The sequence below is a fragment of the Spiroplasma sp. SV19 genome, from assembly GCF_030060925.1.
GTDB lineage: Bacteria > Bacillota_I > Bacilli_A > Mycoplasmatales > Mycoplasmataceae > Spiroplasma.
The window spans coordinates 1,268,771-1,326,441 of the sequence record NZ_CP045455.1 but is presented as its reverse complement, the minus strand read 5'-3'; the positions used below and the strand labels follow the sequence as shown (position 1 = coordinate 1,326,441).

At 29.0% G+C, this 57,671-nt stretch carries 64 protein-coding genes, 11 tRNA genes and 1 other RNA gene (2 of these 76 running past the window's edge); 12 read left to right on the top strand and 64 right to left on the bottom strand.

Going from position 1 to position 57,671, the window contains the following annotated elements:
• From E7Y35_RS06480 to E7Y35_RS06465, 4 genes are all read right to left on the bottom strand, one after another.
• Window positions 1-1,040, bottom strand: the 5' portion of a protein-coding gene (locus E7Y35_RS06480) for an ABC transporter ATP-binding protein (protein WP_283272165.1). It extends 868 nt beyond the left edge of the window; the window shows 1,040 of its 1,908 coding nt (coding positions 1-1,040); the start codon lies at window positions 1,038-1,040; its stop codon lies off the left edge, out of view.
• 98 nt (window positions 1,041-1,138) lie between these two features.
• The gene (locus E7Y35_RS06475) at window positions 1,139-2,065 is read right to left on the bottom strand and encodes a hypothetical protein (RefSeq protein WP_283272164.1); all 927 of its coding nucleotides are present in this window, start codon (window positions 2,063-2,065) and stop codon (window positions 1,139-1,141) included.
• A 153-nt stretch (window positions 2,066-2,218) separates the two neighbouring features.
• Window positions 2,219-2,587, bottom strand: an RNA gene (rnpB, locus tag E7Y35_RS06470) — RNase P RNA component class B.
• A 69-nt stretch (window positions 2,588-2,656) separates the two neighbouring features.
• Window positions 2,657-2,983, bottom strand: coding sequence for a DivIVA domain-containing protein (locus tag E7Y35_RS06465; protein WP_283272163.1), 327 nt, complete (start codon window positions 2,981-2,983; stop codon window positions 2,657-2,659).
• A 70-nt stretch (window positions 2,984-3,053) separates the two neighbouring features.
• On the opposite strand from E7Y35_RS06465, the gene E7Y35_RS06460 reads away from it, so the two are divergent.
• Window positions 3,054-3,563 carry a Holliday junction resolvase RecU gene (locus tag E7Y35_RS06460; RefSeq protein ID WP_283272162.1) on the top strand — a complete coding sequence of 170 codons (510 nt, stop codon included), beginning with the start codon at window positions 3,054-3,056 and terminating at the stop codon, window positions 3,561-3,563.
• On the opposite strand, the gene E7Y35_RS06455 is transcribed toward E7Y35_RS06460, so the two are convergent.
• Together E7Y35_RS06455 and E7Y35_RS06450 are read right to left on the bottom strand one after the other, a co-directional pair.
• Complete coding sequence (locus E7Y35_RS06455) at window positions 3,538-4,098, bottom strand: DnaD family protein (RefSeq protein ID WP_283272161.1); 561 nt, start codon at window positions 4,096-4,098, stop codon at window positions 3,538-3,540. The genes E7Y35_RS06460 and E7Y35_RS06455 overlap by 26 nt on opposite strands.
• Before the next feature lie 25 nt (window positions 4,099-4,123).
• A complete protein-coding gene (locus E7Y35_RS06450) occupies window positions 4,124-4,396 on the bottom strand; it encodes an HU family DNA-binding protein (protein ID WP_283272160.1) in 273 nt (90 codons plus the stop codon).
• A 229-nt stretch (window positions 4,397-4,625) separates the two neighbouring features.
• On the opposite strand from E7Y35_RS06450, the gene E7Y35_RS06445 reads away from it, so the two are divergent.
• Complete coding sequence (locus E7Y35_RS06445) at window positions 4,626-5,429, top strand: Pr6Pr family membrane protein (RefSeq protein ID WP_283272159.1); 804 nt, start codon at window positions 4,626-4,628, stop codon at window positions 5,427-5,429.
• Between the two features lie 503 nt (window positions 5,430-5,932).
• On the opposite strand, the gene E7Y35_RS06440 is transcribed toward E7Y35_RS06445, so the two are convergent.
• The 12 genes from E7Y35_RS06440 to hpt form a co-directional block, all read right to left on the bottom strand.
• Window positions 5,933-6,514, bottom strand: a complete 582-nt coding sequence (locus tag E7Y35_RS06440; RefSeq protein ID WP_283272158.1) for an aldose epimerase family protein — start codon at window positions 6,512-6,514, stop codon at window positions 5,933-5,935.
• Window positions 6,508-6,771 carry an aldose epimerase family protein gene (locus E7Y35_RS06435; protein WP_283272157.1) on the bottom strand — a complete coding sequence of 88 codons (264 nt, stop codon included), beginning with the start codon at window positions 6,769-6,771 and terminating at the stop codon, window positions 6,508-6,510. The genes E7Y35_RS06440 and E7Y35_RS06435 overlap by 7 nt, the downstream gene beginning before the upstream one ends.
• Window positions 6,772-6,800: 29 nt before the next feature.
• A complete protein-coding gene (gene deoC, locus E7Y35_RS06430) occupies window positions 6,801-7,463 on the bottom strand; it encodes a deoxyribose-phosphate aldolase (RefSeq protein WP_283272156.1) in 663 nt (220 codons plus the stop codon).
• On the bottom strand, window positions 7,450-8,445 hold the full coding sequence (locus E7Y35_RS06425; RefSeq protein WP_283272155.1) for a Gfo/Idh/MocA family protein: 996 nt from the start codon (window positions 8,443-8,445) through the stop codon (window positions 7,450-7,452). The genes deoC and E7Y35_RS06425 overlap by 14 nt, the downstream gene beginning before the upstream one ends.
• Before the next feature lie 52 nt (window positions 8,446-8,497).
• The gene (locus E7Y35_RS06420) at window positions 8,498-9,157 is read right to left on the bottom strand and encodes a hypothetical protein (protein ID WP_283272154.1); all 660 of its coding nucleotides are present in this window, start codon (window positions 9,155-9,157) and stop codon (window positions 8,498-8,500) included.
• A 44-nt stretch (window positions 9,158-9,201) separates the two neighbouring features.
• Window positions 9,202-9,777, bottom strand: a complete 576-nt coding sequence (locus E7Y35_RS06415) for a hypothetical protein (protein ID WP_283272153.1) — start codon at window positions 9,775-9,777, stop codon at window positions 9,202-9,204.
• A gap of 11 nt (window positions 9,778-9,788) precedes the next feature.
• Window positions 9,789-10,508 carry an RsmE family RNA methyltransferase gene (locus E7Y35_RS06410; RefSeq protein ID WP_283272152.1) on the bottom strand — a complete coding sequence of 240 codons (720 nt, stop codon included), beginning with the start codon at window positions 10,506-10,508 and terminating at the stop codon, window positions 9,789-9,791.
• Window positions 10,508-11,083 carry a dephospho-CoA kinase gene (gene coaE / locus E7Y35_RS06405; RefSeq protein ID WP_283272151.1) on the bottom strand — a complete coding sequence of 192 codons (576 nt, stop codon included), beginning with the start codon at window positions 11,081-11,083 and terminating at the stop codon, window positions 10,508-10,510. Before coaE ends, E7Y35_RS06410 begins: the two co-directional genes overlap by 1 nt.
• A gap of 37 nt (window positions 11,084-11,120) precedes the next feature.
• A complete protein-coding gene (locus E7Y35_RS06400; RefSeq protein ID WP_283272150.1) occupies window positions 11,121-11,807 on the bottom strand; it encodes a GDSL-type esterase/lipase family protein in 687 nt (228 codons plus the stop codon).
• A gap of 48 nt (window positions 11,808-11,855) precedes the next feature.
• Window positions 11,856-12,209, bottom strand: coding sequence for a hypothetical protein (locus E7Y35_RS06395; RefSeq protein ID WP_283272149.1), 354 nt, complete (start codon window positions 12,207-12,209; stop codon window positions 11,856-11,858).
• A 170-nt stretch (window positions 12,210-12,379) separates the two neighbouring features.
• Window positions 12,380-13,030 carry an ECF transporter S component gene (locus E7Y35_RS06390; RefSeq protein WP_283272148.1) on the bottom strand — a complete coding sequence of 217 codons (651 nt, stop codon included), beginning with the start codon at window positions 13,028-13,030 and terminating at the stop codon, window positions 12,380-12,382.
• Window positions 13,031-13,072: 42 nt separating this feature from the next.
• Window positions 13,073-13,660, bottom strand: a complete 588-nt coding sequence (gene hpt, locus E7Y35_RS06385; RefSeq protein WP_283272147.1) for a hypoxanthine phosphoribosyltransferase — start codon at window positions 13,658-13,660, stop codon at window positions 13,073-13,075.
• Between the two features lie 188 nt (window positions 13,661-13,848).
• Here hpt and E7Y35_RS06380 point away from each other — a divergent pair, with 188 nt between their 5' ends.
• The 4 genes from E7Y35_RS06380 to glpK all read left to right on the top strand — a co-directional run bounded on the left by E7Y35_RS06380 (window position 13,849) and on the right by glpK (window position 17,781).
• Window positions 13,849-14,151, top strand: coding sequence for a hypothetical protein (locus tag E7Y35_RS06380; RefSeq protein WP_283272146.1), 303 nt, complete (start codon window positions 13,849-13,851; stop codon window positions 14,149-14,151).
• A 137-nt stretch (window positions 14,152-14,288) separates the two neighbouring features.
• Window positions 14,289-15,038 carry an MIP/aquaporin family protein gene (locus tag E7Y35_RS06375; RefSeq protein WP_283272145.1) on the top strand — a complete coding sequence of 250 codons (750 nt, stop codon included), beginning with the start codon at window positions 14,289-14,291 and terminating at the stop codon, window positions 15,036-15,038.
• Between the two features lie 31 nt (window positions 15,039-15,069).
• Window positions 15,070-16,251, top strand: a complete 1,182-nt coding sequence (gene glpO / locus E7Y35_RS06370) for a type 2 glycerol-3-phosphate oxidase (protein WP_283272144.1) — start codon at window positions 15,070-15,072, stop codon at window positions 16,249-16,251.
• A gap of 18 nt (window positions 16,252-16,269) precedes the next feature.
• The gene (glpK, locus tag E7Y35_RS06365) at window positions 16,270-17,781 is read left to right on the top strand and encodes a glycerol kinase GlpK (protein WP_283272143.1); all 1,512 of its coding nucleotides are present in this window, start codon (window positions 16,270-16,272) and stop codon (window positions 17,779-17,781) included.
• A 16-nt stretch (window positions 17,782-17,797) separates the two neighbouring features.
• Here the strand turns inward: glpK and eno are convergent, their stop codons facing one another.
• Window positions 17,798-19,174: a phosphopyruvate hydratase gene (gene eno, locus E7Y35_RS06360; protein WP_283272142.1), complete on the bottom strand. Its 1,377-nt coding sequence runs from the start codon at window positions 19,172-19,174 to the stop codon at window positions 17,798-17,800.
• Between the two features lie 183 nt (window positions 19,175-19,357).
• On the opposite strand from eno, the gene trpS reads away from it, so the two are divergent.
• Window positions 19,358-20,380, top strand: a complete 1,023-nt coding sequence (gene trpS / locus E7Y35_RS06355; protein WP_283272141.1) for a tryptophan--tRNA ligase — start codon at window positions 19,358-19,360, stop codon at window positions 20,378-20,380.
• Window positions 20,381-20,442: 62 nt separating this feature from the next.
• Here trpS and E7Y35_RS06350 read toward each other — a convergent pair whose 3' ends face one another.
• From E7Y35_RS06350 to E7Y35_RS06325, 6 genes are all read right to left on the bottom strand, one after another.
• Complete coding sequence (locus E7Y35_RS06350) at window positions 20,443-21,315, bottom strand: hypothetical protein (protein WP_283272140.1); 873 nt, start codon at window positions 21,313-21,315, stop codon at window positions 20,443-20,445.
• 87 nt (window positions 21,316-21,402) lie between these two features.
• Window positions 21,403-22,224: an aldo/keto reductase gene (locus E7Y35_RS06345; RefSeq protein ID WP_283272139.1), complete on the bottom strand. Its 822-nt coding sequence runs from the start codon at window positions 22,222-22,224 to the stop codon at window positions 21,403-21,405.
• A gap of 81 nt (window positions 22,225-22,305) precedes the next feature.
• Window positions 22,306-23,367 carry an alanine racemase gene (locus E7Y35_RS06340; RefSeq protein WP_283272138.1) on the bottom strand — a complete coding sequence of 354 codons (1,062 nt, stop codon included), beginning with the start codon at window positions 23,365-23,367 and terminating at the stop codon, window positions 22,306-22,308.
• Window positions 23,368-23,390: 23 nt separating this feature from the next.
• On the bottom strand, window positions 23,391-24,560 hold the full coding sequence (locus E7Y35_RS06335; RefSeq protein WP_283272137.1) for a DNA recombination protein RmuC: 1,170 nt from the start codon (window positions 24,558-24,560) through the stop codon (window positions 23,391-23,393).
• A gap of 100 nt (window positions 24,561-24,660) precedes the next feature.
• Window positions 24,661-25,791: a hypothetical protein gene (locus tag E7Y35_RS06330; protein WP_283272136.1), complete on the bottom strand. Its 1,131-nt coding sequence runs from the start codon at window positions 25,789-25,791 to the stop codon at window positions 24,661-24,663.
• Window positions 25,792-25,868: 77 nt separating this feature from the next.
• Window positions 25,869-26,606 carry a hypothetical protein gene (locus E7Y35_RS06325; RefSeq protein WP_283272135.1) on the bottom strand — a complete coding sequence of 246 codons (738 nt, stop codon included), beginning with the start codon at window positions 26,604-26,606 and terminating at the stop codon, window positions 25,869-25,871.
• Window positions 26,607-26,876: 270 nt separating this feature from the next.
• Between E7Y35_RS06325 and E7Y35_RS06320 the strand changes: the two genes are divergently transcribed.
• Window positions 26,877-28,010, top strand: coding sequence for a phosphatase PAP2 family protein (locus tag E7Y35_RS06320; protein WP_283272134.1), 1,134 nt, complete (start codon window positions 26,877-26,879; stop codon window positions 28,008-28,010).
• A 59-nt stretch (window positions 28,011-28,069) separates the two neighbouring features.
• On the opposite strand, the gene E7Y35_RS06315 is transcribed toward E7Y35_RS06320, so the two are convergent.
• The 7 genes from E7Y35_RS06315 to E7Y35_RS06285 all read right to left on the bottom strand — a co-directional run bounded on the left by E7Y35_RS06315 (window position 28,070) and on the right by E7Y35_RS06285 (window position 37,431).
• Window positions 28,070-29,257, bottom strand: a complete 1,188-nt coding sequence (locus E7Y35_RS06315) for an acetate kinase (RefSeq protein ID WP_283272133.1) — start codon at window positions 29,255-29,257, stop codon at window positions 28,070-28,072.
• A gap of 33 nt (window positions 29,258-29,290) precedes the next feature.
• Complete coding sequence (gene pta, locus E7Y35_RS06310) at window positions 29,291-30,259, bottom strand: phosphate acetyltransferase (RefSeq protein WP_283272132.1); 969 nt, start codon at window positions 30,257-30,259, stop codon at window positions 29,291-29,293.
• 129 nt (window positions 30,260-30,388) lie between these two features.
• Window positions 30,389-31,042, bottom strand: a complete 654-nt coding sequence (locus E7Y35_RS06305) for a copper homeostasis protein CutC (RefSeq protein WP_283272131.1) — start codon at window positions 31,040-31,042, stop codon at window positions 30,389-30,391.
• Window positions 31,043-34,084 carry a DNA polymerase III subunit alpha gene (locus E7Y35_RS06300; protein WP_283272130.1) on the bottom strand — a complete coding sequence of 1,014 codons (3,042 nt, stop codon included), beginning with the start codon at window positions 34,082-34,084 and terminating at the stop codon, window positions 31,043-31,045.
• A 70-nt stretch (window positions 34,085-34,154) separates the two neighbouring features.
• A complete protein-coding gene (locus E7Y35_RS06295; protein WP_283272129.1) occupies window positions 34,155-34,502 on the bottom strand; it encodes a hypothetical protein in 348 nt (115 codons plus the stop codon).
• A complete protein-coding gene (gene thiI, locus E7Y35_RS06290) occupies window positions 34,489-35,685 on the bottom strand; it encodes a tRNA uracil 4-sulfurtransferase ThiI (protein ID WP_283272128.1) in 1,197 nt (398 codons plus the stop codon). Before thiI ends, E7Y35_RS06295 begins: the two co-directional genes overlap by 14 nt.
• Window positions 35,686-35,700: 15 nt before the next feature.
• Window positions 35,701-37,431 carry a septation ring formation regulator EzrA gene (locus E7Y35_RS06285; protein WP_283272127.1) on the bottom strand — a complete coding sequence of 577 codons (1,731 nt, stop codon included), beginning with the start codon at window positions 37,429-37,431 and terminating at the stop codon, window positions 35,701-35,703.
• A 290-nt stretch (window positions 37,432-37,721) separates the two neighbouring features.
• On the opposite strand from E7Y35_RS06285, the gene rpsD reads away from it, so the two are divergent.
• A complete protein-coding gene (gene rpsD, locus E7Y35_RS06280) occupies window positions 37,722-38,336 on the top strand; it encodes a 30S ribosomal protein S4 (protein ID WP_283272126.1) in 615 nt (204 codons plus the stop codon).
• Window positions 38,337-38,380: 44 nt separating this feature from the next.
• On the opposite strand, the gene E7Y35_RS06275 is transcribed toward rpsD, so the two are convergent.
• From E7Y35_RS06275 to E7Y35_RS06170, 22 genes are all read right to left on the bottom strand, one after another.
• Complete coding sequence (locus E7Y35_RS06275) at window positions 38,381-39,673, bottom strand: hypothetical protein (protein WP_283272125.1); 1,293 nt, start codon at window positions 39,671-39,673, stop codon at window positions 38,381-38,383.
• Between the two features lie 93 nt (window positions 39,674-39,766).
• Window positions 39,767-40,060 (bottom strand): lipoprotein, encoded by a 294-nt coding sequence (locus tag E7Y35_RS06270; protein ID WP_283272124.1) that lies wholly within the window; start codon window positions 40,058-40,060, stop codon window positions 39,767-39,769.
• Between the two features lie 349 nt (window positions 40,061-40,409).
• Entirely contained in the window at window positions 40,410-40,577 is a 168-nt protein-coding gene (locus tag E7Y35_RS06265; protein ID WP_283272123.1) for a hypothetical protein, read from the bottom strand.
• 159 nt (window positions 40,578-40,736) lie between these two features.
• Entirely contained in the window at window positions 40,737-41,216 is a 480-nt protein-coding gene (locus E7Y35_RS06260) for a class I SAM-dependent methyltransferase (protein WP_283272122.1), read from the bottom strand.
• A gap of 257 nt (window positions 41,217-41,473) precedes the next feature.
• The gene (gene nagB / locus E7Y35_RS06255) at window positions 41,474-42,220 is read right to left on the bottom strand and encodes a glucosamine-6-phosphate deaminase (RefSeq protein ID WP_283272121.1); all 747 of its coding nucleotides are present in this window, start codon (window positions 42,218-42,220) and stop codon (window positions 41,474-41,476) included.
• Between the two features lie 57 nt (window positions 42,221-42,277).
• On the bottom strand, window positions 42,278-43,438 hold the full coding sequence (gene nagA, locus E7Y35_RS06250; protein WP_283272120.1) for an N-acetylglucosamine-6-phosphate deacetylase: 1,161 nt from the start codon (window positions 43,436-43,438) through the stop codon (window positions 42,278-42,280).
• 25 nt (window positions 43,439-43,463) lie between these two features.
• The gene (locus E7Y35_RS06245) at window positions 43,464-44,144 is read right to left on the bottom strand and encodes a hypothetical protein (protein ID WP_283272119.1); all 681 of its coding nucleotides are present in this window, start codon (window positions 44,142-44,144) and stop codon (window positions 43,464-43,466) included.
• Window positions 44,145-44,251: 107 nt separating this feature from the next.
• Window positions 44,252-44,327 (bottom strand) — tRNA-Phe (locus tag E7Y35_RS06240).
• Between the two features lie 5 nt (window positions 44,328-44,332).
• Window positions 44,333-44,408 (bottom strand) — tRNA-Asp (locus tag E7Y35_RS06235).
• Window positions 44,409-44,410: 2 nt separating this feature from the next.
• Window positions 44,411-44,485: transfer RNA gene (locus E7Y35_RS06230), tRNA-Met, on the bottom strand.
• A 56-nt stretch (window positions 44,486-44,541) separates the two neighbouring features.
• Window positions 44,542-44,634, bottom strand: a tRNA-Ser gene (locus E7Y35_RS06225).
• Between the two features lie 31 nt (window positions 44,635-44,665).
• Window positions 44,666-44,742: transfer RNA gene (locus E7Y35_RS06220), tRNA-Ile, on the bottom strand.
• A 1-nt stretch (window position 44,743) separates the two neighbouring features.
• Window positions 44,744-44,820: transfer RNA gene (locus E7Y35_RS06215), tRNA-Met, on the bottom strand.
• 35 nt (window positions 44,821-44,855) lie between these two features.
• Window positions 44,856-44,931 (bottom strand) — tRNA-Ala (locus tag E7Y35_RS06210).
• Between the two features lie 16 nt (window positions 44,932-44,947).
• A tRNA-Pro gene (locus E7Y35_RS06205) sits at window positions 44,948-45,024 on the bottom strand.
• A 23-nt stretch (window positions 45,025-45,047) separates the two neighbouring features.
• Window positions 45,048-45,124, bottom strand: a tRNA-Arg gene (locus tag E7Y35_RS06200).
• Between the two features lie 38 nt (window positions 45,125-45,162).
• Window positions 45,163-45,238 (bottom strand) — tRNA-Cys (locus E7Y35_RS06195).
• Window positions 45,239-45,331: 93 nt separating this feature from the next.
• Window positions 45,332-46,951 carry a DAK2 domain-containing protein gene (locus E7Y35_RS06190; RefSeq protein WP_349306615.1) on the bottom strand — a complete coding sequence of 540 codons (1,620 nt, stop codon included), beginning with the start codon at window positions 46,949-46,951 and terminating at the stop codon, window positions 45,332-45,334.
• A 110-nt stretch (window positions 46,952-47,061) separates the two neighbouring features.
• Complete coding sequence (locus E7Y35_RS06185) at window positions 47,062-47,400, bottom strand: Asp23/Gls24 family envelope stress response protein (RefSeq protein WP_283272117.1); 339 nt, start codon at window positions 47,398-47,400, stop codon at window positions 47,062-47,064.
• A gap of 116 nt (window positions 47,401-47,516) precedes the next feature.
• Window positions 47,517-47,777: a hypothetical protein gene (locus tag E7Y35_RS06180; protein ID WP_283272116.1), complete on the bottom strand. Its 261-nt coding sequence runs from the start codon at window positions 47,775-47,777 to the stop codon at window positions 47,517-47,519.
• Entirely contained in the window at window positions 47,737-47,862 is a 126-nt protein-coding gene (locus E7Y35_RS06175) for a hypothetical protein (RefSeq protein ID WP_283272115.1), read from the bottom strand. The genes E7Y35_RS06180 and E7Y35_RS06175 overlap by 41 nt, the downstream gene beginning before the upstream one ends.
• A gap of 32 nt (window positions 47,863-47,894) precedes the next feature.
• Window positions 47,895-48,074 carry a hypothetical protein gene (locus E7Y35_RS06170; RefSeq protein WP_283272114.1) on the bottom strand — a complete coding sequence of 60 codons (180 nt, stop codon included), beginning with the start codon at window positions 48,072-48,074 and terminating at the stop codon, window positions 47,895-47,897.
• A 237-nt stretch (window positions 48,075-48,311) separates the two neighbouring features.
• Here E7Y35_RS06170 and rpmB point away from each other — a divergent pair, with 237 nt between their 5' ends.
• Complete coding sequence (gene rpmB / locus E7Y35_RS06165; protein ID WP_283272113.1) at window positions 48,312-48,509, top strand: 50S ribosomal protein L28; 198 nt, start codon at window positions 48,312-48,314, stop codon at window positions 48,507-48,509.
• Between the two features lie 108 nt (window positions 48,510-48,617).
• Window positions 48,618-48,702: transfer RNA gene (locus E7Y35_RS06160), tRNA-Leu, on the top strand.
• Window positions 48,703-48,744: 42 nt separating this feature from the next.
• Here E7Y35_RS06160 and E7Y35_RS06155 read toward each other — a convergent pair.
• The 6 genes from E7Y35_RS06155 to rlmN all read right to left on the bottom strand — a co-directional run bounded on the left by E7Y35_RS06155 (window position 48,745) and on the right by rlmN (window position 53,832).
• The gene (locus E7Y35_RS06155; RefSeq protein ID WP_283272112.1) at window positions 48,745-49,353 is read right to left on the bottom strand and encodes a thiamine diphosphokinase; all 609 of its coding nucleotides are present in this window, start codon (window positions 49,351-49,353) and stop codon (window positions 48,745-48,747) included.
• Window positions 49,340-50,020 (bottom strand): ribulose-phosphate 3-epimerase, encoded by a 681-nt coding sequence (gene rpe / locus E7Y35_RS06150; RefSeq protein WP_283272111.1) that lies wholly within the window; start codon window positions 50,018-50,020, stop codon window positions 49,340-49,342. The genes E7Y35_RS06155 and rpe overlap by 14 nt, the downstream gene beginning before the upstream one ends.
• Before the next feature lie 12 nt (window positions 50,021-50,032).
• A complete protein-coding gene (gene rsgA / locus E7Y35_RS06145) occupies window positions 50,033-50,902 on the bottom strand; it encodes a ribosome small subunit-dependent GTPase A (RefSeq protein WP_283272110.1) in 870 nt (289 codons plus the stop codon).
• A 6-nt stretch (window positions 50,903-50,908) separates the two neighbouring features.
• Complete coding sequence (locus E7Y35_RS06140) at window positions 50,909-51,922, bottom strand: serine/threonine protein kinase (protein ID WP_283272109.1); 1,014 nt, start codon at window positions 51,920-51,922, stop codon at window positions 50,909-50,911.
• A gap of 105 nt (window positions 51,923-52,027) precedes the next feature.
• The gene (locus tag E7Y35_RS06135; RefSeq protein WP_283272108.1) at window positions 52,028-52,789 is read right to left on the bottom strand and encodes a PP2C family protein-serine/threonine phosphatase; all 762 of its coding nucleotides are present in this window, start codon (window positions 52,787-52,789) and stop codon (window positions 52,028-52,030) included.
• Between the two features lie 2 nt (window positions 52,790-52,791).
• Entirely contained in the window at window positions 52,792-53,832 is a 1,041-nt protein-coding gene (gene rlmN, locus E7Y35_RS06130) for a dual-specificity RNA methyltransferase RlmN (RefSeq protein ID WP_349306614.1), read from the bottom strand.
• 662 nt (window positions 53,833-54,494) lie between these two features.
• Here rlmN and E7Y35_RS06125 point away from each other — a divergent pair.
• Window positions 54,495-55,034, top strand: coding sequence for an integrase core domain-containing protein (locus E7Y35_RS06125; RefSeq protein WP_283272106.1), 540 nt, complete (start codon window positions 54,495-54,497; stop codon window positions 55,032-55,034).
• A 73-nt stretch (window positions 55,035-55,107) separates the two neighbouring features.
• Here the strand turns inward: E7Y35_RS06125 and E7Y35_RS06120 are convergent, their stop codons facing one another.
• The 4 genes in view from E7Y35_RS06120 to E7Y35_RS06105 are tightly spaced (at most 36 nt apart) and all read right to left on the bottom strand, a layout consistent with a single transcriptional unit that may run on beyond the window.
• Window positions 55,108-55,569, bottom strand: coding sequence for a DUF7226 domain-containing protein (locus E7Y35_RS06120; protein ID WP_283272105.1), 462 nt, complete (start codon window positions 55,567-55,569; stop codon window positions 55,108-55,110).
• Window positions 55,562-56,458 carry a DNA adenine methylase gene (locus tag E7Y35_RS06115; protein ID WP_283272104.1) on the bottom strand — a complete coding sequence of 299 codons (897 nt, stop codon included), beginning with the start codon at window positions 56,456-56,458 and terminating at the stop codon, window positions 55,562-55,564. Before E7Y35_RS06115 ends, E7Y35_RS06120 begins: the two co-directional genes overlap by 8 nt.
• A 36-nt stretch (window positions 56,459-56,494) precedes the next feature.
• Window positions 56,495-57,418, bottom strand: a complete 924-nt coding sequence (locus tag E7Y35_RS06110; protein WP_283272103.1) for an HNH endonuclease family protein — start codon at window positions 57,416-57,418, stop codon at window positions 56,495-56,497.
• Window positions 57,419-57,437: 19 nt separating this feature from the next.
• Window positions 57,438-57,671 carry the 3' portion of a hypothetical protein gene (locus tag E7Y35_RS06105; protein WP_283272102.1) on the bottom strand. 75 nt of this gene lie beyond the right edge of the window, so only the last 234 of its 309 coding nucleotides appear in the window; its start codon lies beyond the right edge, outside the window — the gene reads right to left on this strand; it ends in the stop codon at window positions 57,438-57,440.

The following is a 57,671-nucleotide window of genomic DNA, read 5'->3' as shown; positions in this document are numbered from 1 at the left end:
ATTGGAAAGGCTAAAGTATTAACCCCAGTAATAAAAGCTGGTAAAACCTTCATAATGTGGTTGGTACTTTCTGTTCCCTTATTACCATATAAAATAATACTTGATAACACAACAATCACAGTTAAACTTAAGGCACAAAGAATAATAATTGTTGTCATTCGAGCTTGAATTCGGTTTAAGCGACGATTAATGCGGTAGTATTCTTTATGAATTTGTTCAAAACGAACACGTTCATATTCTTCTGTTCCTGTTGCTTTAATTAAAGCAATAGAAGCAATTCGGTCAGTTACATCACCATTAACATCCGTAATTTTAGCACGAACATTTTCTGTTTCTGATGCTTGTGAACGGAATGTTACAGCAACTGCTGTCATAAATAAAGCAGTTGCCCCTAAACAAATTAAGGCTAATTTTCAATCAATATTTAGTAACACCACTGCACTTCCAATAAAAATAATCGGAATACTAATTAAGTTAGCTGGCGTTAATTGCGATTCATCCCCAATAATTTGCGTATCATTAATTAATTTTGTCATTGTTTCTCCAATTTTTTTATCAGAATAATAACCAATGTTTAAATTAACTAAGTTATTTAGAACAGCATTCCGAACATCAATTTCAATATTCCGTCCTAACATTCCTCCAACACATTCACGAATGTTTGTTGTGACAACTCCAATTACCAACACAACACCAATAATAATCAATCAAATTCATCAGTCTAATCCCGTTGTTACAGCATTGGGATCATTTCCAAATTCAAATAAAATTTGGGTCATTAACTTATTAATTAAAAGGGTAATTGTTACAATTGATGTTGAACTTAAAACTAAAGTAAATAAGATTGTAAATGATCGTAACAAATAACGGCGATAATAAATAGCAACCAACTTAAAAAAACCGATGCGCGGTGCTTTAATCTCCTTCATCATTTCTAACGGCGTTTGTTGCTTACGAGCGTGATTTTTGTGGTTTAATTCATTATACTCTAAGTCTTTTTCAATTTTATTAATATCAATTAACTCTTTAATTTTACCCATAAACTCACCTCTTATTCTAACTAAGGTTTATCAATAAACTCTCTTATCTGTATATTATAACAAAAAATAAAACTTTTTTAATGTTTTAAAAAAGTTTTTTAGACATATATTCCATATCGATCAACTAACTGTCTTGTTCGTCGTTCTAATAACAAAAATAATGTGGCATTAACAATATATTTTGCGGTAAATATTCCAAAGAAAATCCCAATAAAAATTAAAGTGTGTTGCCATGATTCAAAAATAGAAGCCATTCCACTATTATCATGGTCATGATCATGTCCAGCATGGGCATGACTAAGACTATTTGATCAATTAACAACCTCATTTGGAGTATTAACTGTCGATGCTAACATATTAGTTCCATGTTTAATCATATGAACGTGTTCAGCTTCTAAATTGCTATGACCGGTGTTGACTAAAATTTTTGCAACAATTAGAAATGACAACGCTTCAACTAAAGCACACAATGGAACAATAATTACAAACGCTAAAATTTTTTTAGTCCAATTAATACTAATAATTTTATGATGATGATCATGGGCCTTTTTAACATGGTGATACTCATGAATTGTATGGTCGGCAACATCTTCTGGGACCTTTACTTTATAATAAGCATTAAACAAAATATAGTAAACAAACCAGGTAATAAAAACAACCAAAATGTTTGAAATCATAAAGAATGCCATTTCAATTCATGTGTGGTGACCATCAATTAAATTATGAATTCAGGGTAAAGCTATTCCCTCCAATAAAGCAAATCCTAAACCAACAATTGAAATTGAATAAATGATAACTAATGTATCAAAAAAACGTAAACCAAAGGTTGCTCCTCATGGCGTTGGAATATTAAAAATTTCTAATAAACTTAAACCAACAGCGACTGCTAAAAAGATTGCGGCGGCTGTAATCTTAAAGGTAATCGACCTTTGATTATATAATTCTTTGTGAAATAATGATTTTTTAATTCGAACTCAAATCTTATCATTTTTCACAACTAATTCCTTGTTACTACTTTTTTCCATTCTCTTTTTCCTTTCTTATTTATAAAAATTATAATTTATTCTTTTAAAAAGTCAAGCATCACAATAAAATTTTTAACAAAATAAATGATAATTTATTCTAATAAAAAATAAAAATAGACATAGAAACATCTATTTTTATTTACAAAGTTATAACATCATAACCCACGTTCTGTTTTTTATTTAATAAAATAAAACACTAGTTATTTATCTATCAATTTTTTAAAATTGATCTTCTAATTCTCTTCTGCTTTGAAAAAAAGAAGTTCCCTTACCAAAATTTAGGTTTCTCGCTTGTGGGGTTTACCCGTTCCATTTTTTAAATTTCTTTAAAAACTCGTTTCTGTGGCACTTTTATAGAAAAAATTCCATATTATGAATAACTTAGGATTTTTTTCAGCCGTCATAAGGATCCCTTATGCCTAACCTTATGGATTAAATTAGCACAAACACTACAATCATCGCAGATTGTGCGAGCGTGGAGTTTCCTCTATTAACTGTCGTTAATAGCAACTAGTTCTGTCATAACTCATAATAATTATACTATATCTTAAGCCTAAAATGCTAACTTTACTAATAACCATTTCTTAAAATTTAGTCATTATTAATCTTACCTTCTAAATTATGGATTCGTTTTATTAGATCAGCTTTTGAAAAACCTTCTTCTTCTAACCGGGCTTTTTGCGCCTTTGTTTCATCCAGTTGCGCTTTTAAAACGTCATTCTTATCTTGTAAATCATTTATTTGTTGACGTAAATACTTAATTTCTTTATTAAAATCATTGGTAATGCCTTCAAAAACGCGATAATCAGTGGCAATCATATCTAAAAACATATCAACTTCGTTTGGATCATAACCTTGATAATCAACTTGAAATTCCTTATTAATGATATCGACTGCTCGCAATTTAATTGTTTTCATTTTCACACCTCTTTTTGCAAGGAACAAAGGTCCTTTTTTGTTAATTATATTATTAAAGGAGGAAACAATCATGCACCTGCCCAATAATCGTGGAATGTTTTTAGAATCTCTACTTAATTATACTATTCAAAAATATTATGATGATAATATTGGTCTCTTTTTTAAACGAGCAGTCAATATTATTCCATTGGAAAAAAATCAGCATATAATTACCAAAGGTTATTTTAAAGAAAAAACTGGCTGTGATTATTATGGCCTTTATCAAGGCCATTATATCAAATTTGAAGCAAAAGAAACCAACCAGCAAAAATTCAACTTAAACAATATTAAAGCACATCAGTTAAAACAATTAGCTTTAGTTAAAAAGCATCATGGCATTAGTTTTATTATTATTTATTTTCATTATTATGATCGTTATTTTATCTTATCATATCAAAAATTAACAATATGAATAAAACTAATGCCAACAAAACAAATTCCAATTTCTTTTTTTGAAGAAAATGGTTATGAACTTTTTCTGACCCTTCCTAATTTTCTTGACTTTAAACCAATTCTTAATCAATTAATCAATTGTATTTAGTTAATGATTTTGGTTTATTTTTAAGATAATTATCAATAAACTTAATAAGTTCTTTAAATGTCATTTTTGTTTCTTGATGATTAGTAACAATTAGGGTTAATTGAAAATCAGAAATTTTATTTTCTAAGTAAGTATTTAAAGTAGCTTTTTCATGTTCAGCTAAAGGTTCTTGCAAAATTTGATTGACTTGATCATACAAAAACTTTTTCTCAACATTTAGCTCTAAATTTTCAATCACAATAATAATTTTGTTAAAAATTGGTGATAAATCCATTTCCAAAACATCTTTTTTCATCTTAATATCAATAAAACCTTCTTGTTTTAATTGATCTAACATACTTTTTGCTTTTGCTTCAGTAAAATTGGAATGGTTAGCAATTTCTAACGGCGTGATGAACCTTTTATCAGAAGAAGAACAGTTCATAATCAACATGATTAACACTAACTGTTCTTCTGACAAATTTATTAATTTATAATGGCTCAATAAAAAGCGCCACTTATTAATACTACCCTTGTTAAATAAAGTATTTAACATAACAATTAGATCTTAACTAACTTAATTAGTTTAATGCATCTTTTAATTGTTTAGCTGCTTTGAATTTAGCTGCTTTAGAAGCTGGAATCTTAATTGTTTCACCAGTAGCTGGATTTCTTCCTTCTCTTGCTGCTCTTGCCGATACAGCAAATTTACCAAATCCTGCAATTGCGACTTCGTTTCCTTTAACTAAAGTTTCTTTAATTTTATCAAAAACAAAATCAACAACTTCTCCCGCTTGTGACTTTGATAAATTAAATTGTCCTGCAATTAACTCTGCTAGTTCTTTTTTTGACATCATTACACCTCTTCTAATTAAACCTTATAATTTAGGTTTATATTATCTTACCAAATTTTATTTAAAATGTATCTCTTTTTCAAAAAAAACATTAATTTTGCAAAACCCCTCTCATTTTAACTAATTTATCCATCTTTGAAACTGAACAATGCTAAAATATTATAGTAGTAATTGCAAAATTATAACAATTACTACAAATTAACCAAGAATCAAGGAGAAATAGTTATAAATGACTTTAAAAATAAAATTAATTTGAAAACAAATTTATAAACTATTTTTTGCAATAGTTGGAATTACCATTTTAATATGGGCATTTATCACTGGAATTCTCAATCAAGATGATATTATTAATCGTTATCATGGTGATTACACAGTATATACATTAGATTTTTTTACAACCTTTACTTGTTTATCAAACTTAGGAATCTTATTCTGATTCCTAATTAGTGGAATTCGCCATCATCAAGAAAACAAAAATAAAATTCAATCATATCCAGTTGCATTAGCTGCAGCTTGCTATATTACTATTACTTTTATCATATATAATTGTTTATTATTACCAACTCAACCCCTACCAGGAAGCGTCTTAGGGTGATTTACCACCGTCATTGATCATATGACAAATCCAATTGCATTTGTTGTTTATGTTTTATTCTTTATGGAGAACAAACAAGAAATTAAGTTAAAACAATTTTTTCGTACAAATTTTTGAAAATATATCGTTGTTTTACTAGGATATTGTGCTTATGCAATGATTAGAGGTGAATTACGTCGCCTTTCTGGCGATCATTTTACTTGACCAGGAAGTACACCTGGGGTAATTGAAAACCGTTGATATCCATATTTCTTTTTAAATGTCCACGGGACCTTTTTTAGTCTGCCAGGATATGTGTGATTCATTATTGCTTTTATCGCAATTTTAGGAATTTTAATTGGCAGTATGTATTTATATAATTATTGTAATAATAAAATCATTAAAACAAAATTTTACCAAACTATGCAAAAAATCAGTTTAACAAAAAAACCATCATAAGATGGTTTTTATTTTTCTTAAAATGAAAATAATTTCCTAAATTTAATTAATATAATTAACTGATAATTCCAAAATCTTTTAAAAATGAAAATAATTTTTTACCTTTTTGCGAGATAATAACAGTGGTGATCAGAACATTATTATTTAAAATTAATGATAAATAACTGCTTACAAAACATAATGCATTCTTGTTACCTTTTGTTACTTTAAACATTAAACTTTAAATCCTAAAATATTTATTAAGTAATAATGTGACACCTATTCATTCTGATGATGTTACAAGAATGAAGAAAAAATGCTTGATACTTTATAATAAATATTATGCTGCTAAAAATTATAAAGTACCGTATTAAAAGTAGAAACTTTTACAATAAAAAGCTATTGCTGATATTTTCCTACCTAATATCCGCTTTAGATCACAAGCAATCCCCCTGCTTGATTATTGTAACCTTTACATAATATTCATTTAATTGATTAAAACCTCTTAAAGAACTTAAGAGGTTTTATTTTTTTAATTCAATTTGTAGTACGTATTCTTTTGTCTCGCGCGGGGCTAGATGATTGATTCATGGCTTTTGATCAAATGGTGCTGTTTCATAATTAACATCATCTTGATGCCCATCTCATGGCTCAACACAAATATATTTTGCATCATTTTGACATTTTCAAATTAGAACATTTGGATATCCCTTTGTTATTAAACGAATAACACGACTTGGATCCACAATTAATACTTGTTCTGTCGATTGATTTAATAAAGCATAACATTGTCCTGTTGTAAAATCATATTCGTCTAGTTTAATTTCATTTTTAACTTCCGTTGGCATTGTTGTTCCTAAAAAAGCACCACCGGGAATATGCGTAACTGTTTGTAACTGATCAAAGATAATTTTTCCTAAATGATCATCACAAATAAACGCTGGATGTCAACCAAAATTATACGGCAACATTTTTGAATCAAGATTAGTAATTTTAACCTTATTAACCAATTCGCTTTCTACTAATTGGTATGTCACTTCTAACTTAAAGACAAAAGGATATTGTTCATAAAAAGTTTTTGTTGCAACATACTCAACAATTAACACATCAGTTGTATAGGTAACAATCTTTCAATCAGTAATAACTCGAAAAAACCATGCCCTGTCATGTGATATGTTTTTCCTTCAAGTTGATATTGATCATTAATTAATTTTCCTGTAATTGGAAAACAAATTGGTCAGGATTTTTTTCACGTACTATCTTGTTGATAAACATATTCCTTCCCATCTTTTTTCAACGAGATTAATTCAAAAGGATTTTTACTAATTTGTGCTACTAAATTTTTATTTTTTAAAATATACATTATTTGTCCTGCTTTTCTATTTGTTTTGCCTAATAACCTGTTAAGTGTGTTTTATCTTGCATAATAGCAACACCACCACTTGTTCCAATTCGTGTTGCACCCGCCGCAATCATTGCTAAAACATCGGCCTTGGTGCGAACTCCCCCTGCTGCTTTAACTTGTAAACGATCACCAACAGTTTCTTTCATTAATTTTACATTTGTTATTGTTGCACCTGCTTTACTAAAACCAGTTGACGTTTTAACAAAATCAAGTCCTGCTTGTTCAGCTAACTGACATGCCTTAATAATTTCTGCTTCTGATAATAAACATGTTTCTAAAATAACTTTAACAACAGCGGTGCCCGCCGCCTTTTTACATGCTCTCATATCAGCTGCTACTAAATCATAATTATTTGATTTAAACTGACTAATATTCATTACCATATCAATTTCATTTGCCCCATCTTGTAAAGCATTAGTAATTTCTGTTACTTTTGTCACTGTTGTATTTGCTCCTAATGGAAAACCAACAACAACACAGACATTAACATCACTATCTTGTAGTAATTCACAAGCTAAGGGCACAAATGTTGGATTAATACAAACTGAAACAAAATCATATTGTTTTGCTTCAAGACATAACTGTTCAATGTCAGCAGTTGTGGCATCTGGTTTTAATAAAGTATGATCAATATATTTATTTAATTTCATTTAATAGTTCTCCCTGTTGTTCTTCATTAACTTGTACTGCTTCTAAAATACGGATTGCTGCAATGGAATAATCCAACAAGCGTTGCATTTCAGAATAATTTCCTGTATTTATTATATTCACAAAATGTTGTAATTCATAATACATTTTATTATGATGTTCAGTTGCTAAGGGAATCGGCGTTGATTTATTTGTTAACCGGTTATATATACTAATTGTTTCTAATTTTGTTAAGTTAGTAAAATTAATTGTTGTATCATAACTTAAAATTTCACTAGCACTAATACCAGTTGCCGCTTTTGAACAAACAATATTTGTTAAAATATTACTATGATGACGTAAAAGCACAACATTGTTAATATCAACGCCATTTTTCAACTTATGACTCATTGCTTTAACATCTTTAACTGGTCCAAATAAAGCAACTGCTAATTCAACAGGATAAATTAACATATCATACAACGAACCTTTTCCTAAAGTTTCATCAAAAACAGAATTATAATCATCAAGTAAAACTTCTTTCATTCGACTTGAATATTGGTTACAATGAAATGTTGCTAAGAAAGGATGCATTTTGTTAACATTTTCTTGTAAAACTTGATATGCTGGTAAATGCAGTGGTTTAAAAGCTTCCATTAAAAAAACATTGTTAATAATTGCAATTTCTCTTAATTCAATTAACTCTTGGGCTAAAAAAGTCACTGGTTTTTCAATTAAAACATGCTTTTGTTGTTGTAAAAAATATTTTGCTTGTTGGTAATGTAACCCATTGGGTGAAGCAATATAAATAAGATCAATATGATCTAACATATCTTCAAAATTATCAACCATTCGGACTGACAAATTATTTTTTAACGCAAAAATTTTCGCTTTTTCTAAAGTACGTGAATAAAGACAGCTAACTTCAACTCCCGTTACTTCCCGACAAGCTTCAATAAATTCACTAACAATATTACCCGTTCCAATTGTGCCAATCTTTAACATAAAAGCACCTCACTATGTACCTTTCATTTTTGTTAAGTGGTTGATAAAATTATTAGTTAATATCTACAGTAAACACAAGATCACTAGTTCTAAAGAATTTACTCTTTAAACCATCAGCTGAAACAGTATAAGAATTACTTCCTGGATCATAACTCCCCGATAAACCAAGTCCTGCTAAATCATTTTCTCCTAATGCAACTCCACCTAAAGCAGCAAAAGCGGCTGCTTCTAATTTACTTTGATCATCAACTTTCAATGTTCTTTCTCCTTTTGGTAACCAATCTTCTAAATTGGGACGAAGATCTTTATATTCTGGCGGTGTTGCTTGTAAGTTTCCTCACATTACTGAGCCTTTAACTGATTTAGCACCGTCTTTTGCTTCCATTTTAACATATACTTGTTTAAAAGTTATTTCTGACTTATTAGTTGCAACGGTAACTTCAACTTCATCTCAAGGTAAATAAATTGAGACAATACTTTGAATCCCTTTTGTTATTCCTGATTTTAAGTCAACTTGATTATTTACAAGGACATTATTTTTTTGCAAATGAAATTTACTACTTATTTTATCAAAAGCAAATAAACTTAAATCTAATTTGTCACCAATAATATCATTCCCATTATCTTTTGGTGGGGGTAAACATGCCATAACATTTGTACTAACTACTGTTGCTAATGAAATGCTAGTTAGTAGAACTAAAAATTTCTTCATTTTTTCATACTCCTTTATTAATTATCCTTTTTATTAATTATAAACTAATTACTATTTTTATCATCATCAAAAAAAGGATTTTGTGATTTTTTTGATAAATTATTTTTTTCTAGTGTTACTTTATCACTAGTTTCTTGTTGCTCTTTTTCTCATAATTCAGAATCTTGTCAATTTTTCTTCACAATAAAAATCCGTTCTTCAACTCGTACAATTGATTCTAAAACTGAAAAAACAATTGTCCCAACAAAAACAAATGGAAACCAAACATATCAAAAAATACAAATTTGGGTTGGATTTAAAACTTTTGTATTAGTCAAAATTAAAAAGAACAAACTAATAGCAAAAATTAAATACTGACCAATATAAAAAACTTGCATAAAAATAATATGTTTTCGTAATAATTGAAAGGAAGTTTTTTTCAATTCATGAATTCGTACTAAGTGATAAATAATAAAAATAACAGTTGCAAAACCAATTAAGACATAACCAATTTTATACCCTGTTATTGCCGCAATATTTCATTTTTGCAATCCTAAAATTAAAAAAATTAATACTAAAGCAGTATATAATATTACATTTGCGACACTAACTAATCCTTTAATCGATACTAATTTTGTCATTCTTTTCTCTCCTATAATTCTTTTTCATACATAACCATTGCTAAAATAGCAAGAGGTGCTGTTTCTGCTCGTAAAATTCGCTGCCCCAATGAAATTGTTTTATAGCCATTAGTTGTTAAAACAGCAATTTCTTCTTCGGTAAAACCGCCTTCTGGGCCAATGACAATGGTCATTGTTGTAAAATCTTGGTGCAAAAAATCTTTTAATTGTGAATTCTGAGCAGCTTTCTCATAACAAACAAGATTCACATCACTTTGATATTTTGACAAAACTCTTAAATCACTTTCCACATCTCTTAATACTGGGATTTGATTACGATATGCTTGTTCACTAGCTTCTTTACAAATTTTTGTTCAACGTTCAAGTTTTTTAGTGTTATTTTCACCTTTTAATTGTACCACACAACGTTTAAACTGAAAGGGAACGATTTCATTAACCCCTAATTCAGTAGCTTTTTGCAATAAATAATCTCATTTTGTATTGCGAATTAAACCCGCAATTAAGCGAATCTTAATGGGACTTTCATGGTTTTGCTCTAACTTTTTTGTTAATTTAAACAAATATTTTTGGGGCGGAACAACTTCAATTGTTGTCAAATAATGTTCTGCTTGATAAATACAAATAATTTGTTCATTATCTCGTAAGCGTAAAACTTGTTTAATTTGTTTAATATCATCTGCTGTTAAAATAAAATAATTATGTTCTAATGTTGTCGCAAAAAAACGATGCATTACTGTTCATCTCCTAATATTTCTTTCATTATTTCGTCTAATTCATTATATAAAAATTGTAATGAGGCAGTGGTTGTAATTTCATAATCCGGTTTAATATCTTTAAATAAGGTTTTTTGAATTTCTAATAATTGTTTTGTTTGCGATGTTGGTTGCTGATCACGAGTAGCAATCCGAGTTAAAATTGTTTCTTCGCTAGCTGTAATTAAAATCTTAGCTTTAAAAGTTAAAGGTAAAATATTAAGACCTACCGCCTCAATTAAAAAATTTTGCTTTGAATTATTGTTAATTATTGATAATATTTTTTGGCTTACTTTTGGTCACAAGTAACTATTTAACTTACTATTAGCTGTTTGATCAGTAAAAATAATTGTTCGTAAATAAGGACGATCTACAACACCATTTTTAATAACCCCTGGAAAAGTATTGTCTAAAAACATTAAAGTTTCTTTCTCTTGCATAATTTCTTTCGCAATTTGATCAGCATTTAAATAAGTTAAATGATATTTATCTTGTAAATATTTACAAGCACTAGTTTTACCAGCACCAATATAGCCATAAACACCAATAATCATTTTCCATTTATTCCTTTCAAATTTTATACAAAAGAAGTTAATTTATCGCTAATAAATTTTCATCAACAATAACATCAAAAATCGTTTGCGCTACCGCGGCAGTTTCCGCTGGTGTATAGTGAATGCCATCATATGTTGTTTGATCCTCTGGATGGGGATTAGCAGTTAGTTGCAAATTAACAACTGGAATCTTTAAATCAGCAAAATATTTTTGATAAGCTGTTGGTAATGAAGTTAATAATTCACCATCATGCATTGTTACTGCTTTTGGCGGACAAACAACTAAAACTTGATAATTAATTTCTTCATGATTATCACGGTGAAAATTTTTCATTTGATTAATTAATTGTCCTAATGAACTAACAATTTTTTCCTCAATTGGATAGTTTGGAATCTCTTTTAATTTTGCATATGCATCATAACCAAAATAATCATTTGTTCCTAAAAAAACAATAAATAAATCAAACGGACTTGCTTTTTGATATAACGCTAATAAATTATCCATCCCGTTATCTTGTGGAAACCCAAAATCAATTAATGGTTTAATAATTGTTCGCCCTGGTTGTGCATCTGTTTCAATTTCAATATCTTCTGTTTGATAATGTTGTGTTAATAAATTGGCTAATTTTGCCGGTCAATTATCCGTTTCTTGCATTTTACCAATCCCCATTGGTAAATAACCAAATGTTAATGAATCTCCTAAAATTGCAATTTTTTTCTTCATTAAAATCACTCTCTCCTCTATATTCTTATTTTATCTTACTTATAATTATTATGCCTTAATTTTCAAAACTTTTTGAAAAAAGAAAATGATTCATGCTAACCCAAATAAACTTCGTAAAGCATTATTTAAATTCTGATGCACACGTAAATATTGAACTAAAGTATAAACTAAAAATAACAGTGCAATAATGAAAGAACAAAAAATTCATAATAACATTACAACCATGATATTTACTCATTCCGTACTATTGTTTTCCAATTGGTTAGAAAGCTCATCTGTTGTACGAAACCGAGCTAAAAAATATCCTAATGGTCATACCAAAAAATATCAAATATATAACAGTGGTGATAACAAAAGAAATAAAATTACTTTTGCAAAAATAAGTCCTGGTGGTTGTTTCACTATTTCTCGCTTCCTTCTTCTTGTCATTAATTTTATAATGTTCTGAGTGAGAATGCAATATCGATTATTTTTCAAAAATAACGAATTTACCTTAATAACACTCTCAATAACTTTTTAGTATTATTAACTGTGATAAAGTAAAATCAAATTAATTGTTTTTCATTCAAAAATTATAAGTAAATTTTTCGTAAAGCATATGCAATCGGAGGAAAAATTGCAACAGCTAATGCCATCTCAGGCAAATAATTTGTTGCTAAAATAAGCCACGTAAAAGCGCGAAAAATAACTTGTTGATCAGGATTAGTATAAATTAACGGACCAATAAAATACATAAAAACTAAAACAAAAATAGTATTTAAAGTTGCTGTTGTAAAAGCAATAATAACATTATAAATTTTTAAATAATGGCGTTGATATCATGTTAAGGTAGTTAATTGATTAGTATAAATTTTTGCTTCAATTTTATCTGAAGTCTTTGTTAAAAAATAAGCTAAAAGACCAACACAAAGGCCCATTAAAACACGAGGAACAACTGAAAATAGTGGATTAATAAAAATAAAACTGGTTATTCCCGGTGAAATAAGGGTTTGAACTAACGAAGACAAACCAAAAACAAGACCATAAATTAAACCCGCCCAAATTAAATTTAGATTCATAGTAACATATAAGGCATACATTCCAATTAAAAATAAAATATGCATTAAAGTTAAATTAACTGGACCCACCGCAATGTATCCTAATTGGGGAACTAATGCAAACAATAAAAAAATGGCAATAATAATGCTATTAATTGTAATCATTCTTGTTGTAATTTTTTTCATTTATGCCTCCAATAATAACTTCCCTTTTATTATTATTGTTATTTAACTATTTTTTCCTCATTGTCATGTTTTTAATTTTTCCGTATCAGCAATCGCAATGTATGGTAAGTTTCGTAAACGTTCTTCATAATCTAAGCCAAAACCAATTAGAAAAGCATGGGGAACATCAAAACCATATCAATCAGCGACTAAATCCACTTCTCGCCCCGCTTTTTTATCTAATAATGTAACAACTTTAACACTACGAGCTCCTTTTAAATATAAATATTCTTTAATCATTTTAACTGTTTTCCCACTATCAATAATATCTTCTACTAACAAAATATCCCGATTTGTGACTGGAATTGGCAGATCCAATAAAATTTGGGGAACACCGTTACTTTTTATCCCCCCAAAATATGATGAAACAACCATGTATTCAGTTTCACATTCAACACCAACTAAATGAGGAATGAACTTTGCCATAAAAGGAATACAACCTTTTAGTAATCCTAAACATAAAACGGTATTATCTTGGACCGGATATTCATTAAGATAATAGCTACTAATTTGTTGTCCCAATTCTAAGCATTTTTGCTCAATTTCCTCTGCAGTAATTAAAACTTCCTTGACGAGTGGATGTAATTTCATTTTTTTACCTCACTTAATATTAATAATTTAATTATATTATAATCAAGCCTTAATTAAAAGGTCTTAGTTTTAAAAGTAGTTATTTCCTTCTAAAATTTTTTTACATTTTCTAAAATTTTTTACAAAAAAAAAAAAAAAAAACTTGGTTAAAATAAGGGTAGGAACAAAGTTAATAGGAGAATTTTAGAATGAAAATTGAAATTTATCATGGAATTATTAATTGCTTAGAAAACATTCGGATGCATTTAAAATTAAGTCAGTTAAAATTTGCAGCATATTTTTCCTTCACCCGAGAAGGCTATCGCCTTGCGATTGCAAAAGATACTAATAAAAATAAAACTTATGTTAAACTTGATGTAGTCCACATTTTGGCAACGATTCTATATAATTTAGAAAATTACGATTTATGAAAAAAAAGAGCTTCTTTAATAATTATGGAAATTAAATCCTGTTTTACCAAATATTACCAAAAATTAATTACTTTTCAGTAAGTTGCTAATAATTTTTAGCAATTTATTCATAATTCTTTTATTTAAATTATTTTGAAAGGAGGAATTTATTATCAGTTTAAAATATAATAAAATCTTATGGAAACATCAAACTTTCCAAATCAGAAAGGAAAATAAAAATGACAAATACCGAATTATTTTTTCAACATTTTGGTTTAGAACTATTTGGAACAATGCTTTTAATTATTTTAGGAAATGGTGTCGTTGCTAATATTCTACTAAAAAATACAAAAGGAAATGGACAAGGTTTTTTTGCAATAACCGCCGGATGAGGTTTTGCGGTACTTGTTGGGGCAATGGTTAGTAGTGCTTTAAAAGGCGTTGCTCATTTAAATCCCGCAGTCACTTTTGCAATGGTTGTTCAACAAACTTGATTTATTAACAATGGTTGATTCTTATTACCAGCATTACTATTGGGACAAGTTGTTGGTGCTTTAATTGGCCAAATTATTGTTAATATCTTTTATTGAAAACATATTAAAGATACTGTAAGTGATAATCCTGAATTTATTCTAGCAATGCATGCCACAGAACCAACTTATCGTCCAGCCTTCTTTAACTTCTTTGCCGAATTTATTGGAACATTTGTCCTAATTGCAACAATTTTAGCAATTGGTAAATATGGAACATTTAGTTTAGGAGCATGAGGACCACTCTTTGTTGGTTTAACTGTTTTTGGAATTGGAATATCATTAGGTGGGACAACTGGTTATGCAATTAACCCTGTTCGTGATTTAATTCCACGAATTGTTCATTTTGTTTTACCATTAAAAAATAAAAGACAATCAGATTGAAGTTATAGTTGAATTCCAGTTGTAGCACCAACATGTGCTGGTCTTGCTACGGGAGGGATTTTCTTACTATTTTAATTAGTTTAGTAGAAAGGATATTGTGAAAAACATGGAAAAGAATCCTACTTATGATGTTTGTATTATTGGTGGTGGTGTTATTGGCGCAGCAATTAGTCGTGAGTTAAGTCGTTATCAATTAGCAACTATTACAATTGAAAAAAATAAAAAAGTAGCAATGGAAACTTCTGCTGGTAATTCTGGCGTTATTCATGGTGGTTTTGATCCAACCCCCGGAAAATTAACCGCCGAATTAAATTTAGCAGGACATCAGCTTTATCAAACAATTTTTAAGGAACTAACAATTCCCCACCAGCAAGTTAATTCCCTTGTCATTGCTTTTAACAAGGAAGAACAAAAACACTTAGAGATGTTATATCACCGGGGAATTACAAATAATGTTGATCCAAATCATCTGCGTCTTATTAATCAAGCAGAAGTACATGCGTTAGAACCAAATTTAAGTCCCAATGTACAAGGAGCACTATTATGCACTTCTTCATATGTTGTTGACCCAGTGGTTTTAACACAAAGTCTTTTTTCAAATAGTATTAAAAATAATCAACAATTAAAACTCGATCATCTCGTAACAAATATTCAATATCACTCTGAACAAAAGCACTTTGAAATTACAACGCTGCATCAAGACCAAGAAATTACTTATTTTGCAAAATATTTAATTAATGCTGCTGGGCACTACTGTGATATCCTTGCAGCAAAAGCGGGTTATCCCGATTATGAATTAGTTACTAAACGAGGAGAATATCGTGTTTTAGAAAAAAGCGAAGGTAACTTAGTAAAAAGCATTATTTTTATGGTTCCAACAATTCATGGAAAAGGAGTCATTGTGGCACCAATGCTAGATGGCCACCTTTTAGTTGGACCAACTGCTGAAGATAATATTCCAAAAGCAGAAACACGCCTAGTAACTCCAGCCATGTATGAAAAAATTGGTCAGATTGGAACTAAAATTATTCCAAACCTTAAAATGGAAAAAACATGTCAAACTTTTGCGGGATCACGTCCAATTGAACCCCTTTCCAAAGATTTTTACCTAAAACCAGCCCATCATAATCCAAAATTTATTAATGTTGCTGGAACAAAATCACCGGGATTAAGTAGTGCCCCTGCAATTGCCAAATATATTTGTCGTTTACTAACCGCTGCTGGTTGTGAATTAATCACAAACCCGCATTTTGATCCTATCCAAACTGAAATTATTCCAATAATTTAACGAAAGGAAACTTTGATAATGTCAAAATATATTATAAGTTTAGATGAAGGAACAACAAGTTGTCGTACCCTTGTTATTAATAAAAAAGGTGAAGTTGTCGCTAGTGATGCGTTAGAATTTAGCCAAATTTTCCCAAAAGCTGGTTGAGTTGAACATGATGCTGTTGAAATTTGAAACTCACAGCGAACAACTTTGGTGCAATCAGTTAATAAAGCAAAAATTAAGCCCGAAGATATTTTAGGAATTGGAATTACTAACCAACGTGAAACCGTTGTAATGTGAGATAAACGCTCTGGTTTACCAATTTATAATGCGATTGTCTGACAAGATCGTCGTACAGCAAAATACTGTGATGAATTAATTGCACAAGGAAAAAGTGAATTAGTGCAAGCAAAAACTGGTTTAGTTATTAACCCTTATTTTTCTGCTACTAAAATAAAATGAATTTTAGATAATGTTGATGGTGCAAGGGAATTAGCAAACGATAATAACTTATTATTTGGAACAATTGATACTTGATTAATTTATCGTTTAACGGGCGGAAAAACCCATATTACCGATTCAACTAATGCCAGTCGAACAATGCTATTCAATATTCATACTAAAGAATGAGATGATGAATTATTAACCTTACTAGATATTCCAAAAGGAATTCTCCCAACGGTAAAATCTTCATCAGAAGTTTATGGTCATACTTTTCCTGGATTGTTAAGTAAAGATACCGACATTCAAATTCCCATTGCTAGTGCAATTGGTGATCAACAAGCAGCCTTGTTTGGCCAACTGTGCTTAGAACCAGGGGAAGTCAAAAATACCTATGGAACCGGATGTTTTATCTTAATGAACACAGGTCAAACACCAATTAAATCAAATAATGGCTTATTAACAACAATTGCCCTAGATTATAAAGGAACAACAACATATGCCTTAGAAGGTTCGGTCTTTGTTGCTGGAGCAGCTGTTCAATGGTTACGTGATCAAATTAAAATTATCTACCACGCTAGTGAAACTGACTGATATACCAATCTTGTTAAAGATGATCAACAAGTTTATGTTGTGCCATCCTTTACTGGATTAGGATCACCATACTGGGATTCTTATTCACGCGGAGCAATCTTTGGTTTAGAACGTGGAACAAAACGTGAACACTTAGTAAAAGCAACTTTAGAATCACTAGCCTATCAATCTTATGATGTTATTACTGCAATGGCAGAAGATCTAAAAAAACCAATTAAAAGAATTAAGGTTGATGGTGGGGCCAGTCGTAATGAATATTTAATGCAATTCCAAGCAGATATTACACAAGTGGAAGTAATTCGTCCCAAAAGCATTGAAACAACAGCCTTAGGAGCAGCCTTTTTAGCTGGTTTAGCTGTTGGCTTTTGAACATCACGCGATGAAATTAAACAAATTCTCATGGTTGATAAAACATACAAAGCTAAATTAGACCAAGCAATTGTGCACAAACTATTAAAGGGTTGAAAAGTTGCTGTTAATCGAACATTAAATTGACTAAAAGATATCGAATAAAAAAATAACCTTATGGTTATTTTTTTAAATGTAAAACATGTTTTTTCAAATTATAGAATGTTTTAATTCCATCATATTCAGCAACTGTTCCTAATTCATCTTCAATTGCTAATAAACGATTGTACTTGGCAATACGGTCACTTCGTGACATACTTCCTGTTTTAATTTGACCAGTATTTAAAGCAACCGCTAAATCAGCAATGGTTGAATCTTCAGTTTCTCCTGAACGGTGTGAAACAACTGTTGTTCATCCCGCTTTTTGCGCTAATTGAATCGTATCAATTGTTTCTGTCACGGTTCCAATTTGGTTTAATTTAATTAAGATTGAATTGGCTGCTTCATTTGCAATTCCTTCCGCCGTAATTTTTGGATTTGTAACAAATAAATCATCTCCAACAATTTGGATCTTATGACCCATTGTTTTTACTTGTAATTCAAAACCAACTCAATCCGCTTCTGCTAAACCATCTTCAATTGAAATAATTGGATAAGTATCAACTAATTTATCTAAGTATTTAATTAACTCTTCTGTTGTCATTGCATACTCTTTCCCAGTTACTTTTTCAATTTTTTTAAAGTGATATTTTTTATCGTCAAAATATAATTCTGATGAAGCACAATCCATTGCAATCATAACTCCATCTTCGCCTGGTTTATATCCTGCTGTTTTAATTGCTTCAACAATTAAGTCTAAAGCAACTTCTGCTGGTGTTTTTGCTTGGAATGCTGCTAATGATTGGTCTTGATATGCCCAGTTAAAGTGTGGAGCAAATCCCCCCTCATCTCCAACAGCAGTAATATCACCTTTATCGTGTAAAATTTTTTTTAATGTATGAAAAATTTCTGATGATCAGCGTAAAGCTTCTTTAAAAGTTGGTGCACCAACTGGCATAATCATAAATTCTTGGAAATCAATTGCACTATCAGCATGTTCTCCCCCATTAATAATATTTAACATTGGCACGGGTAATTTTTTCGCGTTAACCCCTCCTAAGTATTTATACAATGGCATTTCCAATTCACAAGCTGCGGCTTTAGCAACAGCCATTGAAACTCCTAACATTGCATTAGCTCCTAAATTCTTTTTAAAATCTGTTCCATCTAACGCAATCATTGCTTTGTCAATTGCCACTTGACCAGTTACTTCCATCCCCACAAGTTCTTCGGCAATTTTTGTATTAACATTATTTACAGCTTTTAAGACACCTTTCCCTAGGTAACGTCCTTTATCACCATCTCTTAATTCCAATGCTTCACGGCTTCCTGTTGAAGCCCCTGATGGCACCATCGCTGAACCATAACCACCAAATTCCGTTCAAACTTCAACTTGAACAGTTGGATTTCCTCGTGAATCAATTACTTCACGAGCATAAATTTTCTCAATTTTCGACATAATTTTATACTCTCCTTCTAAGCCTATAAGGTTATTATATTATTTGTTCTCAGAATAGTAAATAAATTCTAATAAATATTCACAAAAAAACATCATTTTTCTTTGTTTTTGATAGTAAAGCTAAAATTATTTGCTATGATATTACTAATATACGATTAAATTTAGAACAGGGTGGAAAAAAAGATGGAAGAAAAAAAACCAACAATTGTTTCAGGAATTACTGCAACTGGCCAATTAACGCTAGGAAATTATATTGGTGCAATTAGAAATTTTATTGAATTACAAAAAGATAATAACTTAATTATTTTTGTTGCCAACTTACATGCAATTACAATTCCTATTGGAAAAGAAGAATTAAGCAGCAACATTAAAAATATGATTGCATTATATTATGCTTGTGGCTTAGATCCGAAAAAGACAATTATTTATGTTCAATCAGATGTCTTAGAATTAACCCAATTAGGGCATATTTTATTGTGTAATACTACTGTCGGGGAATTATCACGAATGACCCAATTTAAAGATAAATCAATTAAAATGAAAGCAGAAAATGGCACTGAATTCATTCCAACTGGTCTGTTAACTTATCCAACCTTAATGGCTGCTGATATTTTATTATATGATGCTGATTTAGTTCCGGTTGGAAAAGACCAAAAACAACATATTGAATTAACCCGCAATATTGCCGAACGGATGAATAATCGTTATCAACAAGACCTTTTTAAAATCCCCAATGATTTTATTCCCCCTGTTGGCGGAAAAATTATGGATTTACAAAACCCAACGAAAAAAATGAGTAAGTCTTCAAATGACCCCAAATCTTTTATTGGGTTACTAGACACACCAGATGTTATTCGAAAAAAAATTCGTTCAGCAATAACTGATTCTGAGGGAAAAATTAGTTATGATCCTGAACATAAACCGGGGGTAAGTAATCTGTTAACAATTTATGCTGTTTTAAAAAACATTCCAATTGAAACTGCTGTTAAAGAGTTAAACCACTATGATTATGGGCAGTTAAAAGAGCACGTGGCAACAGCCATTATTGCGGTCTTAGAACCAATGCAAGCAAGATATCACCAGTTAATTAAAGATGACACTATTGATCAATTAATTGACGCCGGTGCTGAAAAAGCACGTTATTTAGCTAATAAAAAATTAGTAAAAATTAAAAATGCTATTGGATTAAATTATAAAAGAAAATAAGGTTCTCTTACGTCTAATATTTTTTACCTTATTGCACCTTCCAAAAAACACAACAATTATTCTTACCGAATTTGATATTTTAACTTCTGCAATTGTCAAGGATAATTGTTTTTTTGATCACTAACATTAAAATCAAATTCACCTTCGTTACCAATTTGTTTTGTATCTAAGTTATTAAATTGAAAATTAATTTTATCTGTTAAATAAGTAACTAAATCAGGAATATTTTTAATTATTTTAATATTACTAATCTTAAAATTATTAGAATCAGTATAAACATCTGTTAACCACTTTGTGATAATTGCTTCGTTACTCATATTTTGTGTAAAAATAAAGCTTGGATGAGTTTGAATATAATTAATTAAATAACTTGATAAATCTTTATTAATTTCATAATTCCAAAAAACATTACTATTTAAATTAATTGTTAAATAATAAATTTTAGTTGCTAAATGCTTCCCATCAATTGTAATTTCGGACATTGTTGTTTCACTCTTAGTATAACTATACGCAGTAGTATCTCTAATTAAAGGAAATAATTGAAAATCACGATACAATTGTTCTGGCGGTGGTAATTTTGATGGTACTACAGCAAGATATGTCTTAAATAAAATATTTTGTTTTGGTAATTCAAAAGCTGCAACTGTTCCAGAATTATTAAAATCATAATTAATAATTGGTGCTAATGTATGTGCTTCTTTATTTTTATTAAAAGTTGTAAAAATTGAATCATCATTACCATGTTTTACTCAATAATCACCTTCATCATTAAATGCCTGCAAAGTAAATTGCGATAAAAAATGACTAACATCTGCTTCCATATCAGTGTTTCGATATGGAACATAATGTCACACTTCTTGGTGACAACTAATTATTGCCATTGTAGGCCCCATAATAATAGTAATTGTCCCTAATAAACTTATTATTTTTTTCATTGTATCATTCCTTTTGTTAAGTTATACTATAAATTATAACAAAAAAAAAAAAAAAAAAAGATTTTTAAAATTATTCAATAAATAATTTTAAAAATCAACATGGTTTGGATCAGGTCCTAATCTTTCTTGTGGAAGAGCAAACAAAGTTGTCATATCTTCTTCATCTAACATAAAATCATCTAACTCAGTATTAGCAATCAGACGGTCTTTATGCGTTGATTTAGGAATAACAACAATATTTTGTTGCACTGCTCATTTTAAACAAATTTGCGCGGGACTTTTTTGATGTTTTGTTGCAATTTTTAAGATGATTGGATTTGTTGCACATTGTCCGCGCATTAATGTTGCTCATGATTCAACAATAATCCCATTTTGTTGACAGAATTCAACAACAGCAGTATTATTTAAACCCGGATGTAATTCAACTTGGTTAACCATTGGTTTAACTTCATGTGTTGCCATTAATTCTTCTAAATGACTAACTTCAAAATTACTAACACCAATTGCACGAACTTTTTTTGCTTTATAAGCAGTTTCTAATGCCTGAAAACACTCGTTACGATCAACAGTTGGCCAATGGACTAAACATAAATCTAAGTAATCAGTATCTAATCTTTTTAAAATATTATCAATTTCTTGTAAAGCAGCATCATATTTATGATTAGCATTTCAAATTTTACTTGTAATAAAAATTTCAGTTCGGGGAATCCCGCTATCCTTAACTGCTTTTCCAATAAATGTTTCATTGCCATAATACTGGGCTGTATCAATATGACGATAACCATTTTGTAGTGCTGTTAAAACAGTTTGATAAACTTCATTTTCATCAGTTATCTTATAAGTTCCTAATCCAATTAAAGGTATTTCAACCCCATTTAAAAGTTTTAATTTTGTATCAATTAATTTCATTTGTTTCTTTTCCTCTTTTCCTGGGCCTTTCCTTTAATTATATTGTAAATGTTATTTTAAAAAAAACAAACTAAATGCTGCTTAGTCTAAAAATTCTTTTTTAACATAACAACTCGTTCCTAACATTAAGTTCGCTAAATATGTTGTTTTAAATTTAACAATACTTCCAACCGCTAATTTTCCGGGATAATCTGTAACATCTAAAATAGTATGATCACTTGATTGCCCTAAAATCGTAATTCCTTTTTCAAACGGCGTTAATTCTTCATAAGGACAATCTTGGCGTCCTACCGCAATTATTGCCTTCATTCGGTTCCCAATATCATCAAATTCTTTTATCCGCCCAAAAGCATCTAATCCCCGTTCGCCAATTGATGCACTTGGTTTTGTTTGCAACTCAATGATTTCTGCTTCTAATCAAAGATTATCTTGCATCAAAAAAGGAATTGGTTCATCATTTAAACCTAAACCCATTAATAAAGCAGTCCCACTTCGAATTTGATTAATTGCTGGATCTAATTGTGGACTATCTCAAATTGTAATATGACTTGAGTTACCACAACTAATAATTGGTAATGTTATATTAAAATGTTGTTCTAATTGTCGTTTTAAAAGTGCTAATTGGTTTAGTTTTGCCACAGTGGGAACTGTTGCTCCAAAGCAAGCAAAATTAGTTCCTAAACCCATTATTTTAAGATGTGATAAGGATAAAACATCTGCCACGGTTTGAAAAATTAATGTTTCATCTCATAACCCTTCGCGAATATCACCAGTTTCAATCATCAAAATTATTTCAAATTTCTTATTAATAATTTGTGCTGCCTGATTCAAGGCTTTAATTGTTGCAAGTTCAGAAATCAAAGCACAATCAGCATATTGCACCACTGTTGGAACTTCACTTAACATTGGTAATCGGAGCAACATTTTTTTACCTGGCAAATGCGCAAATTGTTGCAAATTTAAAATTCGTAAATCAGCAATTGTTGTAATTCCACTTGCTATTAATGTTGATACAATTTTTTCTTGGCCCGCTCCTAATTTAACAACACCAACAAGGTCCAAATTTCTGGTGGCACATTCTTGCACCATTATTTGACAATTTGTTTTAATCCGGGCTAAATTTCATATTAGTTTTGGATACATAGTTTCTTCTTTCTCTTTATATTTTAAGTCTCATCAAGAGACTGTTCTAATTGTTGATCATTTAAAATTTTCTCATATTTATTGTGAATTTTATCGTGAGTAGTATTTAAGTCCTTAACATTACTATTTAATTTCGTAAAGTTTTTGGTAAATTCTTCTCATCGTTCAACTCAACGATCAAATTCACTTTTTATTTGTAATAAATTTTTTTTAATAATTTCTAAGTTTTTATTAAAAGCAACTTCTCGCATATGTTTTTCTAACACAAATAAAATAGCAGATAAAGTTGTTGGTGAAGTAATTCATACTTTTTTTTGAAAAGCAAAGGTAATAACTTCTTCGGGGAATTGTCCATAAATAAAAGCAAATAAATCTTCTGAAGGGACAAACATAATAGCACTTGAAATTTCATTTTCTAAGGTAATATATTTTGCAACTTCATTAATACGTTCTTTTAAGTCTTGTTTAAATAAAGTTAAAAATTTATCTTTAATTGTTTTTTCACTGGCTTCTAAATATTTATTATAATTTGTTAACGGAAACTTTGCATCAATCGCAATGTTTTCCTTTGCCCCACCAGTTTTAACTAATGCATCAACCATTGTGCCTGTTGGCAAACGATACTGGCGTTCTCATCCTTGGTGACTTTCACCATACATATCACTCAATACTTTTTCTAATAAATATTCGCCAAGATTACCACGTTTTTTATTATTTAAAAAAATATCATTTAGTGACTTAACTTTATCTTGCACTTCTTTTAAGGTTCCAGTTGATTCTTTTAAAACAGTTAAATTTGATAAAACATCACTAAATGATTTTGAAATAAATTGTCCCTGATGCTCTAAGTTATTTTTTAAATCACTGTCTTGCTTTGATAAATTACTTTTAAAACTATTTAAACCCTCATTTAAAGCGGTAATATTACGGTTAAACTCATTATCACTACTAGTAGCAGTACGCTGAAATTCAGTAATTAAAGTTGATAATTCTCGTTTTTGCTCTGTAAGTTGTGTTTGTAACATTGTTACTTGTTTTTCCAAAATGTCTTTTGATGCTTGAATATCTTTTTGTAATAATGTGGAATCATTATTGGCCATTGCTTTTTTATTTGATTTGAATAAATAAATTCCTAAAAAAATAACTAGAATAGCTAAAATAATGCCCAATAAAACATACGAAATTGTTGTCATTCTAATCCCCCTTTTATTTACAAACAATGATTAAGATGTCTTTTTAATTATAAACTGTCATAATAAAAAAAGAAACTCATTAACTAATGAGTTTCTTTTTTTATTTTGAAAATGTTACATCCAACTGATAAAATGGAATTTTTGTAAAAATTGACGCTAAATCATCAGATACTGCTAAAATTTTTGACCCTGGTTTAGCCTGAACCGTTGCACCTGAATCATCATTGTTAAATGTAACTCAAATTTCATCATATCAAATGTCTTTATATTCATCTGCAAATTGTTGCCCTAATAACTTTGTTACAAGATCATAACGTAAGTCATCAACTGTTGCTTCAGTATATTTTTTGTCTAATGTCACAGCAATTTTCTTTGATGTTGGTTTTTCATTATTAGCATTTAAAAATTTCCGTGGAGTTGTATGAATAGTAAAGTTAGCTGTTAATGTTGATTTATTAATAACTCCGGGTACTTCTGAAGGAATTTCTAAACTTCCTTTCCCTGTATTTTCATCCACCATTAATTTAATATTGGCAATTCCAGCAATCATTGCGGTTTGTAATGTTTGTTTATATAAAGCAGCAAAACGGTTACGATCTCCAACAAATTCCATAATCGCCGCTACTATATTCATCATATATTCTTTATCTTTTTTATAATCATCTCATAATCCTTCATCAATATAAATATCACCAATATTTGTTAGCGGGAATACTTGTTGAAAAGTAACTGGTTCATTAACAATTGCTATTGGTTTCCCAGTAAAATTTCCGCCCGCTTTCGGTGTAATAGTTGAATTATGACTACTTTGGTCAATATCCACATCAACATCATCAACAGTAAATTTTGTTCCATTTAAACCATTAACCGCATCTAGTACGATTTGTGGTGTTAAAACATTCATTGAAGATTCATATGGCATTGATGTAATGGTAATAATTTTATTAATATCAGTTGTTGGTCATGTTAAATCGATTTTTTTAGTTAAAAATGGACGGTTTGGTGCATCTGGCATAAAACGAATTGTTGCTGTTTTCATTCCTGGTGCCAAATCAATATCCAAATTATCAACATTGTAGCCTTCTTTTTTTAATTCTGTTTTAATATTAGCAACTGTTGGAAATCCCTCTTCGGTTTGTCCCCCTTTGTTAACATCTTTACAAGCAATTACCGCTCCTGCAATTGGGGTTGTTAATGCTAACGAAGTTAAAATCATCATTATTTTTTTCATTTTTCTATTTCTCCTTTGTTTTAATGTTAGTAAATTTAATTATAACTACTTAAGTATTATAAAAAGTAAATCAAGTTTTAATAAAAAGTTTCCCTTGATAAAATCATTTTAATAGTTAGCATTTGTGGTGGGGTTGTTTCCTTTTTAAAAATAAGTAACCGATAACTTTTAATGATATTGGCAATAAGAAAAGATATGATAATTAGTTTTTTTAACAAAAAAATAATTAAATTATTAATGCGATATTTAACAAAAGTATATGACCCTAAAACAAAAAAGAACGATGTTAAATCAATCAACGGATTAAAATAAATTAAATCATTAATTTTATATCAATAAACTAAATAAACTTGAAAAGTAATTAAGGTAATAAAAAAACTAAGAACAAATAAAGCATAGAAAAAATAAAAGGAAATTAAAATTGCTTGATAAAACTGATAATAAAATTTTGCAAACCGATTAATCAAAACAGTGGCAGAAGTATTAATATAAACCTTATATGATAACAATAAAATATTAGCTATTCATAATAATATTACAATAACATTAATTCTCAAAATATTATCTCATTGTAAAATAATCCGTTTATGATGTTTAAAATTTTGTAAAACTTGAATTAAAATTGCTAAGAAAAATAAGAAATAACCAGTTATTAAAATAATATAAGTTAAATTTAAGGACACAGTAATAAAAGCTCAATTAGCATAGTGGCGAATAAAATAAGTTAGCAAAAATGAAATTGCAAAGTATAAAATAAACAATATCGAATATATATTAAAAAATGTTTGAAAATACTTTTTAAAATTTGTTTTCATTTTAAATCACCTATATAACATTGCAGACTTAATAAGATTTATTATATCTAATTTTATTTAATTAAAAACCCTTTACGAACTAATAGTCAAAATCAACTAACAATTATTTTAACAATTAATAATGTTCAAAATAATTATACCGTGAAAGTTTTTAAAATAAACATAAAATTTTATTTTTTATTAGTGATTTTTTAACATATAATAAAAAAGATAGCAATTATAACTTTTTGGTAATTTATTTATAACAACAAAAAAGAATGGAGTTAATATATGCACCAAAAACAAATGAATTTTTTTACAAAGAAAAATGGTGGTTTTTGATTTTTTGCCCTTCCATTATTAATTATTGTTGCTGTTAGTATTGGGGTTTTAATTGCAACAGGATGATATACGATTGATTATCAAATTGCCGTTGAATTTGCAAAAGGATTAACAAATGAATTTGGAAAATACTGAGTTCGTTTTTATGATCAATTAGGAAATACAGAATTAGTTGTCATTGTAATTATTTATTTTGCAATTTTACTTGAAACATGGTTTTTGTTAAAAATTAACAAAAAAAACACAAAATTTAAAAAACACTATTGAATCACAACCACTTATTATTTTTTAGGTTTCAGCGCCTGAATAATTGGTAATACTATTAATTTAGCCTTAATTCCTAGTACTGATGAGGGATTTGGACCAGGAATTGACTTTGTTTTATTTGATAATTATCATTATAAGTTAACAAGTGCAATCTTAGTTTTCTTTTATCAAACAATTCTCTTAAGTCTTGGGCTATATTATATTCGCTATTGGTTAGTTAAAAAACAACGATTATTAAGTGAACAATATTGATTAAAAGCAACAAAAGGGTTAACTTTTATCATTGGATCTTATTTTATTATTGTTATTATGAAAGGAACAACGCATCGAATTTATTATTATAATGCAATTTTTGGTGATTTAATACAACAGCACCCTGTCTTTTTAGACCATTATTTGCAATCACCCTTTCATTATGGTTATAATCTTGGCCAAGGCTATATCAACAATATTCCCGAAGAATGACAATACCCCTGGTGAAAACCAGCAATCCCCTTATTTAATAACCCTAATATGCCAACATTTAAATCACCGTGAGAATATGCTTTTCCTAGTGGTCATATTAATGCAACATATTGTAGTGGTTCAGCAATTCTTTTGTTTTTAAAAAATAAGAACAACGATAAAATTAATTGAAAAGTAAAACTCTGCTTCATATTATGATTAGGGCATGTTTTATCAATGAATTTTGCACTTATTGTTGAAAGGTTTCACTGAATTTCAGACACTGCTTTTACCTTTATTTTTTCAACGATAATGATTATCATTATTCATTTTAGTATTAATAAAATTTTTGCAAAACATCTTACTTTGTAATAAGAAAAAGGGTTGAAAATTCTATCAGAATTTTCAACCCTTTTTCTTATTTTGTTTTTTTATTTGTTAATTAAATGATATGTGTCTTCACAAATCATTACTTCCTCATTTGTGCGCATTGCATATACAGGGCAAATTGCTTGGGGAGTTGAAATTAAATTTTCATTTTCATATGAACTTTGGTTTGCTTGAGCTGATAATGTTAAGTTTAATAGTTTAACTTCATTAATTACTAATTGGCGCATTTCACTTGAGTTTTCACCAATCCCAGCAGTAAACACAACCGCATCAAGCTTGGCACCTAAATCATTAGCATAAGCAACAATATACTTTGCAATTCGTTTTGCACTCATTGTTAAAGCTAACTGACTACGTTTGTTTTCTTTACTACTTTTAAAAACATCACGTAAATCTGAAGATACTCCCGAAATTCCTAATAAACCAGATTTTTTATTTAACGTATTTGTAATCTCATCTAATGTTACTCCAGTTTGATTAGCAACAAACTGATGAATTGATGGATCAATATCGCCACTACGTGTTCCCATAATTATTCCTTCTAACGGTGTTAATCCCATTGAAGTATTAAAACTTTTACCATTTTTAACCGCACAAACCGAAGCCCCATTTCCTAAATGACAAATAATTGCATTAAGGTTAGCAACAGGTTTTTGTAAAACCTCTCCTAAGCGTTTTGTAATGTAACGGTATGAAATCCCATGGAAACCATAACGACGAACTTGCAGGTCAGTATACCATTCGTATGGTACTGAATATAAGTAGTTTTCTTCTGGAATTGTGGTATGAAATGATGTATCAAAAACAGCCACATTTGGCACGGAAACAATATTGCGGAATGCTTCAATTGCCGCAATTGAAGGTGGATTATGTAATGGTGCTAAAGTTACCATTCGCTTGATTTCAACAAAAACTTCATCGGTAATAATTGTTGACTGCGTGAACTTTTCGCCTCCATGCACAATGCGATGACCAATACCTTGAATATCAGCAAAATCTTGAATAATATTTTGTTCTTTTAACTTCGCAATTAAAACCTTTGCTGTTGCACTATGGTCTGGGAGGTTTTCATTTGTTTGAAATTCTTGACCATTAAATTTAATAGTAAAAATTCCATCAATATTAATTCGTTCTGCTAAACCTTTACAAATTACTTCATAATTATTATTAGTTACTTTATATAATTGGAATTTCATTGAACTACTTCCAGCATTTATTACTAAAATCATATTATTTTTCTCCTTCATTTAATTATCTTATGATTATTTATATACACATAAATATGCTGTAACAAGAACGGTATTATAAATATCATTGATTGTTGCTCCTCGTGATAAATCATTAACAGGACGATCTAACCCAATGACAATTGGGCCAACCGCTTCAAACCCACCAAGACGTTGCGCAATTTTATAACCAATATTTCCAGCATCTAAATTTGGAAAAACAAAAATATCGGCTGGTGCTGTTAAAGCTGATGTTGGCGCTTTTTTATGACGAATTTCATCATCTCAAGCAGCATCAAATTGAAACTCTCCATCAACACGGCAATCTTTTAACTCTTTTGATTTTAAAATTTCATATGCTTCACGAACTTTATCGACCGAAGTTCCCCGCCCTGATCCTTTTGTTGAAAATGATAATAAAGCCATTTGTGGTTTTTTAAATTCAAAAACTTGGCTTGCTTCATATCCTAAATAAGCAATATCCGCTAGTTCTTCAGCTGTTGGTTCAATGTTTAATGCACAGTCAGTAAAAATATAACGTTCATCATTACGAACCATTAAAAAGAATGATGAAACTAATTTAACTCCCGCTCTTGCTTTAATAATTCGCAAAGCTGGACCAATAATGTCTTTTGTGTCATAAGTAATTCCACCGACCATTCCATCAGCTAAACCTTTTTTAACTCATAATAATGCTAAATAATTACATTCACCAACTAGATGTGTTGCTTCGGCAATAGAAACTTTCCCTTTTCGTAAGTCAACTAAATATTCAGCTAATTCTGCCATATTTTGTTCGTCAGCAACTAAAAGTTCAGCCTGGCATTCAGCAATTGATGCTGGAATTTCTGCACGCGTTTTAAAAACAAGAACTGGGGTAATATTTGTCCCCACTAACCGTTTTGCAACTTCTTGAATTCGTTCTGAATTTCCTTCTGGAAAAATAATTTTAATCTTCTTTGAAAACTCATTAATTTTTTTAAGTGTATTCTCTAATACATTCATCTTTAACCCTCTTTCTCATTAAATCTTTACCAAATAATTATATTACTTTTTTTAAAAATTTTAGAGAAAGTGTGAGATTAATTGGTAATTATTAAATAATTTTTGGTATTTTAATCAAATTTTTACCTCTTATGATAATTGTTGCAATTTTGACAAAGCAAGTTTCGTCGCTCATGTCCCATCTTCATGCACAGCACTCCCCAAGTGAATGGCATCACAATATTGGCTAATTGTTTGATAATTAGTTAAGTTAATCCCACTACCACCTTGAATTTGAATACCATAATTTCGTAATGCTTGCAAAACCGCTAAATTCTCGATAATTGGTGCTGTTCCTCCTTGCGTTAAAATTGTTTTAACCCCTAATTGTGCTAGTTGTTGAACTGCCGTTATTTTATCAATCACTAAATCAAATGCCCGGTGAAAAGTAACTGCCAATGGATGCGCTAAAGTAACTAATTCTTGCATGCGAACTAGATCAATGTGATGATCGGGTGTTAAAATCCCAACCACAATCCCTTCTGCTTTAGTTGTCTTAATATATGCAATATCCTTTTTAATTTGTAAATATTCATCATCTGGACAATAAAAGTCATTATCACGATGACGCACCATCACACGAATTGGAATGTTAATTTTTTCAGTACTTTCTTTAATTACATCATATGGTGGTGTTAAACCACCTTGTTCTAAAGCCGTACATAATTCAATTCGACTAATATTTCCTGCTTGTTCAATAATTTGACATTCTTGATAACTCGTTGCAATAATTTCAATAAACACTTATTCTTGCTCCCCACTAATAAATTTAATCCGATTAATGATACCATTAATCTTATTATTATATGTACCTAATTTAATATTTAATAAAAGAATATTATTAACCTTTAATAAATTAGCATAATCTTTATAAATACCAGCGAAAGCTGTAATGCTAATTTCACCACTTTCATCATAACAATCTAAAAAAGCCATTTTATTATTGTTTTTATCGATAATTACTTTAAGGCGTTTTACTAGTACTAAAACATTTGTTGATCCTAAATTTAATCGTAAATTACTAATTAATGTTGTTTTAAGCTGATATCCTTCTTTTTCACGAATATACTTTAACGGATGATTTGATAAATAAAAACCTAAAAACTCATATTCTTTTTCTAAAGCAAGAACCTCATCATCTGGTTCAATTACTAACTCTGGTTTTTCTGCTAAAGAAAAATCAACAACTAAGTTTTCATTTTCTTCTTGGGTTTTAATTAATTCAATGTAAGTAATAATTCGCTGATAGTTATTAAATAAAGTAATCCGGTTCATTTTAAACAAATCTAATGCGCCCGAAAAACATAATGCCTCATAAGTTTTTCGATTTAAACCCTTTTTATATAAACGAATAAATAAATCATATAAATCAACAAAAGGCCCATTTTCTTGATATTCACTAGCAATTTTTTTAAAGAAAGCAAAACCAATTTGCTTAATAATTAATAAGGGAACACAAATTTGATTATCAATAGTATGATATTGACGATATGGAGCATTAATATTGGGTGGAACAATTGTTAAATGATTCTTTTTTGCTAAAGCAATATAATCATTTGTTTTATGTTCATCGCCGATCACATTTGTTAATAAACTAGCTAAAAACTGTGATGGATAATTTGCTTTTAAATATGCCATTTGATAACCCAATAACGAATAAGCAACAGCATGACTACGGTTAAAACCATAGGCGGCAAATTTATAAATTAATTCTCAAATTTCATGGGCTGTTTTTTCAACATAATGATTTTTAATGGCCTCTTTAATGAATTCAGTTTTCATTTGCCCCATAATACTTGCATCTTTTTTCCCCATTGCTCGACGCAAAACATCAGCTTTTGCCAAAGTGAAATTAGCAACTTTTTGAGCAATTAACATAACTTGTTCTTGATAAACAATAATTCCATATGTTGGTGCTAAGATTTCTGTTAAGCGATCATCAATGTAAGTAACTTTTGTTAAATGTTTTTTCCGTTGAATAAAAAGGGGAATATTATCTTGTGGCCCTGGCCGATATAACGATGAAGTTGCAACGATGTCTTCTAATTGATCAGGAACCATATCAACTAATACTTTGGTCATTCCTGGTGATTCTAACTGAAAAATCCCTTTCGTATCTCCTTGTGCTAACAAGTGATAAGTTTTTTGATCATTTAATGGTAATTTATTAACATCTAGTTTTATTTTTGTTTCTTGATAAATATTATCAACAACATCATGTAAAATTGTTAAATTTCGTAACCCTAATAAATCCATTTTCAAAATTCCAAGTTCTTCTAAATAGTTCATTGAATATTGCGTTTGATAAATACCATTATATCCTTCTTTCACAGGAATAATTTCTTGTAAACGTTGCTGGGTTAAAACGACTCCTGCGGCATGCGTTCCTGTTTGGCGGGGTAAACCAATAATTTTTTTTAAGTGTAAAAATACTTGCGGGTATTTTTTTTGGTAAATTTCAAAAACAGGATTAGAACTAATTGCTTGTTCATAATGATAATTGTATTCCAATGGTACTGCTTTACTCATTTTATCAGCTTCGTCAATTGCAATATCAAAAATACGGCAAATATCACGAATTGCCATTTTCATGCCAATTGTTTGAAAAGTAACAATGTGAGCGACATGATCGCTTCCATACTTTTCAAACAAATACTCAACGATCATTTCACGTTTATCATCTTGAAAATCAATATCAATATCAGGTAAACTTTTTCGTTCTGGATTTAAAAAACGTTCAAATAGAAGATTATAAGCAATTGGATCAATTGTTGTAATATCTAACAAATAACTAACTAAGCTTCCAGCAGCACTTCCTCGCCCTGGGCCAACAAAAACATTTTGTTGTTTTGCATAACGAACATAGTCTCAAACAATTAAAAAATAATCATTAAAACCCATTTTATTAATGACATCTAATTCATAACTTAACCGTGCTTCATATTTTCCTTGCAACCCATTTAACTTTTTTGCTTTTAACGCTGTCTGACAAATTTCTGCTAAAAACTGCTGGGCTGTTTCACCATCAGGAATTGGATACTGCAGTAAGTTATCAAAAATTGTTCCTTTGTTTAAGGGGAAAATTTCAATATCAGTAATAAACTGTTTAATATTTTCAAAGTACTGGTCATAACGACTTGGTGGTGCAACTCAGGCATATAAATCATACAATTTACTTTCTTTAAACAAAGTTTGTGTTTTAATTGTATCAACAACTTTATAAGCAGTAAAATCATCACTCGTAAAATATTGTACTTTATTATTTCAAATGATTTGCTCTTCTGGTCCTAAGCCAAGAAACGAATCTAGTAATGTAACATTCCCATTATTAATTCCTAAAAACAAATCTTTTGGGTTAACTAAATTATCTTTTAACGTTTGAAATACAGTTGATTGATAATTTTCAGCACTATAATTAATAATAATTTTTAACCCTGTTGTTAAAAACTTACTAAGATCATCAAAAGTTAATGTTGTTTTATGTTCAGCATTAATCATTATTAATGATGAAATTTCAACTAAATTAAAATATCCTTTTTGATTACGCGCAAATAAATTTAAATTATACGGTTCATTATTAAACAAAATTGTAACATTTAAGCCAATGATCGGTTTGATGTTATTTTTCTGAGCAAGTTGATGAAATTCATAAACCCCAAACATATTACTATCACAAATTGCTAAAGTTGATAATCCATTCTTCGTTGCATAATTAAAATATTTATCAAACGTAATTAAGGATGATAATAAACTATAACTTGTTCGAACATTTAAATGGGGAATCATCATACTGGTTACCTCTTTCTACTTTCATTTTAACGAAAAAGAAAATAAAAACCACAATTGTGGTCTAATTTTATAGTTTAATGACAATAACAATAATCATTATCACAATTAAAATTGCTAAAATTCCAAAAACTAAAAAACGTCATATCCGAGGTTTCTTCTTTGGTGCCATTTCTTGTAATAATTCTTTTTCTAAATCAATCGCATTGTCATTATAAAAATTATTTCTCTCTTTATTCATATTTATAACTTTAATATCATCATCTTTAAAATCACGAATAATTGAAAACTCTTCATCAATTAAAATTGTTTCTTCTAACAAATTAGTTCGTGACCGTTCAGCTGTTCGTAATTCACGTTCATTAACTAATGGCTTTGTTGTTTCTTTCTTTTTTTGAAAAAGATTAACTTTCTTCATGAATATCATCCCTACCAATTACATATGTTTTTATATTCTTTTTAATTATAACATCAATTATTTCTTGTCACATTAAATTTTGTTCTTGAAATTCTGCTTGAGCTAAACGTGGTTTTGTAACTGGGTTTTTTGGTACAAAAAGACTACAACAATCCTCAAATGGTAAAATTGATGTTTGATAAGTATCAATTTCTTTTGCAATCGCAATAATTTCATTTTTATCAAAACATAAGACAGGTCGTAATACGGGTAATGATGAAACACTATTAATAACATTAATACTTTCAATTGTTTGTGATGCAACTTGTCCTAATGATTCACCCGTAATAATTGCCTGACATTTTCATTCTACCGCTAAGATGTTTGCAATCCGATAAAACATTCGGCGCATAATCGTAATGCGATAGCTTGCATCAGAAATGTGCATTAACTCATGTTGCAACATTGAAAAATTAACAACATGTAAACGTTGCTGGTTTTGCCCAGTATAATGGTATAATTTTTGAACTAAAGTTTTAACTTTTTCAAGTGCTTCTTCACTTGTGTGTGGAGGCGTTGCAAAATGTAAATATTCAACATTCATTCCCCGTTTCATTGTCAAAAAAGCAGCCACTGGGGAATCAATCCCGCCCGATAACATTACTAACCCCTGTCCTGAAATTCCAACGGGTAAACCACCAATTGTTTTAATTTTATTAATAAAAACATAAGTAAATTCACGACGAATTTCAACATCAATTTGTAACTTTGGTTGATGAACATCAACTTTAACATTTGTTTGTTGCAAAATCATTGGTGCTAATTGTTGTTTAATTTCAGTTGAAGTGAGAGAGAAAGTTTTATCATTCCGACGAACTTCTAATTTAAAAGTTGTGGGTTGATAGTATTGTACTAATGCAATTGCACAATTGGCAATTGTTTCTAACTCACGATCAACGCGCTTTGCTAATGATAGTGATGATGAGCCAAAAATATTTTTAACAATATTGATAATTGTTTGACTAACAGTTGGATCTAATAATTCAATAAATAAACGGTCAAATTCTTTCTTTAATTTATATTGCGCTTCATATCCTTCGAGCTTACTTTTAATATTATTAATTAGTACCCTAGTAAAATCATTACGATTTTTCCCTTTCGTTGTCAACTCTCCATAACGAACTAGTATTACATCAAAATTCATTTTATACTCCATTTCTTATTTCTTTTTTCCGCGTTCTTCATTAATAATTTTTAATGTTAAAAATAATGATCCATCATAATCTCCATCGCGATACGCAATCTGAGCATTTCGTAACTGATCATCAACATCATCATTTGTTAAAATATACTTTTGCGCATAGACTAATGTTTCTTGAGCTAAAAGGTCTAATAAAATATTATTTTTAATTTTTTCAAATAATTTTAACACTTCGGTTTTTAAGCGGTTTAGTTTCCCCGTTACTTCATCAACTTCATAACGATTATTAACATCAAAAGAAAGTTGCTTAACTTTCTCAAGGGCTATTCGATAATCATTAATTGCTTTTTCATATTTTGTTAATAATTTTTTATATTGTAATTGATTTAATCGTACTTCAGCTTGTAACAAAACAACTTCTAACAAATGAATTGTTTTACGAATTTCAGTTTCAGCAAAATTACGTTTTTCAATAATTTTTACAACATTTTCTAATGTTTCTTGCGTAACAACCGCATTTTCTAATAAACGAACTAATTCTTTGTTAAATCCAACATAATCACGGCCATTACGATTGATTTCTAAAACTAATCGATTTGTATCATGTGTTAATTCCTTTGTTTTACCCATTGCCTCACGATAAATACTTTCTTCATGCTCTGTTAAAATTGATGAACTACGTAAGGCTTCAATTTGGCGAGAAATCACATTAAAACTACGTTCAATTTTATTAATATATTCCATTACAATTTTATAATATTTTTTAAAACATAAAATAATTGCTTTTTGATGCTCAATTGTTTGATCAAAATCACTAATTTGATTAATAATCTCAATTGTCTTTTTTGTTGCTTTTTTATATTGCAAATTATCAATATACTTTGAAATTAAAATTTTAGTTTCATCAATACTTTTTGTTAACTCATCAAAACTATATTTTAATAAATCACGGCTATTTTCATCCTTATTAAATAAAACATATTTATCTTTTAATAAAGATAATTTATTTGGTACCACTTTTGTTAACAATGTTTTAATTTGTGGAATATTATCTAAAATCTCAACAAAGATTGTTAACGAAGTAGTGATGTTTGATAAAATTTGTTCTGTTTTTAGAAAGTTCCCAGCTGTTAAATAATCTTCAAATTCATCAAACATTCCCTCAATATTTCGTTCAAAATCATTAATTTTTTTTGTATCTAACGAAACATTCATTTGTAATTTAACGGCATCTTCTAATAATGAATTAAACATTTTTTTATGAGCTAAAATGTAATCTCGTTGTAGCAATTCAATTTGTAATTGACTGTTAATTTCGTCTAATAAACGACGTGCTTCTTCTTCTAATAAAGTTAACTCTTTTAATAAAGGGATTATTTTTTGGGCAGATAACTTTGGTATTTTCTTTGGGGTTGCTTTATTAATTTGATATAATTTTCGAAATACTTCTAAACAACTTATTAACTTTTTTTCATAAATAATTTCATACTTTGTCCGCCAAATCACGAGATCTTTTGCATAACGATTATTATGACGTGCAATTTCTGAAATCCGAAAAACTTTGTGTTTTAGTGGTAATCGCTTTAAAATATCAAATTTCTGTAAAATTTTAATTTCAACTGTTTTTAAATGACGTTTTCGTCCCCAAAAGAAAAGCGTAATACTCAATAATAGCAAGCAAGCAAAAAACAAAATAAATAATGTTAATTTAATTGGATTATTAATAATATTATTAATAACATTACCCATTTTGTCTTGCCCCCTATCAAACTACATATCAATTGAATTATAGCACTTGCGAAAAATATTACATTAAAAATTAGAAAAATATTGAATTATCCTTAATTTTATTATACAATAACTCCTAGACAACACAGAGAAGCAGCAGTATTGCATAGTAATGTTCTTAGTTTTTAAACACTTATGATTTAACGATTAAAAGTAACCCTAGCTGTTAGGGCGAATCAAAAAACTTCCATTGTTAGAGCAATTCAATGAATCTTTTTGTATGTCACAATGATATATAGGAGGTTTTTTTAATGGCACGTTATCGTGGAAGTACATTTAAAAAAGCAAGACGATACGGATTTAGTATTCTAGAAAACGATAAAGAATTTTCAAAAGGGAAAAAAAGAACAACAGCGCCAGGACAGCATGGCCAACGTCGAACAAAATTATCAAACTATGGGTTACAATTACATGAAAAACAAAAAGTTCGTTACATGTATGGTTTAACAGAACGTCAATTCCGTAATACTTACAGTAAATCAAAAAAAATGAAAGGAATTACCGGAACTAACTTCTTAATCATGTTAGAATCACGACTAGATAACATTGTTCACCGTATGGGATTATCACAAACAAGAGCAGGAGCTCGTCAATTAGTAAACCATGCCCATATTTTAGTAAATGGAAAAAAGGTTGATATTCCATCATACAATTGTAAACCAGGTGATGTTATTAGTGTTAAAGAAAGTTCACAAAAAAATGTTAAGATCTTAGAAAGCTTGCAAAGCCAAGTTAGCACTCTAGAATTTGTCAAATTTGATAAGACTAAGATGACAGGAACATATGTTCGTTTCCCTGTCCGTGAAGAATTAAATAGTAATATTAATGATGCATTAATCGTTGAATGATACAACCGTTTAGTATAAAAAACATCTCTTAAGAGATGTTTTTTTGTTTTCAAATGATTAAATTAAACAATATCAATATTAAAGATTAACCCTTCTGTTTTTTCAATTGTTTCACCAATGTTTGGATTTAATTGTGATGTTATTTCAAATTCAATATTTGTTACTTTACAACGAAAACCACTCGCTTGTTCTAAATCAGCGAAATTATTAATTTTTTTTCATTGGTTAGTTGTTTTATCTAAATATTCAAATACCATTTTTTCATTAAATGTTGCTGATATTGAAATATTTTTATTACTAATTAAAGCAAGTTTCTTAAAAATAGCTTCGGACAATAAATCCTTAACTGTTGCATTAGATAAAATTACAAGTTTATGATCAAAGGGGTATTCGCCCAAAAGAGCCTTAGGTATTGTCACAGTAATCCACCAATCTTCATTTAAACTCTTTACAAATAAATTACTAAACGAATCTTTAATTTTTTCAATTGAAAATAATTCTGTAATTGCATAACTAATTTTAGTTGTATTTTCACTTTGTTCTCAGGGTTTATTGTATTTAATTTTCCCCTTTTCAATAGTTTCACCTTTTCCTGATGTTTCTAATAATAGCGGATCAGTAACTAAAGATCATCCACCGCTTTTATTTTGTCAGCCCTCCAAAATATTATGGAAAATTAATTCAATATTGGTATTAAACTTTAAAAAACCACCATCTTGGTTATTAGAAATGTCTTTAATTGCTTTATTTTTAATTTTACTATTCACATCTAAAAAACCATCATTATTAATGTTTTGTGGTTTAGCAAATAAATATTTTCCTAATAATAGTAATTTATTATCCAAATCATTAATATTTTTTTCTTGTTGCATAAAATTATTAAAATTAATAATATTTGGTAATAGTGCATTTAAAATATCAATATATTTCCCTTTATATGTTATTGTAAGACTCAATATTACTTTAGAATCCGAAAAAGTACTTTCTTTACTGTCTTCTTGTAATAAGTCTTTAAAATCCGAATTTAATTTTAAATTGTTAACAAATTCATTTCATTGTTTTCAATTTGGATCACTCTCATTAAATTCTGTTGGAATGACTGTTGGTAAACTTCCTACAGAATTAACATTAGTTAATAATTTCAATATTTTAGTAAGAAAAAAATCTTTTTTAAGTAATGAGATATCTAATTTTTCACTATTACCATCTAAATTCTTAACATTTTCTTTGATTATTTCTCCTTCTTTACGAAGTAACGGAGTAGTTATAAAGTAAACTAAAAAAATCGTATTTTTTTGTTCATTGTTTTTATTATTTTTTAAATCATAATTTTTAAATTTTGCCGTTAATTGCAAACAACCAAGTTCCTTTCATTGTCCTGCGTCATCAACAACAATTTCTTTAAAATTAAAAGGCGTTATTACTAATTCATTTTTAATATCATCAAATTAATCATCATATAGTTTTTTAATGACATCTTCAGCTCTAATATCGTTATAATTTTCATCCTCTAAAAACATTGGCTTTGTTTCAGAATAAGAATTAATTTTTGCATTAAAATTTTTCTCTTGTTCTTTCGCCTCTTTTTCGTCTTTTTCCTTTTGTTCCTTATCTTCTTTTTCATCCTCATCTTCTGTTGTTGGACTTATTGATTTGATTTGATTTTGTTTACAAGCAATTACCCCTATACTTGTTGTACTAATAAGTGTTAAACCACTTAAAAGCGTTAAAAGCTTCTTCATCTTTACACCTCTTTCTTTTAACCAAAAAAATACAATTTTTATTACAAAATTTTTAATATTATTATTAAGTTAATAAATTATTATCATCCTGTTTGTTAGTAAATAGTAAAATCATTATAACATCAAAAAAAAAAAAAAAAAAAAGTTTTACCCATTTTAAGTTCAAATATTATCTTAGATACCAATTTAACAATATAAATATGTTATTGTTGAAATTTCAACACAAAAATTATTACCTAAAATCATTAAAATCTTTCCTATTAATTATATAGTTAATTAATCTTTTGAAATTTGCAAGTAATTTTTTGTTTCTTTCTAAATTTTCTAATAAAAAAACACGATAATTTTTTTAAACATTCTTTTCCAATTTTAATTGAATTAAACGTAATGATATCGCAATATATTGTAGATCATTTGCGATTCTTTTTAGTTCATCTAAAACATTGTCAAATGCTTCGCTAGTATAAATATTTGCTTTTATCATCGGTTCTTTAAGTTGAACAAATGATAGTCACATTAAGTTTTTTTGTTTAATTGTTTTTAAAATTGGCTGTGAAAATTCAACATTTATTATTTTAAATTTATTAGTTTCATTGACATATTTTCAAGAATGAGGAATACAATTAAATTTAAACCCTAAACTTGCTAGAAATTTTTTGACACTTCTTGTGCCTCATTAAGTATTTTTTAATTCTGGATATGATGTCCAAGGAAAACCTGGTTCTTCAATTATTAAAGTTCCATGATTATTTAAGAGGTGATATAGATTATCAAAAAATGACTCTCAATCTTTTAAATGTAATAATAAATATCTTGAGTATATTAAATCTGCTTTACCTATTGCTTTAAAATTAGCTTCTTTATTGGTAATATCACCTAAAAATGAATGAACATTCTGGTATGCTTTTAATTTATCATTAAAAATAACGATTTGTTCATTAGAATTATCAATTCCATACACTTGACAATTAGGAAAATAATTTGCAAATCACATTGACATTGAACCTTGTCCACATCCAATATCAAAGATTATTTTAATATTTTTCTTTTTGACATTTTCTTTTATAAATTCTTGACTTCCTTGATTATAAACATCAAATAAAGAATCTAATCTTTCCTCGTCATGTTCTCCTGTTTTTAATATATACCCTTTCATTGTCTTTTTCTCCTTTTCGGTATTGTTAATTAATTCACAAAATTTTCTTAATTTAATTTTATAATGTTGTTGGTATTTTTAAGTTAATTATTAAACATTTTTTTAAATAAATTTAACCCCTTAATTTTTATTGCATAAAATAGATGTTATTAAAGTAATAATTGCAAATAAAAAACCGTTAACTAAACGGTTTAGGAAATAACTAATTTAAAATTTAATGATAATTTCAATAGTTATTAAAAGTTCACTCTGAAACATTAACTAATATTAACCCCATGTGATTGTAATAAAGCTGCGGCTGTTTTATCAACCACAACAGTAATATCCTCATGCATTTGTAAAGCAGTACATGGTCATAAATTATCAGTTTCTCCTTCAACTAATTGTTTAATTGCTTGTGCCTTGTTTGAACCATTCGCAATTAAAATAATTTTTTTAGCATTTAAAATTGATTTAATTCCCATTGATACTGCTTGCTTTGGTACTTCATTTACTGAAGCAAAAAAGCGGGCATTTGCTTGAATTGTTGTTTCTACCAAATCAACAACCCCCGTTAATGAGTTGAAATCAGCGGGTGGTTCATTAAACCCAACATGACCATTTGTTCCAACTCCTAATAATTGCAGGTCAATTCCCCCCACCTGAGCAATTAACGCATCATATTGTTTTGCACTAGCAACATAATCACCAATTCCTAATGGAACATAAGTGTGTTCTTTATCAATATTAAGATGATCAAATAACTTTTCATTCATAAAATAACGATAACTTTGAGGATGAGTTGGTTCTAACCCAACATATTCATCTAAGTTAAAAGTTGTCACTTTACTTCAATCCGTATTGTTTTTTTGATAATCTTCAATCAGATATTCGTAAACTGGTTCTGGTGAAGAACCTGTTGCTAATCCAAAGACAACTTTAGGATTTTGTTGCACGCTATTCACAAAAATTTGTCCAACAACCTTTCCAATTGCTTTTTTATCTTCAACAACAATTAATTTCATCTTTTTAACCTCATTTCTTACTATTATATTATTATACTATAAACTTAACAGTTCTTTTTATTGTTTTCCTTCCAGTTGTGAATAAGCAATTTCACCTTCACACAAAGTCATTAAAACCTTTAATTCAGAATCCAACACAACTAAATCAGCTAACTTCCCAACAGCAACAGAACCAGTTTTATCAAAAATTCCTAACTGTTTAGCAATATTAGTGCTAGCTACTAATGCTAATTCTTGTAATGAACAATTAGTAAAATGATAAAAATTACGAACACAATAATCGTATGTTGCAACTGAGCCAGCAATCGTATCAGTACCTTTAATAACAACTTTTTGTCCTGTTTTAACCACGGGTAGGGGTCCAAATTGATATTCACCATCAGGGAGTCCTTTTGCCAGCATTGCATCAGTAACTAAGGCAATTCCGGTGGCTTTTTTAATTTTGTATGTTAAATTAATAATATTTGCATTAACATGAATGCCATCACTAATTAATTCACCAACAACTTCATTAAAATTTAAAACCGCCGGAACTACTCCTGGTTGACGATGATCATACTTACTCATCGCATTATATAAATGTGTAACATGGTTAACTCCCATTTTTACACGCTCAGCAACTAAATCAAAGGTTGCATTTGAATGACCAATTGATGGTAAAATATTATGTTCTAATAAGAACTTTGTAAAACTACCATCTTCTTCTTCTGGAGCATATGTCACAATACGAATATTATCATTTGATGCTGTTATTCATTTTTTTAAAAGGTCAATATTTGGTTTTTGTAACAGTGATTCATCGTGAGCACCCTTAAAGACTTTAGAAATGAAGGGTCCTTCTAAATGTGCTCCAATTTGACGAGCTTGTGGACCTTTATTATAATTTGCCATATAATCTTGATAAACAGTTAAAATTGATGTTATCGTTTCATCACTACCAGTAATAATTGTTTGACAATACTTAGTAATTCCTTCTTGGGCTACTTCTTGGGCAAATTTCTGAAAACTAGTAATTGTCCCTTTCTCCGTATCTTCGCCATAACCACCATGGACATGACAATCAATAAATCCTGGCATAATAATTGCTTGTTGTAAATCATAGCCTGGTTCAAGCGTACTTCCACTGTTGATACTAATAATTTTATTATCCTTAATTTCTAACCAACCATTAGCAATAACTTGATCTTCACAAACTATTTTTGCATTTTTTAAAATCATCTTTTTTATCTCATCTTTCTATTTTTTAAAAAATAAAATTTAATGGTAATTTTTTTAAATCAAATGTTACTTTCTTCCGTCCCAAAGAACGATACAAGAGCGCTAAAATTAACATCGGATTATTTTCTCGCAGTAAGTAAGTTTGTTTACCAACAGTAATTTTAACACCAATATCAATATATTCAACATGTTGAATTGTGTTTAAATTAAACTGGACAACCTTTTGATTATTGTTTTTATCCAAACCATCAATAATGAACCGTTTGTTCGTAATTAACAACATCCCTTTGCAAAAAAACTTAATATTATTTTGCGCGGTAAAAAAATGAATATTAACGGCATTATTTTTAAAGTGACATTTTTCTTTTGGTTCTAAATCAAAAGCAACTGGCAGCACTTTTAACGGTCGTCATAAGGTAAAATTAACTTCTTCAACATTATATATAAATTCTTGTTCCCGACCATTTAAGACTAAATCTAATTTCCGTTGATACTTATAAAAGCGATGAATAAAATCTTGTGTATAAGCAAAATTTTTTAAAATTCATCGTTTAAAAATCCAATACTTAAAATTACGAAAGTTTTCATCACCCATTTTTTTCTGATAACGGTCTAATACAAACCGTGGTTTATATTTAAAATTATCTTCATTTAAAGCAAACTTTCATTCTTCTCGTTTTAAATAAAAAGTTATATCTCTTGTCATTCTTGAAAACATTCCCATCACCTTTGTTAATTATATAACAAAATAAAAAAACTCTAAACTAATCAATGATTAATTTAGAGTCTAGGGTTATTTTTAACTAAATTCAATGGTGGTTCAGGACGGAATTGAACCGCCGACACTTTGAGCTTCAATCAAATGCTCTACCGACTGAGCTACTGAACCACGATTGGCGGTCTTGACGGGACTCGAACCCGCGATCTCCTCTGTGACAGAGAGGCATGATAACCACTTCACTACAAGACCATTGGTTGCGGGGGCAGGACTTGAACCTGCGACCTTTGGGTTATGAGCCCAACAAGCTACCACTGCTCCACCCCACAATTTTAATACTATCATATTTTAACTTTTAATTGCAAGTTTTTTCTTGCAAAAAAAATGGCGGAAGATGAGGGATTCGAACCCCCGCGCGGCTTTCACCGCCTGTCGGTTTTCAAGACCGATCCCTTCAACCAGGCTTGGGTAATCTTCCATGATGCTCTAAAAGCAATTAAATATATTAATGGTGGACCCTACTGGACTTGAACCAGTGACCATCCGGTTATGAGCCGGATGCTCTAACCAACTGAGCTAAGGGTCCATGGTAGCGAGAAAGAGACTTGAACTCTTGACCTCCCGGGTATGAGCCGAGCGCTCTAACCAGCTGAGCTATCCCGCCATATAAGAATTTTAATTGCTTTTTAATGTAAGTAATGGTGGACCCGAACGGGATCGAACCGTCGACCCCCTGCGTGCAAGGCAGGTGCTCTCCCAGCTGAGCTACGGGCCCAAAATTAGATAAAAAATGGTCGGAAAGACAGGATTCGAACCTGCGACCCCTCGGTCCCAAACCGAGTGCTCTACCAAACTAAGCTACTTTCCGAAAAAAAATAACATTTAAATAAATGGCGCGCCCAGAAGGATTCGAACCCTCAACCTTTTGATCCGTAGTCAAACGATCTATCCAATTGATCTATGGGCGCATGGAAATAAAAGTATTTAAATGTTAATCCGATTTAAATGGAGGCACTAGTCGGACTCGAACCGACGATCGGGGAGTTGCAGTCCCATGCCTTAGCCACCTTGGCTATAGTGCCATAAAATCTAAACCCCTCCTATATTATCATATTGACAATACATTTCAACAAAAATAAGGAAAAAACTTAAAATCATTTGCTTAATAAAATTTTTTACTCAACAGCAATTAAAAATGAATATAATGGTTGCTCACCATCAATAAATTCATATTCAACATCAAAACTTTCATCAAGATATTTTCGAATTGCATTAATATCGCGTCTTTCAGCATCTTCACCAGTGAAAATTGTCACAATTTCTGTTGATTTACTAATCGCACGATCAAATAAATACTTCATTGTCTTTGACAAAGTTGGATATGAACAAATAATTTTTTTATTCATAATTCCCATATATTCACCCTTATTAATTTTAACCCCATCAATTGATGTTGTCTTTGCTGAAACAGTAATCCCTAAACTTGTCACATTTTTCAAACTTGATTTTAAAGTTGAAAAATTTTTCTTTGCAATTTCACCAGGTTCAAAAGATAACGCTGCAACCATTCCTTCTTGAATTGAAGTTGTTGGAACAACATAAACATTTGATTTTCGTTCAACTTTAGCTGCTTGTTGTGCTGCTAAAATGGCATTACTATTGTTAGGTAAAATAAAGACATCAACTGCATCAACCGCTTCAATTGCACTTAAATAGTCATCAGTTGAAGGATTCATTGATGATCCCCCATTAACAGTATATTGAATATTTAGATCATTTTTAAAAAATTGTGCAATCCCATTTGATGGTGTTACGGCAATTATTGCCGCTGAATTTTTTAATTCTCTTTCAGCTTTAATTGTTTTAACATGTTTTGCTGCTTGTAAATTCATGTTTTCAACTTTAATATTTTTAAATTCACCATGTTGTTGTAAAAATGTTAAAACATTTCCTGGCATTAAAGTATGCACATGCACTTTTAAAATATCATTGTCAACAACAGCAACAATTGAACGGCCACCTTGATCTTCTAACGTTTGTCGAACTTGAGTAACATTAATTTTATCAATATGTTTACTATCTAAAATAACAATTGCTTCGGTACAATAACCAAATTCTTCGTTTTGTAAATCCATCACAACATTATCGCCAGTATTTTCAACTTGTTTTTTACGTTGAGGAACAATTTTACCTGTTTTTCAATATGTTGTAATTCCTTCAAGAATTTTTACTAACCCAAAACCACCTGAATCAACAACACCAACTTCTTTTAAAACTGGTAATAACTCTGGTGTATTATTTAACGATTCTGTTGCAAAATCAACAATTTTCTGAAATAAATCAGGAAGTGGAATTTCTTGCTCTAATGTTGAAACATTCTCAGCTGTTTCACGAATAACGGTTAAAATTGTCCCTTCAACGGGTTTCATTACCGCTTTATAAGCAACTTCTTTTGCTTCTGAAATTCCTGCTTTAACTGAATCAAAATTTAATTCATCAAATTCTTTTAAACCGTTGGCAAAGCCACGAAAAATCTGGGACAAAATAACACCAGAATTTCCCCGTGCTCCCATAATTAATCCACGGGCGAAAACATCAGCAATTTTACTAATTGACTCTGAATTAAGATCATTAATCTCCTTAACAGCATTCGTCATTGTTAAATTCATATTTGTTCCTGTATCACCATCGGGGACTGGAAAAACATTTAATTTATCAATTTCTGGATAAAAGTTATATAAATTGTTATAGCCGCTAATTAGTGAATCTTTAAAAGATTTTGCATTAAATTCCATTTCTATCACCTTTACATTTTTCATTTAATTACTTTTTCCTTTTTTAATTCTCTTAAGTGATATAATTGTAAATCTTGCATTGTTCTAATATCTCGTTGTTAATAAATTTGTTAAATTAATAAGTCTTGAATATTTACATTAACGTAAATCATAATATCTTTTGAGTAAACATCCAATTTTTCTAATTCATATTTGATTCGAATCTGTATTTCGCGAGCAATATCTTTAATATTTACCCCTTCAAGTAAGATAAGAAAAATATCAATATAAAAATTACGACCATCTTGTCTCAATTTAATTGACTGTGAATAATCTTTAAGTAGCATTGTAACATTTTCTTCACTATTTTCTGCTTCATCAGCCTTAGCAAAACCAGCAACTCCAGGAACGGTAGTTACTGCGGCATGAACTAAATCTGCTATTTCAGTTACATTAACTTTTTCAATCATAAAAATCACCACTAAACTAAATTAACATTAATAATTATAGCGAGAAAATATAATAAAGCAATAAATTTATTCTATTTTCTCAATTAAAATATTAATTATCGTTTTTTTCTCCTCTATTATTTAAAAAAATCATCTAAATTAGTCAACATATGACTAGCACTAACAAGCCCGTCCAATGTCTTTTCTTCTGCTAATATTAATTCTTTGTTTTTTAATACAAAGTCTTTTGTATCAATTTCCTGCTTTGTTGCAAGATCTTTAATTTTGATACATTCATTAATATCTTCTCAAGAAAAACCATTTTGGACCCTTAAAGAAGCTATTGAATGAGCAATACTATGGTTCAACGCTTTTTGATCACGTTTTTCCCCCCCCAATTGTATTTTCAAATGATAAAGTTTGCGTAAATGAATAACGATTGTTACCTTGTTCACTTGATTTTTTTACTGTTATCTCAATCATAATAATTTCCTCCTGAATATAATATAATTTTACTACAAAATGAAGTCAATTACCACCTTATCATCTTGAATAATCCCATTAATACCAATCCCACCAGCAATAATAAAAAAGACTGCCCTGGTAAACAATTCTTTTATTGTAACAAACATACTAATTCCAATAATAATTATTAAAATACTACCAAGTACTAAGAAAATACTAGTTTTTTTCATCTATATCACCTCGGGCCTTAATTTTTATTTATCATTTTAGTTTTAATAATTCATAGTTACTTTTATTTTCTATTAACATTATAACAATAAAATTCTCAAATAATTTTGGACTTAATTTAAATATCCTGCTAGGAAGAATAAAAATTAATAAAATTGCTAAAAAATTAAATTTTTTCTTGCTTTTAAAGTTAAAATTCGCTATTATTTTATAGTATGTAGATATAAAGGAGTGAAATCATGGCAAGAAAATGTGCAATTACTGGCAAAGGTGCTTTATCAGGAAACAAACGTTCACATGCGTTAAATGCAACCCGTCGTAAATGAAATGTTAATTTGCAAAAAGTTCGTATTGTTGTTGATGGTGAAGTTAAAACATTGCGTGTAACAACAAGAACTTTAAAAACATTAAAACGTAAAGGACAAATTGCTCAATAATAACGAGCCAGTAAATACTTGAAAAATAATGAAAAAAGTAAGGATAAATTTTAAAATTTATCCTTACTTTTTTTATAAAATAAGATAAAATAAAAATGGTATGTAAATGCCCATGTGGCGGAATTGGCAGACGCAGTAGACTCAAAATCTACCGAAGAAATTCGTATCGGTTCGAGCCCGATCATGGGTACCAATTTTAAAGCAAAAAAATAATCGGTAATATTAACCGATTTTTTTATTTACTATAAACTGCCACAACTTGTCCGGATAAAACATTAACATTTCCTGTTGCACTAACAAATTCATTACTAATAGCATTCGCAGATAATCCAACTAATGTTAAATTTTCAACATTATATTTTAAATTAGTAATTGTTATTGTTGCTGGTTGTAAAGCAAATAATGAAAAATAACGATAATCTGGTTTTTTGACTACCTCATTCATTCCGGGTTGTAATAAATAAGCATATGTATGATCATTAACAAAAATAACATTATAACGATAAATAAAGTTAAGACAACTTAATTGCATATCAAACCGATGTCCTTGTGCAATTAAAACAATTTCAGTTGGTTTTAATTTTAATGCCTCTTGAATGGCAATTTCACCATCAATATAATCTTTAACTTGCGAAATTTCCAACACGGTCTTCGCCTTACTCGTAATAAAAGCTAATTCATCATCTTGTAAACTATCTTGATCACAACATACTAAATCAATTTGATTAAAAGCCTTAATTAAATCTAAACAACCACGTTCAACTCCAATTTTGTAATAATCATGATATGGTTTTAAATCTACTTTTGTTTTTGAACAAACAATTAACACTTTAGTTGGTTTCATCAGCTAATAATCCTTGTAAACGTGCTTGTAAATCAGGATGGCCAAATAAATAACTACCAGCCACTAACACATCGACCCCATATTTTTTACAAATTAATCCTGTTTGTTCATTAATTCCCCCATCAACTTCAATTAAGGTTGAATACTGATGTTGATCAAGATATGTTCGCAATTCCTTAATTTTTTTTGCTGCTTCAGGAAGAAACTTTTGGCCACCAAAACCAGGTTCAACAGTCATAATTAACACTAAATCTAATTGTTCAAAATACGGTAAAATTACTGTTAATGGTGTTGCTGGCTTAATTGCAAGTCCTATTTTTATCTTTAATTTTGTTCGTAAAGCTAAAAATTCCGTTAGTTGTGCGGGAGTTAAGGCCTCATAATGTAAGGTAACTGATGAAGCACCAGCTGCAATAAACGGCTTTAAGTAACTTTCAACACTATTATTTTTAATTTTAACCATTAAATGACAATCAAGATGTAAATCACTATAACTGCTAATATCAGCTAAAATTTTTGGACCAAACGTTAGATTTGGCACAAAATCACCATCCATAACATCAAAATGGATTCATTCTGCTCCAGCGGTTGTAATCGCTGTTAACTCATCTTTTAAAATTAAATAATTAGCGCTTAAAACACTTGGCGCCACAAAATACTTTTTCATCATAACCTCTTTCTATTGTTCTTGCATCATTCGAACATAATCATTATAAAAAAAGAGCGGAATCACATTTGCTTGGACTAATGCTTTTATTTTACATTGTGGTTCATGTAAGTGCAAACAAGTTCGAAACTTACATTCATTCGCATACTGAGCAAAAAAATGATAAGCTCGTGCTAATGATGCTTTCTGATAATTTTTGAAATCAAAAGTTGAAAAACCAGGGGTATCAGCAATCATTCCATCTAATAATTCATATAAGGCACTTGTTGTTGTCGTATGTTTGCCTCGTCCTAATGCTTTGGAAATTTCTTGTGTTTTAATAATATCATCTTGTAATAAAGTATTTAATGTTGATGATTTGCCACTACCAGTTTGACCAGTAAACACAGAAATTTTGTTTTGAAAAATCTGTTCAAATTGTTGTCATGTTTTTTTATCATCAATTTTATTACTAATAAAATAAACTTCATAACCTAACTGCGGATACCAATTAAAGTATTTTTGATAAAGATCATCAGATGTAATTAAATCTTTTTTCGTAAAAACAATTACTGGTTTTAAATCTTTATATTCAATAAAGGCTAAATATTTATTTAATAAATATGAATTGAAGGTTGGTTCTGCCATTGCGGTAATAATAATAACTTGATCAACATTGGCAATTCGCGGGCGATATAACTCATTTTTCCGTGGCGCAATTTGATAAATAATGCCTTGCTTGTTATTTTGCTTTTCAAACTGCACATAATCACCAACAACTGGTTTGATTTCTTGGTGACGAAAAATCCCTTTTGCCTTGCATACATAAATTTGATGGTCTGTATTGTTTTTCACATAACAAAACTCACTAATAATTTGTACAATCATTCCTGTTTGTTGCATATCTTTTTACCTCGGTAACAACAAGCAAAGGCATATCATTGTTGTTAAAAAAGCAACAATGAGAAAAATTAATCAAAAAACAACTTTAATTCGTAAAAACCATGGATAAGAATAATAACGATCCTGAACCTTACCTCGTTTGCCTTTAACTTCCAGGTAATTACGCAATTTTAATGGTTTATCATACTGATGCTCAGGTTTTTCAACAGCTTGTAAACTGGCATTAAATTCAGCAACTGTCTGAAACCGTTCTGCTGGTTCTTTTGCAATCGCTTTTAAAATAACATTTTCTAAACTTTGGGGCAATGTCGGATTTATTAATCGTGGTCGCAATGGTAATTCTTTGACATGTTTAACGGCAACAAAAGTTGGATTTTTTCCAACAAATGGTGCCATTCCAACAGCTAATTCATACAGCATAATTCCTAAAGCATAAATATCACTGCGCCGACTAGCTGGTCTTGATTGTACAATTTCAGGAGCCATATACTTTGATGTTCCAATAATTTTTCCTGATTCTAAGTCTTCACTGTTTTCTAAAATTGCCACGCCAAAATCAGCAACTTTAATTTTACCATCATAGGAAATTAAGATATTTTCTGGTTTAATATCACGATGAATAATATCGTTTTGGTGCGCCTCAGTAATGGCTAAATTAATTTCATCAAAAAAATATAATAATTCTTTCACAGTGCAAGGTCCTAATGTTAATAACCGATCTTTTAAAGTATAACCTTTTACTAATTCTAGAACCAAGCAATGACGATCATAAGCTTCAAAAGACCCATAGACCTTAACAACATTTTTGTGAGAAAATTGCGCAATCGAATTATATTCCTTATTAAAACGATCAACTGCTTCTTTATTTTTTGATAATGATAAAGCCATAATTTTAATCGCGACATATCGTTTTAATAACGTATCATATCCTTCAAAAACTTCAGCCATCCCACCATCAGCAATTTTAGCTAAAATCTGATACCGGTTATATAACATAGTTCCAACTGTAATTTGTTCCATCTTCTGTATCCTTATTTTAAATTATCTTCAACTTGTAAACATAATAACATAAAAATAAACAGAAGAAAGAACAAGAGTTAAAAAGATAATAAAAAATAACAGTTGTTAATCTGTTATTTCAAATATTAGTCCTGTTAAATTATCGGTTGATAAATTTTCTAATGCTCGATCAATTAAAATTTTAACTTTATCATTTAGTTTATTAGCTGACTTTAAACTTTCAATAATATCACCTTCATCAACATAATCATGAATGCCATCCGTTGACAATAAATACTGTCCTTTAATATCTTCAATAACATAAGTATCAATTTTTAAGGTTTTAGTTGGTCCTAAGGCACTTGTCAAGACTTTTCAAAAGGTATGCATATTATACTGTTTTTTATACTGGCCTTGAAACTCTAATTCTTGTTTTTCACGATATTCCGTTGAATTCTCCATATTTTGATCGGTTGTAATTTGATAAATTTTATCATAATGTAATTTATATAAACGAGAATCACCAATATTAATCACATATACTTTTTCATTCGCAATTAAAGCTGCTACAACAGTTGTTCCCATATCACTTGTGTCCGGATAAATTTGTGCATATGCCACCATTTCTTCTTGAATTGATAAAATAGTTTGACGAAATCATTTGTTAATTTCTTCATCTGTTAAATTGTTAAAATTTGTCCGTTTAAAATGGGCTACTAAACTGTCAACGGCCATTTTACTAGCAACTTCTCCATGTTGATGACCCCCCATCCCGTCACAAACAATAGCAATATAATTATTAAAACTATTGTTCGCAAAATCAAAGTAATCTTGATTACTGCCACGGTAAGCCCCAATATCTGTTTTGTATCCAAAGCGTATTTGCATAATTATTTTCTAATAATCCCTTCATTTTTGGCACGTAATTGACCACAAGCAGCATCGATATCGTGCCCAAATTCACGACGAACAATACAGTTAATTTTTTGCTGTTGTAATGTTTCAAAAAATTGATTAATTTTAGTGCTTCGTTGATAACCATTTTCAGCAACAGTATTATACGGAATTAAATTAACATAAGCGTTCATCCCCCGAATTAATTTTGCTAATTCTAAGGCTGTTTCACGACCATCATTCACATCTTCAATTAAAATATATTCAAAAGTAACCCGACGGTTAGTTTGTTCAATATAATAACGTACCACATCCATCAGTTTTTCAACCGGATAGGCTTTATTAATTGGCATTAATTGGTTTCGAATTGTATTGTTTGGAGCATGTAATGATATTGCTAAATTAACTTGGGTTTTTAAATCAGCAAATTGTCTAATTTTTGGAATTAACCCACAAGTTGAAATGGTAATATGTCGAGCACCAATTTGATAACCTTTTGGATCATTAATAATGTTCACGAAATTAATAACATTTTCAAAATTGTCTAATGGTTCACCAATCCCCATGACTACAATATGACTAACACGTTCACCACTTGCTGCTAAATAACGATTAACCATCATTACTTGTTGGACTATTTCAGCAGTTGATAGATTCCGCGTTTTTTTTAATAATCCTGAGGCACAAAAAGTACATGCCATATTACATCCAACTTGCGTTGTAACACAAACAGAATTTCCATAATTTTGCGGCATTAAAACTGTTTCAATTTTATAACCATCACTTAGCTCAAATAAGAATTTAACCGTCCCATCTTTTGACTGTTGTTGCACAGCAATTTTTAACGGTTCAATTGTATAATATTCTTGTAACTTAATCCGATCTGACTTTGAAATATTTGTCATCTCATCAAAAGAATATATGTTTTTAACATATATTCAATCAAAGATTTGCTCTGCTAAATATTTTTTAAAACCATGGGCCACTAAATCTAATTGTAGTTCCTGCTTTGGATATTCAAAAATTGATGTCATTATTTTCCACTCCATTTTACGTAATATAATTTTATCATAAAATAAGATTTGATAAAATAGACAAAAAACATTAATTTGTAAAAACCATACACATTTTAGACCACTTAAAGTTAGTACAATATATTAGGAGGTAAAAATGAGTAATAACATACTTAAAAAAAGAAGAATTATATTCATTACAAAGAAGAACAAAAATTTGATACAAAACTATTAAAAATGATCAGAAAGCAAATTATGTTTATACAAATTTAAATACATATTTTAATTTATGTCATAAATATCATATGAGAGAAAACTCACAAAATTTATTAATTAAAATGTTTTATCAATCAAAACAGACCTTTTATAATTAAGCTAAAAAGATAAAAAATTTTATAGCCAATAATTTTGATTTTAATCTTTTATACAAAAAATCTACCAAACCCATGAAAATAAGAAATCATTATCCTAAAATTTATAAGAAAAAAGTAGCACAAATGATGAAACATTATCGAACAAATTACGGAACTGAAATCTATGAATTCTATAATTTAACTTTAGCAAACCATTTTACATATAGAGGAAAACCTTTTCGTCATAATATTAAGACTCTAATGAAATGAAACCAAATATTCAACAATTATGTTACGAAAAAGAAAGAGTAAAAGATATATCATCGCTATGAAATGCAAGAATTGGGGCATATTCAACATAATATTAAAATTTTAACTCCCAATATGTCTGGTTTATCTAGAGATTTATATATTTATGATTTTATTGATGAAAAATCTCGTTTTGGTTTAGCATATGTCTCTGAAAATAAGTCACAATTAACAGCCAGTAGCATATTTAATAAAACTCACCAAGATTTTAAACAAAATAGTATAGAAATTAAACGAATTAGAACAGATAATGGTCCTGAATATGTTTACAGTTACAAACCCGAATATAAATATCATAAAAGCGAATTTACAAAAGCTCTAAATGAAAAAGAAGTTGCTCATCAGACAACTCCAATTCGTTCTCCCCAAAGTAATGGGAAGATTGAAAGATTTCATCGTAACTGAAATAAGTTTTTTGAATATCTACCCCGATATCCGAAAGATATCAATGATATCAGAAAACTGATTAAGATCTTTCTTAATTATTATAACAACATTCGGCGCCATAAGAGCATAAATCTTTTAACACCTGCCCAAGCTGTGTTAAAATTTTCAAAAGACTAACTGGTCTAAAATGTATATGATGTATTACAAAAAAAATTAAATTTAATAACTTAATATATATTTAATTTATTCTTTATTCTTCTCCTAAATTTTCATTTATAGTCTTAATTCAAGCTTTGATTGTTTGGATCCGACGTTTTATAGTATTATTACTTCTAATATTATACTTTTTAATATTTTTTTCTAAAATTAGGTCATCTAAAGTAAATAAATTTAAACTTATTAATTTTTCCTTTACTATCTTATAAAATTCTTGTTTATTTTTTAAATCCAAAATTTTTTGTCCTAAATTAGATAAAAAAATCATATTATTTTTATTATATTTTCATTTTTCAGCTAATTCCAAAAAATATAATGCATTAGCATAATAGTCTCATTGTCTTTCTGAAACTAAAGACTCAATATTTTCACTCACATCCCTATACAACATAGGTCTAATCTCAATTGAAATTAATAAATCATATATTTTATTAAGATCATCAGCTTGAGGAAAAATAATATTTATATTTTCTTTTTCAACAGCATTACTACTCATTTTCTTCCTTACCTCTACTATAAATTAACACTTCTTTAATTTTTTCTCTTTTTTTTGGATTACTATTTATATTTCTATTAGCATGTACTACTTCAATAATATAATATTTGACTTCTGATTTTGCATATTCTAACTCATTTGAATATAATTTTTTAATAAATTCTGTGGAACTATTACTAATGATAACATTAGCTTTTTTTTCTCTAATTAAATAATCAGAAAAAATTTTTAATCTAATTTGATCATTTCTTGTAAAACCTTTATTTGTATATTCTGTAAATTTTGCAGTACTGTCTATAGGATCATATGGTGGGTCAAAATATAATAAATCTCTAGATTTTACTAATGATCCTACAGACTCAAAATCATCATTCTTCATAATAATATTATTATTATTTAAATATTTTGAAACTTCTAATAAATTATCTATATCCAAAATATTTGAAATATTATTTTTTCCTATAGGAACATTAAATTGACCACTTTGGTTTACTCTGTAAAGTCCATTAAAACAACTCTTGTTTAAAAAAATTGTTCTTGCTGCCTTTTCAATATCTAAAATATTAATTCATTTTTCACTTCTATCTCAATTTCTAATTTCATAATAATATGTCTGATTGACTTCTAATTTTTTAACCATTTCTTTTAAAATATTAATTAATTCTAGAGGCTTTTCTTTTACCTGAGTATATAAATTAATTAATTCTCAATTGTAATCATTAATAACTGCATTTTTAGGCTTAATTCGAAAAAAAATTGCACCAGCACCAACAAAAGGTTCAAAATATGAGTTTTCATCTTTATTAAATTTAATAACACTATTAAGTTTTTTTTCAAATTCTGGAATTAGTCATCTTTTACCACCAACCCATTTTAATAAAGGTTTCATCAAATTTCACAAAACTCCCATCCTGATTTATACTGCCTAATTATCTTCAAACTCTCAATCATTATTTTCAAAATTAAAAATAATATTTTTAGAATAATCATCTCCCAAACTAAATGTTTTGTTTTGATCTAAAAATTCTATACATTTTTTGCTTCTTTCCAAAATATCTATAGGTAATATTTCATCTTTGTCATAAAATTCAACTAAAGTATTATCAAGATTTAAAGTAAATAGCTTATTGTTTTTTGCATAAGCAACTTTCTTCTTTGATCATACATCATTTTTTGCTGTTTTGTTCTTACTCTTAGTTATTAATGTAACATTCCCCAAATTATATATATATAACCTTTTTTTGTCGTTATCATCTAAAATTCCCTTTCATTCTTTTATATTCTCTCATTCTTTCGAGGGGGTTTGGGGGAAAATATGTTCTAATTCTAGATTCTTTTCTATTTTGATACCATCTGTACCTTGTTGTAAATATAAATATCTATGTTGAATAAACTTAAAAACATTATTTTGTTCAAAACTTGGTTTATATAATGCAGATAAAAACTCCTTTCTCAAAGAAGATTCTTTTTTAATCAATGGTGCTTCTAAAATATGATATGATATACCATTTATGTTATTAGAAACTAATTCATAAATATATCCTTCAATATGTGATGGAGAAAGATCTTTTACAATAATTGTTCTGAATAAGTAATTTATAAGTTTTAATAAAACATTGTTCATTTTTTTATAGTTTTCATTTGAAGTAAACTTATATGGTTTAAATGATAAAATTAATGGATAAATTTGTTTAAATGATAATAATGAAATTTCAAAAATTAAATTATAAGTACGTTCTGAGTCAGGAAACTCTTTTTTAACTCAATAATTTTCATCTACTTCATGAATTGCGAGATATGCTTCTGCAGCATCATATAATTCTTTTAATCATTCTTCTAAATTAGTCACCTTTTCTGAAATAACATTTTTATATAAAGAAAATAAATTTTTCTCTGTTACATTTTCTCCGTTTTCATTTTTTTTTACCATATTTAGAAATAAAATAATGTAAAAGAAACTTATCAATTAAATTAGATAATTTTTCTTCTAAATTTTCTGCTCATTCATCAGATATTATATCCATTTTGCCATTACTTTCATTGGTTTTATCAAACTCACTTATAATTTTATTTTTAAGTAAATCAGCAACTGTTAATTTTAT